The organism is Streptomyces sp. NPDC005151 (genome assembly GCF_053599875.1).
Map to the genome: position 1 here is coordinate 1 of NZ_JBSFYR010000031.1, position 57671 is coordinate 57671.

At 70.6% G+C, this 57671-nt stretch carries 39 protein-coding genes, 1 tRNA gene and 12 pseudogenes (1 of these 52 running past the window's edge); 25 read left to right on the plus strand and 27 right to left on the minus strand.

Annotated elements, in window-relative coordinates:
- Positions 1 to 127: 127 nt before the first annotated feature.
- On the minus strand, positions 128 to 667 hold the full coding sequence (locus ACWD6R_RS18400; RefSeq protein ID WP_451819631.1) for an MFS transporter: 540 nt from the start codon (positions 665 to 667) through the stop codon (positions 128 to 130).
- A 267-nt stretch (positions 668 to 934) separates the two neighbouring features.
- Between ACWD6R_RS18400 and ACWD6R_RS18405 the strand changes: the two are divergent.
- The 5 genes and pseudogenes from ACWD6R_RS18405 to ACWD6R_RS18425 form a co-directional block, all read left to right on the plus strand.
- A pseudogene (locus ACWD6R_RS18405) lies at positions 935 to 1126 on the plus strand (helix-turn-helix domain-containing protein); the annotation flags it as partial.
- A 145-nt stretch (positions 1127 to 1271) separates the two neighbouring features.
- Positions 1272 to 1775: a nucleotide triphosphate diphosphatase NUDT15 gene (locus ACWD6R_RS18410; RefSeq protein WP_451819632.1), complete on the plus strand. Its 504-nt coding sequence runs from the start codon at positions 1272 to 1274 to the stop codon at positions 1773 to 1775.
- A 108-nt stretch (positions 1776 to 1883) separates the two neighbouring features.
- On the plus strand, positions 1884 to 2378 hold the full coding sequence (locus tag ACWD6R_RS18415; protein WP_451819633.1) for an FBP domain-containing protein: 495 nt from the start codon (positions 1884 to 1886) through the stop codon (positions 2376 to 2378).
- A gap of 632 nt (positions 2379 to 3010) precedes the next feature.
- Entirely contained in the window at positions 3011 to 3673 is a 663-nt protein-coding gene (locus ACWD6R_RS18420; protein ID WP_451819687.1) for a response regulator transcription factor, read from the plus strand.
- Complete coding sequence (locus tag ACWD6R_RS18425) at positions 3670 to 5040, plus strand: sensor histidine kinase (RefSeq protein ID WP_451819634.1); 1371 nt, start codon at positions 3670 to 3672, stop codon at positions 5038 to 5040. The genes ACWD6R_RS18420 and ACWD6R_RS18425 overlap by 4 nt, the downstream gene beginning before the upstream one ends.
- Here ACWD6R_RS18425 and ACWD6R_RS18430 read toward each other — a convergent pair.
- Positions 5021 to 5830, minus strand: coding sequence for a COG4705 family protein (locus ACWD6R_RS18430; RefSeq protein ID WP_451819635.1), 810 nt, complete (start codon positions 5828 to 5830; stop codon positions 5021 to 5023). The genes ACWD6R_RS18425 and ACWD6R_RS18430 overlap by 20 nt on opposite strands.
- Before the next feature lie 367 nt (positions 5831 to 6197).
- Here ACWD6R_RS18430 and ACWD6R_RS18435 point away from each other — a divergent pair, with 367 nt between their 5' ends.
- Positions 6198 to 7445, plus strand: coding sequence for a winged helix-turn-helix domain-containing protein (locus ACWD6R_RS18435; RefSeq protein ID WP_451819636.1), 1248 nt, complete (start codon positions 6198 to 6200; stop codon positions 7443 to 7445).
- A gap of 408 nt (positions 7446 to 7853) precedes the next feature.
- On the opposite strand, the gene ACWD6R_RS18440 is transcribed toward ACWD6R_RS18435, so the two are convergent.
- The gene (locus tag ACWD6R_RS18440) at positions 7854 to 10550 is read right to left on the minus strand and encodes a SpoIIE family protein phosphatase (protein ID WP_451819637.1); all 2697 of its coding nucleotides are present in this window, start codon (positions 10548 to 10550) and stop codon (positions 7854 to 7856) included.
- 586 nt (positions 10551 to 11136) lie between these two features.
- On the opposite strand from ACWD6R_RS18440, the gene ACWD6R_RS18445 reads away from it, so the two are divergent.
- Positions 11137 to 11376: a hypothetical protein gene (locus ACWD6R_RS18445; protein WP_451819638.1), complete on the plus strand. Its 240-nt coding sequence runs from the start codon at positions 11137 to 11139 to the stop codon at positions 11374 to 11376.
- A pseudogene (locus ACWD6R_RS18450) lies at positions 11370 to 11768 on the plus strand (hypothetical protein); the annotation flags it as partial. The gene ACWD6R_RS18445 and the pseudogene ACWD6R_RS18450, both read left to right, overlap by 7 nt.
- A 544-nt stretch (positions 11769 to 12312) precedes the next feature.
- Here the strand turns inward: ACWD6R_RS18450 and ACWD6R_RS18455 are convergent.
- From ACWD6R_RS18455 to ACWD6R_RS18500, 10 genes and pseudogenes are all read right to left on the minus strand, one after another.
- On the minus strand, positions 12313 to 13158 hold the full coding sequence (locus tag ACWD6R_RS18455; RefSeq protein WP_451819639.1) for an ABC transporter permease: 846 nt from the start codon (positions 13156 to 13158) through the stop codon (positions 12313 to 12315).
- On the minus strand, positions 13155 to 14108 hold the full coding sequence (locus ACWD6R_RS18460; protein ID WP_451819640.1) for an ABC transporter ATP-binding protein: 954 nt from the start codon (positions 14106 to 14108) through the stop codon (positions 13155 to 13157). The genes ACWD6R_RS18455 and ACWD6R_RS18460 overlap by 4 nt, the downstream gene beginning before the upstream one ends.
- Positions 14101 to 15342, minus strand: a complete 1242-nt coding sequence (locus ACWD6R_RS18465) for a hypothetical protein (protein WP_451819641.1) — start codon at positions 15340 to 15342, stop codon at positions 14101 to 14103. The genes ACWD6R_RS18460 and ACWD6R_RS18465 overlap by 8 nt, the downstream gene beginning before the upstream one ends.
- On the minus strand, positions 15339 to 16403 hold the full coding sequence (locus tag ACWD6R_RS18470) for a thiopeptide-type bacteriocin biosynthesis protein (RefSeq protein WP_451819642.1): 1065 nt from the start codon (positions 16401 to 16403) through the stop codon (positions 15339 to 15341). Before ACWD6R_RS18470 ends, ACWD6R_RS18465 begins: the two co-directional genes overlap by 4 nt.
- Positions 16403 to 19135 (minus strand): lantibiotic dehydratase, encoded by a 2733-nt coding sequence (locus ACWD6R_RS18475; protein WP_451819643.1) that lies wholly within the window; start codon positions 19133 to 19135, stop codon positions 16403 to 16405. The genes ACWD6R_RS18470 and ACWD6R_RS18475 overlap by 1 nt, the downstream gene beginning before the upstream one ends.
- A 12-nt stretch (positions 19136 to 19147) precedes the next feature.
- Entirely contained in the window at positions 19148 to 20779 is a 1632-nt protein-coding gene (locus tag ACWD6R_RS18480; protein WP_451819644.1) for a SagB family peptide dehydrogenase, read from the minus strand.
- A 66-nt stretch (positions 20780 to 20845) separates the two neighbouring features.
- Positions 20846 to 22792 carry a TOMM precursor leader peptide-binding protein gene (locus ACWD6R_RS18485; protein WP_451819645.1) on the minus strand — a complete coding sequence of 649 codons (1947 nt, stop codon included), beginning with the start codon at positions 22790 to 22792 and terminating at the stop codon, positions 20846 to 20848.
- 82 nt (positions 22793 to 22874) lie between these two features.
- Entirely contained in the window at positions 22875 to 23015 is a 141-nt protein-coding gene (locus ACWD6R_RS18490; protein ID WP_451819646.1) for a hypothetical protein, read from the minus strand.
- Between the two features lie 186 nt (positions 23016 to 23201).
- Positions 23202 to 25190 carry a TOMM precursor leader peptide-binding protein gene (locus ACWD6R_RS18495; protein ID WP_451819647.1) on the minus strand — a complete coding sequence of 663 codons (1989 nt, stop codon included), beginning with the start codon at positions 25188 to 25190 and terminating at the stop codon, positions 23202 to 23204.
- 878 nt (positions 25191 to 26068) lie between these two features.
- Positions 26069 to 26214, minus strand: a pseudogene (locus tag ACWD6R_RS18500) (tetrahydrofolate dehydrogenase/cyclohydrolase catalytic domain-containing protein); the annotation flags it as partial.
- Positions 26215 to 26391: 177 nt separating this feature from the next.
- Here ACWD6R_RS18500 and ACWD6R_RS18505 point away from each other — a divergent pair.
- Entirely contained in the window at positions 26392 to 27546 is a 1155-nt protein-coding gene (locus ACWD6R_RS18505) for a PP2C family protein-serine/threonine phosphatase (RefSeq protein ID WP_451819648.1), read from the plus strand.
- Between the two features lie 63 nt (positions 27547 to 27609).
- A pseudogene (locus tag ACWD6R_RS18510) lies at positions 27610 to 27798 on the plus strand (transposase); the annotation flags it as partial.
- A 164-nt stretch (positions 27799 to 27962) separates the two neighbouring features.
- On the opposite strand, the gene ACWD6R_RS18515 reads toward ACWD6R_RS18510, so the two are convergent.
- Entirely contained in the window at positions 27963 to 28274 is a 312-nt protein-coding gene (locus ACWD6R_RS18515) for a hypothetical protein (RefSeq protein WP_451819690.1), read from the minus strand.
- A 139-nt stretch (positions 28275 to 28413) separates the two neighbouring features.
- Between ACWD6R_RS18515 and ACWD6R_RS18520 the strand changes: the two are divergent.
- Together ACWD6R_RS18520 and ACWD6R_RS18525 are read left to right on the plus strand one after the other, a co-directional pair.
- A pseudogene (locus tag ACWD6R_RS18520) lies at positions 28414 to 29085 on the plus strand (integrase); the annotation flags it as partial.
- A gap of 79 nt (positions 29086 to 29164) precedes the next feature.
- A pseudogene (locus ACWD6R_RS18525) lies at positions 29165 to 29482 on the plus strand (ATP-binding cassette domain-containing protein); the annotation flags it as partial.
- Between the two features lie 327 nt (positions 29483 to 29809).
- On the opposite strand, the pseudogene ACWD6R_RS18530 reads toward ACWD6R_RS18525, so the two are convergent.
- From ACWD6R_RS18530 to ACWD6R_RS18540, 3 genes and pseudogenes are all read right to left on the minus strand, one after another.
- Positions 29810 to 30661 (minus strand): annotated as a pseudogene (locus ACWD6R_RS18530) (IS200/IS605 family accessory protein TnpB-related protein); the annotation flags it as partial.
- 664 nt (positions 30662 to 31325) lie between these two features.
- A tRNA-Pro gene (locus ACWD6R_RS18535) sits at positions 31326 to 31399 on the minus strand.
- A gap of 50 nt (positions 31400 to 31449) precedes the next feature.
- Positions 31450 to 34074 (minus strand): ATP-binding protein, encoded by a 2625-nt coding sequence (locus ACWD6R_RS18540; protein ID WP_451819649.1) that lies wholly within the window; start codon positions 34072 to 34074, stop codon positions 31450 to 31452.
- Between the two features lie 107 nt (positions 34075 to 34181).
- On the opposite strand from ACWD6R_RS18540, the gene ACWD6R_RS18545 reads away from it, so the two are divergent.
- Together ACWD6R_RS18545 and ACWD6R_RS18550 are read left to right on the plus strand one after the other, a co-directional pair.
- Positions 34182 to 34676 carry a DUF309 domain-containing protein gene (locus ACWD6R_RS18545; RefSeq protein ID WP_451819650.1) on the plus strand — a complete coding sequence of 165 codons (495 nt, stop codon included), beginning with the start codon at positions 34182 to 34184 and terminating at the stop codon, positions 34674 to 34676.
- Positions 34677 to 34757: 81 nt separating this feature from the next.
- Entirely contained in the window at positions 34758 to 35144 is a 387-nt protein-coding gene (locus ACWD6R_RS18550) for a hypothetical protein (protein ID WP_451819651.1), read from the plus strand.
- Between the two features lie 147 nt (positions 35145 to 35291).
- Here ACWD6R_RS18550 and ACWD6R_RS18555 read toward each other — a convergent pair.
- The 4 genes and pseudogenes from ACWD6R_RS18555 to ACWD6R_RS18570 all read right to left on the minus strand — a co-directional run.
- A pseudogene (locus tag ACWD6R_RS18555) lies at positions 35292 to 35540 on the minus strand (oxidoreductase); the annotation flags it as partial.
- Positions 35537 to 35809: pseudogene (locus tag ACWD6R_RS18560) on the minus strand ((2Fe-2S)-binding protein); the annotation flags it as partial. The pseudogenes ACWD6R_RS18555 and ACWD6R_RS18560, both read right to left, overlap by 4 nt.
- On the minus strand, positions 35794 to 36084 hold the full coding sequence (locus tag ACWD6R_RS18565; RefSeq protein ID WP_451819652.1) for an FAD-dependent oxidoreductase: 291 nt from the start codon (positions 36082 to 36084) through the stop codon (positions 35794 to 35796). The pseudogene ACWD6R_RS18560 and the gene ACWD6R_RS18565, both read right to left, overlap by 16 nt.
- Positions 36081 to 37460 carry an FGGY family carbohydrate kinase gene (locus tag ACWD6R_RS18570; RefSeq protein WP_451819653.1) on the minus strand — a complete coding sequence of 460 codons (1380 nt, stop codon included), beginning with the start codon at positions 37458 to 37460 and terminating at the stop codon, positions 36081 to 36083. Before ACWD6R_RS18570 ends, ACWD6R_RS18565 begins: the two co-directional genes overlap by 4 nt.
- 548 nt (positions 37461 to 38008) lie before the next feature.
- Here ACWD6R_RS18570 and ACWD6R_RS18575 point away from each other — a divergent pair.
- Both ACWD6R_RS18575 and ACWD6R_RS18580 read left to right on the plus strand, forming a co-directional pair.
- Entirely contained in the window at positions 38009 to 39016 is a 1008-nt protein-coding gene (locus ACWD6R_RS18575) for a hypothetical protein (protein ID WP_451819654.1), read from the plus strand.
- A 68-nt stretch (positions 39017 to 39084) separates the two neighbouring features.
- Positions 39085 to 40614, plus strand: a complete 1530-nt coding sequence (locus ACWD6R_RS18580; RefSeq protein WP_451819655.1) for an amino acid permease — start codon at positions 39085 to 39087, stop codon at positions 40612 to 40614.
- Between the two features lie 90 nt (positions 40615 to 40704).
- Here the strand turns inward: ACWD6R_RS18580 and ACWD6R_RS18585 are convergent.
- Positions 40705 to 41471: pseudogene (locus ACWD6R_RS18585) on the minus strand (sulfite exporter TauE/SafE family protein).
- Positions 41472 to 41738: 267 nt separating this feature from the next.
- On the opposite strand from ACWD6R_RS18585, the gene ACWD6R_RS18590 reads away from it, so the two are divergent.
- The 4 genes and pseudogenes from ACWD6R_RS18590 (at position 41739) to ACWD6R_RS18605 (ending at position 44761) form a co-directional block, all read left to right on the plus strand.
- Entirely contained in the window at positions 41739 to 42914 is a 1176-nt protein-coding gene (locus ACWD6R_RS18590) for a substrate-binding domain-containing protein (protein ID WP_451819656.1), read from the plus strand.
- A gap of 312 nt (positions 42915 to 43226) precedes the next feature.
- Positions 43227 to 44276: a hydroxyacid dehydrogenase gene (locus ACWD6R_RS18595; protein ID WP_451819657.1), complete on the plus strand. Its 1050-nt coding sequence runs from the start codon at positions 43227 to 43229 to the stop codon at positions 44274 to 44276.
- Between the two features lie 121 nt (positions 44277 to 44397).
- Positions 44398 to 44526, plus strand: a pseudogene (locus tag ACWD6R_RS18600) (DUF2264 domain-containing protein); the annotation flags it as partial.
- Positions 44527 to 44557: 31 nt separating this feature from the next.
- Entirely contained in the window at positions 44558 to 44761 is a 204-nt protein-coding gene (locus ACWD6R_RS18605; RefSeq protein ID WP_451819658.1) for a hypothetical protein, read from the plus strand.
- 46 nt (positions 44762 to 44807) lie between these two features.
- Here the strand turns inward: ACWD6R_RS18605 and ACWD6R_RS18610 are convergent, their stop codons facing one another.
- The 5 genes from ACWD6R_RS18610 to ACWD6R_RS18630 form a co-directional block, all read right to left on the minus strand.
- Positions 44808 to 45440, minus strand: a complete 633-nt coding sequence (locus ACWD6R_RS18610) for a LutC/YkgG family protein (protein ID WP_451819659.1) — start codon at positions 45438 to 45440, stop codon at positions 44808 to 44810.
- Complete coding sequence (locus tag ACWD6R_RS18615) at positions 45437 to 46975, minus strand: lactate utilization protein B (protein ID WP_451819660.1); 1539 nt, start codon at positions 46973 to 46975, stop codon at positions 45437 to 45439. The genes ACWD6R_RS18610 and ACWD6R_RS18615 overlap by 4 nt, the downstream gene beginning before the upstream one ends.
- Positions 46972 to 47739, minus strand: coding sequence for a (Fe-S)-binding protein (locus ACWD6R_RS18620; RefSeq protein WP_451819661.1), 768 nt, complete (start codon positions 47737 to 47739; stop codon positions 46972 to 46974). The genes ACWD6R_RS18615 and ACWD6R_RS18620 overlap by 4 nt, the downstream gene beginning before the upstream one ends.
- A gap of 137 nt (positions 47740 to 47876) precedes the next feature.
- Entirely contained in the window at positions 47877 to 48602 is a 726-nt protein-coding gene (locus ACWD6R_RS18625; RefSeq protein ID WP_451819662.1) for a FadR/GntR family transcriptional regulator, read from the minus strand.
- A 231-nt stretch (positions 48603 to 48833) separates the two neighbouring features.
- On the minus strand, positions 48834 to 49877 hold the full coding sequence (locus ACWD6R_RS18630) for a S66 family peptidase (RefSeq protein ID WP_451819663.1): 1044 nt from the start codon (positions 49875 to 49877) through the stop codon (positions 48834 to 48836).
- A 141-nt stretch (positions 49878 to 50018) separates the two neighbouring features.
- Between ACWD6R_RS18630 and ACWD6R_RS18635 the strand changes: the two genes are divergently transcribed.
- From ACWD6R_RS18635 to ACWD6R_RS18655, 5 genes and pseudogenes are all read left to right on the plus strand, one after another.
- On the plus strand, positions 50019 to 50216 hold the full coding sequence (locus ACWD6R_RS18635) for a hypothetical protein (protein ID WP_451819664.1): 198 nt from the start codon (positions 50019 to 50021) through the stop codon (positions 50214 to 50216).
- 196 nt (positions 50217 to 50412) lie between these two features.
- Positions 50413 to 52851, plus strand: coding sequence for a SpoIIE family protein phosphatase (locus ACWD6R_RS18640; RefSeq protein WP_451819665.1), 2439 nt, complete (start codon positions 50413 to 50415; stop codon positions 52849 to 52851).
- 661 nt (positions 52852 to 53512) lie between these two features.
- Positions 53513 to 53915: pseudogene (locus ACWD6R_RS18645) on the plus strand (transposase); the annotation flags it as partial.
- A gap of 196 nt (positions 53916 to 54111) precedes the next feature.
- On the plus strand, positions 54112 to 54600 hold the full coding sequence (locus ACWD6R_RS18650) for a hypothetical protein (RefSeq protein ID WP_451819666.1): 489 nt from the start codon (positions 54112 to 54114) through the stop codon (positions 54598 to 54600).
- A 25-nt stretch (positions 54601 to 54625) separates the two neighbouring features.
- Positions 54626 to 57671: the 5' portion of a CHAT domain-containing protein gene (locus ACWD6R_RS18655; protein WP_451819667.1), read on the plus strand. Its footprint extends 272 nt past the window's final position; 3046 of the gene's 3318 nt are visible here — the first part of the coding sequence; its start codon is at positions 54626 to 54628; its stop codon lies beyond the right edge, outside the window.

Consider the following 57671-nt stretch of genomic DNA (forward strand, 5'->3'; position numbering starts at 1 on the left):
CGCCGAGTACGAAGCCACCTACTACCTCCAGAACCAGCCAAAACCGCTGGTCACAGCCACAACTTAGAGTCTCTACCGAACCCGGAACGATTCACGGTCTGTCAGCCACCGCGACCAGAAACTGACGTCATTTCTCGTGAACAACCACGACCTTCAAGATCGCCAACTGCTGCCCAAACCGGCAGACATCCGCTGCTGCTTGAAGTGAACGAAGCCAGACCTGACCTGGCATGTCGAGCCGCTGCGCCCGGGACTCCGGCACGAACACCGCGCTCAGTGCCAGGGCGACTACGATGACCGGCGCGTTGACCCAGAACACCGAGCGCCAGCCGATACCCGCGATGAGAGCACCGCCCGTGACAGGACCAGCGGCCATGCTGAGCCCGAAGACCGACGCCCAGACACCGATCGCCTGCGCTCGCTCCTTCGGGTCGGGCATCGCGTTCACCACGATCGCGAGAGCCACGGGACTGAGCATCGACGCGCCGATTCCCTGGAGAGCGCGGGCCGCGATGAGCACGCCCACCGAAGGGGCGATCGCGCAGACCAGCGAGGCTGCGCCGAAAACGACCAACCCGAACGGGAACACCCGTCGGCGTCCAAAGCGATCCGCCAGCGCACCGGAGGAGATCAGGAGACTGGCCAGGACCAGGGTGTAGGCGTCCACCGTCCACTCGAGCCGGCGAGTCCCGGCATCCAGGCCGCGCGCCCGATGGCCGGCAGACCCACGTTGATGATGGTGGTGTCCAGACTCACCAGGAACATGCTCAAGCAGCAGACGGCCAGCACCGTCCAGCGTCTGCGTGCGCTCAGAACGGGCTGCACAGCGTGAGTCGTCGCGGTCACGGCCTACCTCTCAAGTCCGGGAACATCTGTGCGGCCATGCTCGGGTCGGAGGACGACCACCGCCCAGCAGATTTGCGAAGACTGCAAAATGGCCTCCATGGACGAGGAACTGGAGCAGATACTCGACGGCATCGGGCCGCGACTGCGCGCGCTGCGCCGGGACCGCCGACTCACGCTGGAGGCGCTTGCCGCCACGACCGGGTTCTCGGTGAGCACGCTGTCTCGTCTTGAGTCAGGCAAACGGCGCCCGACCCTGGAACTGCTCATCCCGCTCGCGCGTAAGTCGTCCGCGCGAGACCGTCTACGGCCGATCCCGCCCCGGTGACCAGCACAACCCCACCGTCAACAGCGTCATGACCAAGTACACCTGCGCCGCCGCACCCGCTGCACACCGAGTGCGGCGGCCCCGCCTCTCGAGGAGCACCATGAAGGCCCGTCCCCCGGAGAACCCCACACGCAACACCCGTCCACCCGTCGCCCAAGCGGCACTCGGTGTGGGCGTCATCGTGCAGGACGAACAGGGGCGCATCCTGCTCGGCAGGCACCACGGCGGCACCTGGGAGCTGCCGGGCGGGAAGGTCGACCCGACACACGAGTCGATCGCCGCCGCCGCCGTGCGTGAGCTCCGTGAGGAGACGGGTCTCGACGTTCCCGAGGACCGGGTGAGGGTCTTCGCGATGCTCCACGACGTGGTTGCCGGCATCAACCGCGTGACCATGGCCGCCGTCGTATCGGTGCGGGACGCGAACCCGCGGGTGACCGAACCCCATCTGATCAGCGCCTGGCAGTGGACCGGACTCGACGCCCTGCCGGGACCGCTCTTCGCCCCTTCGGCGCAGATCCTTACGGCCTGGCGCCCCGATCTGAACGTCGACCATCCCCCCGCGCACCGCCTGGACATCAGGGCCGCCACCGGAGACGCCTCATGACCTAGGGTCTTTCGTTTGGATCAGGCGAGCCCGGCACGATCCGAACGAGAGGCCCTAGGTCAATTAACCATTTGCCTAGGAGTCATAGGCAAGATTAGCGTTCTCGGCATGAAGGCCGTGACTGAACAGGACATCCGCGCGTCGTTCGTCAATTGCTCGAAGGGAGAGGCGAAGCGTCTGCCGATGCCGCGCGATCTTGCCGAGCAGCCCTGGAACGACCTGGACTTCCTGGGGTGGCGCGATCTCGCCGCGCCGGGTCGCAGCTACATCGTCACCGAGCACGACGGCGAACTGACCGGCATCACTCTCCGGTTCCCCTCCCAGCAGCGGGGTTTCCTGCACCGCAGCATGTGTTCGCTCTGCCTGACCACACACCCGGGCAGCGGTGTCTCCCTGATGACCGCCCCCAAGACGGGCCCGGCCGGGCGGGAGGGGAATTCGGTCGGGGTGTACATCTGCACCGATCTCGCCTGTTCCCTGTACGTACGCGGGAGGAAGGTCCCGGCCTCCGGCGGCCGCTTCAAGGAATCGCTGACGCTGGAGCAGCAGGTGGAACGCACCAGGGCCAACCTCGCCGCGTTCCTGCGCACGCTCTTCGTCTGAGCCCGGTCACGCGGATCCGCCCAGCGGGATCAGCAGGGTGAACGTCGTGGGTCCGGGGCTCGCCAGGACAAGCCAGCCGCCCGCCGCTTCGGCGATCTCCCTGGCCAGTGCGAGGCCGATACCCGTTCCGGTGCCGGTCGTGTGTGAGGTCGCCCTCCGTGACGGCCCGACAGGTGTGGGAGAGGTCCTCCAGGGGTTCGGAGAGGGCGCGGGCCTGGCGACGGGCGGTGAAGACGGCCGCACCGAGGGCGAGCAGGGCGATGCCCAGCAGTGCGAGCCATGCCGTGATCAGGCGTCGCCACACGGCGCCCGTGTCGGAGGAGGCACGCACGACCCCGATCACCCGTTCGTCGTGGGGAACGGGGACGGCCACCACGAGCTGACCACCATCATGAGCGCGTACGAGCTTTCCGGCGGCCGCCCGGCGGACGGGTCCGCCCGCGTCGGCCGGTCCCGTGCCTGCCGCGGATCACCACAGTGCGAGGACACGGCTACCGTCTGGAGACCGACGGTGCCGGTCACGATCACAGCGGAGCATGAGCCGGCCACTTTCGTCTACAGTCCTGTAGACGAAAGTGCTGCGACCGGGCTGCGGGCCCCCGACAAAGGACTCGACTGCCGTGACGGAACTTCTGCAACGCCGCGTCCTGGTCGTCGAGGACGACCACGGGCTGCGCGATGTGCTCGCCCGCGGACTGCGCGAGGAGAACTTCGCCGTCGTGACCGCCGCCAGCGGAGCCGGCGCCCTGCGCACCCTCGACGACCGAGTGGATGCCGTCGTCCTCGACATCGGGCTGCCCGACTCGGACGGCCGGGACGTGTGCCAGGCCATGCGTTCGGCGGGGCTGCAGGCCCCGGTGGTCTTCCTCACCGCGCACGACACGCTCACCGACCGGCTCTCGGGCTTCTCGGCGGGCGGCGACGACTACCTCGCCAAACCCTTCCACCTGGCCGAGCTGGCCGCCCGGATCCGCGCGGCGCTGCGCCGCGCCGGACCGGACCCTGTGGTCGAGCTGGCGGAGCTCCGGCTCGATCCCGTACGCCACCTCCTGGAGGTGCGCGGCAAGCCGGTGGCGCTCACCCCCACCGAGTTCCGCCTGCTGGCCGCACTGATGGCGGCGCCCGGAACCACCGTACGCAGACGGGAACTGCTGCGCGCGGCCTGGCCCGACGGGGCTCAGGTCAGCGACAACACGCTCGACCAGTACCTGACCCGGCTGCGCCGGAAGCTGCGCGAGGCGGACAGCCCACAGGAGATCAGCACCGTACGAGGCATCGGGTACCGACTGATATGAGACGGTTCCGCATCATCGGACGACTCCGCGCCGCACTGCCCCGCACCCTGCGGGGCCGCCTCGCCCTGCTCGCCCTGGCCTCAGCCACCGCCTGGGTCGCCGCGCTCACCGTCGCGTTCAACATAGTCCTCGCCGGACGGCTGAACAGCCAGGCCGCCGACCTGCTGCAGACCCGTGCCGCGGCGGTGGCCGCCACGGTCGAGGCGCGCCCGGACGGCAGGATCGTCGTCCACGAGCCGGCCGACGACCGTGCCCTGGATGTCGGCACGTGGATCTACCGCGGCAGCACGGCCGTCGAACGGCCGAGCGCGCCCGCCGCGCTCCAGCGGCAGGCGGACGGGCTCACCGGCCAGGGCATCAGATACCAGGAGTCGGGCGGCAGGAATGCCTCCCGGCTGTACGCCCTGCCGGTGCGCGCCGGCAACCGGCAGACCGGCACCGTCGTCGTCGCCGTCTCCCTCGACCCGTACCGCAGCACCGCCCGCGCCGCCCTCGCCGGTTCGGCGGTCCTCGGGCTGCTGCTCCTGGCCGGGGTGTATCTGCTCACCCGCACCATCGTCGAGCGGGCCCTGCGCCCGGTCGCCGAGATGAGCACCCGGGCGGCCCGCTGGAGCGAGCTCGGCGCCGCGGAACGCTTCGGCACCGGCCACCGCCCGGACGAGCTCGCCTCGCTCGCCACCAACCTCGACGAACTCCTGGACCGGCTGGCCGCCGTACTGCGCCACGAACAGCTGCAGACCGCCGAGCTGTCGCACGAGCTGCGCACCCCGCTGGCCCGCATCGTGGCCGAGACCGACTGGCTCACCGCCCGGCCACGGGACGCGGCCGGACAGCACGCCTCCCACGAGGCGATCGCTGCCGCAGCCACGAGCATGCGGCACATCTGCGACACCCTGCTGTCCGAAGCCCGCGCCCGCACCGAGCAGCCGCCCGGCCGCTGCCGGCTGCCCGCATTGGCCCATCACGTGGCCGAGCAGTACGCGCAGCAGCACCCCGACGCCCCGCCGCTGTCCGTACGGGGCGGCGCCGACGTCACCGCAGGGGTCTCCCCCGCGCTCGTGGAACGCATGCTCATGCCGCTGCTCGACAATGCCCGCCGCTACGCCGCCACCGCCGTCACCCTGATGTACGCGCAGACCCCGGCCGGTGTCGAGCTCGCCGTGACCGACGACGGCCCGGGTGTGCCCCCGGAGACCGGGGCGGAGGTCTTCGAGCCGGGCCGCCGCGCCGACCCGGACGACGGTCATGACGGGGCCGGTCTCGGGCTGGCCCTCGCCCGGCGGCTGGCCCGCGCGTCCGGCGGCGACATCGAGTGGGACCCGGCCGCCGCCGGAGCGCGGTTCGTGGTCAGCCTTCCGACGGGCTGACGGGAGCGGGCGTCGCGTCCCGCCGGGTCACCGTCAGATAGCTGACGAGTGCCAGGATCAGAACGAGGAAGATCGCGCTGGTGCCGACCGTACCGAGGCCGAGACCGCCGTCGGCGCGCGCCTGGGAGAGGTAGTCGCCGAACGAGGCGCCCAGCGGGCGGGTGAGGATGTACGCGATCCAGAACGCTGGGACGGCGGCGAGGCCGAGCCCGTAGTGGGCGGCGGCCACGGCGGCGATGAGCACGGCGAACAGCACTGCGGACACCCAGTACCCGAGGTCCATCCGCTCCGCCGTGAGGTCGCCCGCCGAGGTGCCGAGTGCGAACGTGAAGAGGATCGCCGCCCAGTAGAACGCCTCACGGCGGACCGTGTGAATGGAGTGGATGGAGAGCGTCCGCTCGCTCCCGTACCAGGCGGCGAACACCGCGACGAGCAGCACGGCGAAGACTGCCGTCGTCGTCTCCAGCGCCACCCCGAAATTGTCCGTGAGGTTGTCGCTCACCAGCGTGCCGACCACGCTGATCAGCACCACGGCGAGCCAGTAGAGCCCGGGGACGTACTTCTTGGCCCGGAACTGGAACCAGAGCGTGCCGATCAGCAGCACGGCCATGATCAGCGACGTGTTCGTCAGCCCCAGACCGAGGTTGTCGTTGAGGAGATCGGCGGCGGTCTCGCCCACCGTCGTGCACAGCACCTTGATCACCCAGAAGTAAACCGTGACTTCGGGGACCTTGTTCAGCATCTGCCGAGCCCCGGCGCGTGCCGGAAACGCAGCTGTTTCGTTCGTCATGAATGGTGAGGCTGGCACGGCGAACCTGAACACATCCTGACTGCTTCTCCACGGCCGGCCCCGGTGCGCCCATGCCCGCTGTCGAGCGTGGCGCGCGGACGGCTTCGCGGGGAGGCCGTAAGGTCCGGGCGCAGCCTCCGGCCCGTTTCCTGGTTCGCCGAGCGGGGCGCCCTTGGGTTCGACGAGTCCGCATGCGCGCCGGCCCGGTCGCGGGTGATCGAGCGACTCGGGGTGCAGGAGGCGCTGCCGAAGCCGGCCGCGCCCATCGACGACGGCGCCCCGCTCCGGCGTCGACGGGCCTGGCATCGTAGGGCCTGCCTTCGGCCTGTCGCTCACAGGCTCGGACGACAGAGTGAGGAGTTCCACGATGCCCACACCCCAGCCGTCTCTGACGATCAGTCAGGCAGATGCGCGCCGGCTGGCCCTCGCGCGACAGCATCTGGCGGCCACCCGCCGGCCGGCGGACCCGGAGGGACTCCGCACCGTCCTGCGGTCGCTGCGCTACCTGCAACTGGACCCCGTCGACGTCGTGGCGCCGAGTCATGAACTCGTCCTCTGGAGCCGCCTGGGCCCACAGGCCGGCACCCATCTCCCCGGCCTGTGGTGGCAGGACCGCTGGCTGTTCGAGTACTGGGCCCACGCCGCGGCCCTCGTCCTCACCGAGGACTACCCGGTGCACCGGGTGACGATGGACGCCTACCCGCCGAAGAACCGGTCGTACACGGCGGGCTGGATGGAGGCCAACGACCGTCTTCGCACCCATGTGTTGGACCGTCTCGGCGAAGGTACTCCGCTTCCCACCAACGCCTTCGAGGACTGCGCGGTGGTGGACTGGCCCTCCACCGGCTGGACTGCCGGCCGCAATGTCGAGCGGATGCTGACGTTCCTCTGGCTGCAGGGCAGGATCATGGTGGCCGGCCGCACAGCGGGGCAACGGCTGTGGGGTCTCCCGGACGCCTGTCTGCCGCCCGACGCCGACCGGAAACCGGTGTCACCGTCGGAGATGGTCACCACGGCCACGGAGCACACCCTGCGCGCCCTGGGGATCGCGCGCCCGCTGGACATCAAGCAGTACTTCCTGCGCGGGCAGTACCCCGGCCTGCCCGAAGTGCTCCGAACTCTGAAGGAGCAGGGCCGTGTCGTGACGGTGCGGATCGACGACGGTGGCGGCCCCGCGTCCGAGACGTGGTACGTGCACCGCGATGCGCTGGGCGACCTGGAGTCGATCCGGGCGGGCGAGTGGGAGGGACGCACCGCGTTGCTCTCCCCGTTCGACAACCTGATCAACGACCGGCGCCTCACCGAACGGCTGTGGGGCTTCGCCTTCCGTAACGAGATGTATGTACCGAAGGCCAAACGGGAGTACGGCTATTACCTGTTGCCGATTCTGCACGGCGACCGCCTGGTCGGCCGGGCCTCCCCGCGCTTCGACCGGAGCCGAGGGGTCCTGACCGTCGAGGGTCTGTACCTGGAGGCCGACGTCAAACCGACGGCAGTGCTGCGCCGGGCGGTCACCGCGGAGCTCGCCGAACTGGCCACCCTCATCGGCGCCACCGACGTCGCGTACGGCGACACGATGCCCGAACGGTGGCGTTCCGTGCTGCGACGGTCCTGAGCCCGGCGCTGCCCTGCCGCAGCCGGCAGCCTCGGCCCGGCCGGCCGCCACTCGGCCGGCCCCCGGGGAGCCGGTGGTGACGGTGGGGCCATGAACAGCCAGGACGGGTGCGCCACACACGGAGAAGGCGGTACCGGATTTCTCCGATACCGCCTACGACCTGTTCGGAAACAAGTCGGGACGACAGGATTTGAACCTGCGACCCCTTGACCCCCAGCTTTTACCAGGATCTCGTTCGCCTTCTTGACCTCGGCCAGGTCGCGACGAACGCGCCGCAGCTCGTCGCTGGTCAGCGCGCCAGAGGGCCCCTACCGCTTGCTCATGGTGCTCTTGCCACTCACGATCTGGACGGCTTCCTCCGGGACTCAACCGTCCCAGTATCAGGTTGCCCAGTTCAGCGGGGGAACTTCACAGTGTCGGTTCGTCCCACTGATCCATCAGGATGTCGCCCACGGCGCCACAGAGCCCGGCTGCGGCGTCGTCCAGGGACTGTTCGGTCCAGATGACCTTGCCGCGGGCGGTGTACCGGGTGCCCCAGCGCTGGGCGAAATGGGCGACGAGGAACAGTCCTCGGCCGCCCTCGTCGGTGGTGGCTGCCCGGCGCAGGTGCGGGGAGGTGCTGCTGCCGTCGGCGACTTCGCAGATCAGGCTGTCACGGTCGTGCAGCAGGCGGAGCCTGATGGGTTCGGCGCCGTAGCGGATGGCGTTGGTGACCAGTTCGCTGAGAATGAGCTCGGCGGCGAAGGCGACCTGGTCCAGGCCCCAGGTCTCGAGCTGGCGGGCGCAGGCAGCGCGGATGGGGGCGACAACAGCCGGATCGGAGGGCACGTCCCAGTCGGCCACCCGGCCCGGGTCCAGCAGCCGGGTGCGGGCCACTATCAGGGCGATGTCGTCGCTGGGGCGGGCAGGCAGCAGGGCGTCGAGTACCGCCTGACAGGCCTGCTCCGGGGTCTGGTCGGGGTGTGCCAGGGCATCTCTCAGGAGTTCGAGGCAGGTGTCGATGTCGCGGTCGCGGTCGCGGTCCGCGATGAGTCCGTCGGTGTACAGGGCGAGCCGGGAGCCCTCGGGCAGGTGCAGTTCGGCGGTTTCGATCGGCAGGCCGGAACCGAGGCCGAGCGGTGGTGAGACGGGGACGTCGGGGAAGGTGACGGTGCCGTCGGGGTGGACGAGGGCGGGTCCCGGATGGCCGGCCCGGGCGATGCTGCAGCGGCCTGAGACCGGGTCGTAGATCGCAAACAGGCAGGTGGCACCGGTGATGCCTTCGCTCTCACCCTCGGCGGTCTCGCTCTGGTCAATGTGGGCGACCAGCTCATCCAGGTGGCTCAGGAGCTCGTCGGGGGACAGGTCGAGGGCGCAGAAATTGTGGACGACGGTGCGCAGGCGGCCCATGGTGACGGCCGCACGCAGGCCGTGCCCGCCGACATCGCCGACGACCAGGGCGACGCGGGCGCCGGGCAGGGGGATGACGTCGAACCAGCCCCCGCCCACCCCGGCCCGAGCGGGCAGGTAGCGGTATGCCACCTCCAGGGCCGACTGGTCGGGCAGGGCGCGGGGCAGCAGGCTGCGCTGCAGGGTGACCGCCATGGTGTGCTCGCGGGTGTAGCGGCGGGCGTTGTCGATCGCGACCGCCGCGCGGGCGGCCAGTTCCTCGGCGAAGGACAGATCCTCCTCCGCGAAGGAATCCTTCTCCGAGCGCCAGAAGTCGACCATCCCCAACACCACGCCGCGGGCCTGCAACGGCACGGTGATCAGCGAGTGGATACCGAAGTCCAGGACGCGCCCCGCCCGCTGGGGATCCTGCGCCCGCCAGCCCGGCGCTGCACGCAGATGGGGCTCCCACACGGCGTGACCGCTCTGCAGCCCTTGGGCCTGCGGCATCGTCGGCAGGAATGTGATCCTCTCACCCACCGGGTACAGCGGGTGGTCGTCCCGGACGCCGCGCACGGCGGTGCGGTGCATGGTCAGGCTTGCGCCGTCCGGCTCCTCACCTCGCTGGACGGCATCCAGCAACTCGACGGTGACGAAGTCGGCGAACCGGGGAACCGCGATCTCAGCCAGTTCCTCGGCGGTCCGCACCACATCCAACGTGGTGCCGATCCGCACCCCGGCGTCGTAGAGCAGTCGCAGGCGTTCCTGTGCCATCTCAGCCCGGCCCGCCAGTGCGCGCAGCTCAGTGGTGTCCCGCAGTGTCGCCACGCTCCCGGGCGGCCCCCCGTGCGGGGCGGTCGGCCGCAGGTTGACCGCCAGCAGCCTCTCCCCCGCCAGGATCACCTCGTCGGTGGCCGCTCGGCCAGAGGCCAGCAGCGTGGCAGTACGCGGGGCCAGGCCGAGCTCGGTGACTCGCCGGCCCGCCACGTCCTCGGGCAGATCCAGCAGTCGGCACGCCTCGTCGTTGGCCAGCAGCAACCGCCCCTCGCCACTGATGACGAGCACGCCTTCCCGAACCGAGTGCAGGACCGCGTCGTGGTGCTCGTACATCCGCGTCATCTCAGCCGGATCCAGACCGTGCGTCTGTCGCCGCAGTCGCCGGCTCACCAGCGCCGACCCGCCCGTGACAAGTACCAGCCCGCCGACGGCGGCACCGAACAGCAGCGGCAGCTGTTCCACCACCCTCTCGTTCACGCTCTTGACCGTGATACCGACGGACACCAGCCCGACGACCTTGTCGTCGGTGTCGAAGACGGGGACCATCGTGTCCACGGCGCGGCCGACTCCGGGCGTGTTGTAGGTGGCTTGGTGCACCTTGCCGGCGAGCGCATCCGCGTAGGAGCCGACGACGTGCTTGCCGATCAGGTCCGGGTCGGGGTGGGTCCAACGGATACCGGCCGGACTGAACGCGATGACGTAGTTGACCTTGGCCAGCTTCCGGGCTTCTTCCGCACGCGGCTGCAGCAGTGCACTGGGGTCGGCGGATTTCATGGCTTGCAGCGTCCCCGGGGCGTGCGCAAAGGTCTCGGCGCCGACGAGCGAGCGCTCACGGGCCTCCTGCAGGCTCGCACTCCGGGCCTGTAGTGCGAGGGCCGCCACCGCAGCGACGACGAGCAGCATGACGACCGCCACCTGCAGGATGAAGACCTGGCCCGCGACGCTGTGCACGCTCAGCACAGAGGGCAGGCGTGCTGGCGGCCGATGCGGGGCCTCGTGGTCGTCCTTGGGCCGGGCCGGCTGCCCGATTCCTGGACGCCGGGCCTCACGCCGACGACTCCGCGTACGCCACCCGGTGAGGGGACGGGAAAACGGTACGAAGGATCGCCAAATTTTAGGTATATCCACATTTCTAGTATTGGTGGCCCCCAGTAAGCCAGCACGCTGCACGACCGAAGGGTGGTGGCTGCCGATCCGACGCCCCCACGGCAAGGTGCGGCTGCTCCCGTTCCTGCCGTGGCCGGAACGGAAGGCTGTCCTGGCCGGGCCGCTGGAGCGGGTAGCCCAATGGCCCGTCCACCTGCCGGAGGGGCCGCACGGCAGATAGACGGGCGGTACTGGGGTGGGGAGGGGAGGGGTCAGTGGGTGAGCCGCGCGTCGAGCTTGTCCTGCAGCCAGGTGTGGAATTCGCCGATGTGGTGCTCGCTGGGCACCAGGACACTGTCAACGCTCTCGCAAAGTTGAACACCTGCGAGTCCCGGAAAATTGACCCCCGGGGTCGTACGGGCTGGTCGAGGCACCGCCCTCGACCGGCCACCATTGGCGCATGGAAGACGACCTCCCGACCGTGACGGTGCGCCTGTGGCGTGCGGATGCCATCGTGCTGTTCGACTGGCTCGCGAGCACGGACCTGGACTCGGTGCCGGGCGCCCATCCCGCTCAGAAACAGGCCCTGGCCGACTTGCTGTCGCGTCTGGAGTGGGCCGCGGACACCGATGTGACCGGGGCGACTGCCGAGGAGGTCGCCGCAGCCCAGCAGGAGGTCGCCCGGGACATGGGCTGGTAACTCAGCCGTGCTGGGTGCGGTTCTCCTTCGCCAGGAGCTCGCGTCGTCAGATCGCCCGGGTCCGGTACGAACCCGCCGACCGGATCTGGCTCGCCGCGCTCTCTCGGCTTATCCCGCACGACCGCTGGCTCCAGGTCTTCACGGTCACCCCCACCACACTGCTGCGCTGGCATCGTCAACTCGTTGCGCGGAAACGGACATTCGCACCGAGAGGTCGCCCTGGTAGATCGTCCACCGCACCCACCGTCAAGCAGCTTGTCCTGCGCCTGGCCAAGGAGAACAGCACCTGGGGCCACCGCCGCATACAGGGCGAACTCGCGCGCCTTGGCTACCCGATGGCCCCGTCCACGGTCAGGCAGATCCTGCACGCCGCTGGCATCGACCCCGCCCCGGCCACCGTCATCGACCTCCAGGCCCACCGGATCCGACCACGGCCCGTCCTCGGCGGCCTGATCAATGAGTACCGCCACGCTGCCTGACCGAATGGCATCGCCGCAGCGCACAGCATCGAATCATATTTTCGAGCGGCACAGGCAGTTCGGGGACGTGGACGATGGTGTCCACGCCGGCGCCGCCCAGGACGAGGACGTCGGTCTCGGTGCTCATGGAGGTCGGGTGCTTCCTCTCGTCGACTCAGAGCCTGTCGGGTGACCTCTGATCGGGCGGCCACGCCCTGGCACGCACGCTTCCCGCGTTGCCGAAATGCCCTAGTAGCTCCTTCCCCAAGCTCTCAGCTTCGTTCGAGCAGGGGAGACCCCATCCGAGGACCTTCCAGCGCCTTGGAATCGCACGCACCAGACCGCGTCCGCTTTCCGATCGAAGGTCACCCGACAGGCTCTCAGGGAGCTGAGAGAGTCAAACAGCCCGCCACACACATGGCAACAAGTTGCAGAAACTTTCCGCAACTCCCTTTTCGCCGACTGGGATCAATGTCGCTCAGGTCACGTCCCGCCGGTTGACGAACAGGCAGGAGAGGCCGAGGCACACCACCACGTACGCCGCGAGTACCAGGCTCGCGGACAGGGGGCCCGAAACCGAGACGACCCCGGGAATCGAGGTGCTCGGCTTGCCGGACGGATCGAGGGCGGTGGCGAGCGACCCGGCGCTCGGTCCGATCAGCAGCCGTTGCACCCACTTGAGGGCGGGAAGGGTGCCGGCCAGTCCGGAAACGAGGTTCTCCAGAGCCAGCAGCCAGAGCAGGCCCACTCCGATGGCCGCCCCGGTACCGCGCAGCAGGATCGACAGGAAGATGCCCAGGCTCGCCGCGGCCATGCTGATCAGCCAGACGGCGCCGATTCCGCCCAGCAGCGTGGCCGCGTCCGGCCAGTGGGCGGGGCGGCCGGTGAGTGCCGCGACGAGCCCGCTCGCCCCCGCGCTCGCCGCCAGCACCAGCACCGTGACGCACAGGACCGCCACCGCTGCCGCCATGGCCTTCCCGAGTACCGCCGAGCTCCGGCCGGGTCCTTGGACCAGAAGGGTGCCCCAGGTGCCCCACCGGTACTCCCCGCCGACGAGGACAGCACCGAGGATCAGCATCAGCGCGCTGCCGAACATCGGGTACAGGTCGACTGTGCCGGACAGGAACTTGTCCGGCAGCACGCCGCCGATCAGCTGCTCCGGATCACCCGCCGAGCCGACCGGCCGGTTCCTGATGGCCAGCCAGACGATGTACGGCACCACCATGCCGAAGGCCACCGCCAGGCCGGCCCATGCCCCGCCGACGACCCAGGCACCGGGACGCTTGCGTGTCGCCAGCAGTTCGGCCCGAAAGACGCCGTTCAACGGCCCACCACCTCCATGGATTCCGGTCCGGTGGGCCGGTGGCCCTCCACCAGGTCGAGGAACACGTCCTCCAGGGAGAGGACCTGCTTGCGCAGTTCGCTGACCTCCAGCCCGTTCACCACCAGCAGCCTGTTGACGGCGGCCGCCTCACGCGGGTCGACGACCACGCGCAGCTCCCCGTCGCCGACGGTCGCCGAGCGGACCGCCGGCAACTGCCGTACGAGCTCTGCGGCACGCTCGGGCGAGTCCACGGTCACCGTCAGACCGCCCTCGCCGACCCCTCGGCGCAGCTCGGCCACCGTTCCCTCGGCGATCAGCCGGCCGTGCCGGATCACGCCCACCCGGTCGCACAGATGCTCCACTTCGGCCAGCAGATGGCTGGACAGCAGCACCGTGCGGTTGTCCCGGCGCAGTCCGGTGATCAGCTCGCGCATGCTCGCCATGCCCTCCGGATCGAGGCCGTTGGTCGGCTCGTCGAGGATGAGCAGAGCGGGGTCCTTCAGCAGCGCGGCGGCCACCGCGATGCGCTGTTTCATGCCGAGCGAGTACGCGCGGAAGGCGACATCCGCCTTGGCCGTCATCCCGACTTCTTCGAGAACCTGCTCGATGCGGGCCGTGGGTACGGACGCGTAGCCGGCCAGGACGCGCAGATTGTCCCGGCCGGACAGATGCGGATACAGGGCCGGTGCCTCGATCAGTGCTCCCACCCCGCGCAGGCTGCTCCGGGTCCCGGCGCGGTGGCCCAGCACCGTGGCGGTCCCCGAGGTGGGCCGGATCAGTCCCACCAGCATCCGCATGGTGGTGCTCTTCCCGGACCCGTTCGGTCCGAGGAATCCATAGACCTCGCCGCGCCGGACCGTCATGTCGAGGTCGAACACACCGGTTTCCGGGCCGTACCGCTTGGTCAGCCCGCTGGTGCGGATCGCGATGCCGTCGCCGCTGTCAGGCATCGGCGGCCTGCCGTTCACCGGAGCGGCCTCGCGCGGCCAGCCCGAGGATGCCGGCCGCCACCACGGACTCCACGGCGAGGATCACCACCGCCCACACCGGGCCCGTCCAGCGCTGAAGGGTGCCGAACCACACCCACATCAGCGCGCAGTAGGCCGCCACGAGGAGCAGGAGCGAGGTGATGCCGTAGATCGCGTAGGCGCGTGCGTCGCGGGGCGGGTAGGCGCTGAGCTGTGCCCGGGCGGCGGAGTCGCGCCGGCGCAGTCGCAGCCGCCAGAACCGGTAGGACTCGCGGCGCAGGTCGACGATGTTCAGCGAGTGGGTGAGCATGACGTAACCGTCCGATCGCAGAACCGGCAGCAGACTCATCACGGCGGCTCCGCTGCCGAACAGCAGCAGCCCGGCGGCGAGCGAGCGCCCGGGCACCCCGTCACGGGCCAGCAGCCACCAGGCCAGCACCGGTACGAGCGCCAGCAGACTGACGAAGACGCCCGCGAACGCCGTGCCCACCCGGGCCCTGCGTCGGTGGAAGAGCACGATGTCGTCCGTGCGGCAGTAAGGGGTCAGCATCGGAAACCGCCAGCTGAGCCCGATCTCGGTGACCGTGCCGCCGAAATGGCGGCAGGTCACGCCGTGGGCGAACTCGTGCAGCACGGTGATGCCCCAGAACAGCAGCATCGACAGCGGCACGGTGATCACCCAGGACCTCTGGTGCGTCGCCTCGTGGGTCAGGGTGGACAGGTGCGTCCAGACGAACACCTGCAGACCGGCCACCAGGACGAACGCGGGGATCAGGAACGCCGCACGGAAGGCGAACGCCAGCCGGGTGGCCAGAGCGGCGCACAACCGGTCGGGGCGCAGCATCACCCAGCGCCGGCGCAGCCGGCTCTGCCGCGCCGACTCCTTGGCCTCGTGGGCCTGTCTGAGCTTGTCCAGGGCCGCGTCGTCGGCGTATCCGTCGAGCAGTTGGTAGCGGCCGAGCATGGTGAACATCTGCTGCCAGTGTGCGGGCCCGAGCCGGCGGTCGTAGGTGTCGGTGTAGCTGCGTCCGATGTCCTCGAGGGTGTGACCGCCGTCCATCAGCCCCATGATGAAGTGCTCACGGGGGCCGACCCGGTAGTAGCAGCCGGTGCGTGCGTCCTTGACGTGGTGCACGGTCTTCGGGCCGGAGCGCAGGGCGGGGCCGAGTACCACCTCGGGCCGGAGCCGGGGCCGGTCGTAGGCCGTTCCGGTCACCGCAGCGCCTCCTTGGGTGCCATGTCGGACAGCGCTCTGCAGATGACGTAGGAGAGATAGATCTCGTCCAGGATGCTCACCCCGAGCCGGTTGTTGGTCATGTGGACGTAGGAGCTGAGCACGATGGCCAACGCGTCCTGCGGGTCCGGTACGGCTCCGTCACGGAACGTCAGGTGTCCGGCGTCGGCCAGTTTCAGTACGCGGTCGCGGAGTTCGGCGCAGTGGGCGAGCCAGGACCGCTCCAGCGGGGTGGGCGACGCCGCCACGTCGCCCCAGGCACTGTCGCGCACATGCCGCAGCCGGGGCACCAGCCGGTCCTTCATCCGCTCGTAGGAGCGGTCGAAGCGCTCGTGCTGGCTGTCGCTCGGCTCCTGGTACGAGGTCTCCCACATGGTGCGGTAGCGGACGAGGAACTGGGCCACCGCGTCCTCGTCCCGCAGCAGGGCGAAGCACAGTCCTGCCGTCAACTGCGCGGCCTGGCCGAGCAGTACGGTCCGCACATGCACGTTGGTGGTCTCCAGCAGCGCCATCACCGTCTCACTGGACTCCTGGAAGTGCCACTCGGCCAGCTCCATGCCGGCCGGGCCACCATAGCGGTCCAGCTCGCGTTCATAGGCGAGGGGCGCGACGCTGTTGTTGTCCCGGAACGGCATCTCGCCGTCGGCGCCGTAGCGTTCGTTCCAGCGTTCCTCGGTGTACTCGGCGAGGAACATGTTCTTGTAGAGGTCGCCGCTGGAGTTGCGGTCCTCCTCGTAGAGGGCGGGGCGCTCGCGCAGGTACGCCTCCAGCCTCTCCCGCGCCGCGCGGGCGACTTCGCCGGCTGCCGAAGCGTCGGCCGGCAGCAGACGCAGCCGGATGTGCGGGCCCTCCAGCCAGTAGCGGATGAAGAACCACGAGCGCAGCAGGCTCCGTTCACTCAGGCGTGACATCAGCGGCCGTATGCAGTGCACCAGTACCGGGTTGGCGTTCGCGGCGTAGAAGACGTGCAGGCTGATCCAGCCGTCGCCGTCCTGCTCCGTGTCGACGGTGCCGCCGTCGTTCGATCCTCGCCTGCCGTCCATCACCGCTCCGTATCCGTTCCGTTGACGCCGTCGAGCTGGACCGTGAGTTCGGTGACGTACCGGTGCCGGCCGTCGCGCAGCCACATCTGGTCGGGGCCGGGCAGCATCTCCGTGAGCACCACCGCCGAGGCGCTCTTGCGGACCGCGGTCTCCAGCAGCCGGACGCACGCGTAGGAGTCGAAGTCCACGTACTGCGGCTTGTGTTCACCACCCAGCGAGGCGAACACATGACGCGGGAGCCCCGCGTCGCGCTGCCATTCCCGCCACGCCAGGAACCACTCCTCGTCCGGCTGTCCGGCCACCGCCGGCGGCAGCTGGTCGGCGGCGAACCGCCAGGTCTTGCGCTGCAGCACCACATTGCCGAGCCGCACACGGGGGAGGACACCGCTCGCGCCCTCCTGGACGCCGGTGCCCTCCCACAGGTCGAGCTGGACCATGGTGGTGCAGGAGAAGTTCAGCAGCACCTGCTGCACCTCGGGCAGCGCCATCGGCAGCAGGAAGCCGAGGTAGACGGGGATCACCTCGACGCCCAGACGGCGGGAGCACAGCCGCAGCCGGTCGGTGGCCGCGTCGTGCTCGACGACCAGGTCCTCCACCGGGATCCGCTCGTGCGGCGGGCGGAAGCTGGTCTCTCCGGGGCAGACGATCTCGTAGGGGGTGACGACCGGGTGGAGGTTCAGGTTGGTCGCGTCGTAGCCGCCCTTGAGCTCGGCGAACACGGCTCCCTCCGGTACGGCGTCGTCCAGCGAGCGGCGCAGTGACGCGGTGAGGGCGTCGTCGAAGCAGTGCGCGAACCGGGAGAAGAGCAGGGTGAGTCCGGAGTAGACCCGGTTGACGACCACGACGGGGTCCTCAGTGCCGTTCTCGGCGAGCTGAAGGAAGAACGACAGCGACCGCAGGTCCTCCGTCCGCGGCAGCAGCTCCTCCACGGTGGCCAGGAAGTCCTCGTCGAGCTCGACGTCGGCTCCCCGCGCGCGGGCTCCGCCGTACCGGACTCTCATCTCCTCGGCCACGGCGGCGCGGGCGCGGTCGATGCCGGCGATCTCCTCCTGCCGGAACCAGTTGTCGTACGGACGCAAGGTGGTGCCGTCGAAGCGCTGATGGCGCATCAGGCGCTGGTTGTAGTTGTCGTAGAAGTCCTGGTTGAACTGGTGGGCGAAGGACAGGAAGTCCTCGCAGCGGCCGCCTTCGCCGTAGCGCGCCCGGAAGAACCCCTTGGTGACGAGCCTGCGTACCGCGTTCCCGTCGAACGCCGGGAGGATCCGGGCCAGTTGGCGCAGGCCGGGGGTGAGCTGCCGGGTCCATGCCGAGGCGTCGCCGGTCACCGCCAGCCCGGACAGTGTGGTGTCCTCATAGACCAGGGTGCGCAGGACCGGTGTGTCGTCGCGGCCCAGCAGGCGGTGCGTCTCGGCCACCGACTCCTTCACGTGGGCGAGCAGTTCACGCCTGCGGGCCAGTCCGGCCCCGGCGAACCGTTCGACGTCCGCGCCCATCCGCTCGACGAGCGTCGCGATGTCGTCGGCCCAGCTCGTCCCCATTCCCCGTAGCCCGCTTCGGTAGGTGGAGACCGGGTCCGGGTCGTGGATGTCGATGTGCAGATCCGGCACGACGAGCAGGCCGAGCCTGAGCAACTGGGCGAGATACCGCTCCACTTCCGGCTCGGGGCGCTTGGCGTCCATCGCGCACAACTGCCGTACGGCGTCCTCGAACCGCAGCGTCGTGCCGTCGCCGAACAGCTTGAGCACATCGGCGAGTGCTTCTCCGCCGGGCAGGAAGAACAGGCTCTCGTGGACCGCGTCCAGGGTGACCGCCGCGTCCGCGTTGCCGTCGGCGCCACGCAGCCTGCGCAGGTAGCGGACCCGGTCCTGGTACACCTGCGTTCCGCTGGTGGCCCGGACCGGCAGGTCATGACGGATCCGGGGGTTCGTGGTCAGCAGTTCCGAGAGTCTGGCGAGTACCGCGATGTTCAGCCGGGTGCTGCCCCGCTTCTCCCACCCGTCGACGGACGCGACGAGCGGCCGGCCGCCGGCCTCGGCGAAGTGGCCCGCGGACACCGCCGTCAGGGTGCTGAACGGGCTGGTCTTGCACGCGGTGCGCAGCAGGTACTCCAGCAGTGACCGTTCGATGCGCCTCTCCCGCTTGCTGAGCGGGCCGTCGGCGCGGTGCAGGTAACCGTCGAGATACTCGTCGAGCGACGGGGACGACAGCTGGATGCCGTGCCGCAGGTCCGTCTCCGTCGCCGCGCGCCGCAGCTCCCGCCGGGCCGCGGCACTCTCCTCGGCCAGGATGCCGGAGCCGGTCCGCAGCAGCGCCCCGTGCCGCTGCCGGTCGGCGGACCACTCGCGCAGCTCGGCGAGTTCGGTGGCCGCAAGCAGCGGCTCGGCTGCCGCCAGGCCGCGTGGCGCACGGGCGTTGAAGACGTCGCGGCGCAGGTTGATCAGCGTCCGGCGGGCCGCCGGGTCGTCGAGGCTCTGTGCCACCCGCTCCTGCAGGAAGTCGGCGAGCCGGGCCCCGCGCTCGCGCAGCCGCCGCCGCGCGTCGAGCACGCCGTCCGCCCACGCCGCGCTCGCGGGAGTGGCCAGCGCGGCGGCGGTTTCGAAGGGGAGACCGCCGACGCGCAGCATGAACCTCGGCACCAGGTGCCACCGCACGTGCTCCGCGCTCTCGTGGTCGGGCAGGGTAGCGGCCGACGCCACACGTGACGTCGGCGCCGGCAGCGCGCTGGATTTCACGAATCAGCCCTCTCAGACCAGCCGGTAATCGAAGTCCGCGCTGTCCGCGCGTTCGTGGCCGAGCAGGACGAAGAGGAAGGTTCGCTCGTCCCCGTCGTCGAGGCCGGCCCACTCGTCGATGGCGATGTTGTCGAAGCCGAGCACCGCCCCGCAGCCGACGCCCAGCGCGGCAGCGGCGGTGTAGGCCGTCTGCGCCACCGCGCCCACCTCGGAGTTGAGCACCCGGTAGCCGCGGCTGCCGTAGGCGTCGAGCGTGCTGCGCCACCGTCCCGAGATCGCCAGCACGGCGCCGACCTGCTCCAGGTTGTAGTTGCTCAGGTAGTAACTGTGTTGCAGCTTCTCGGCGAGCGGCATTTCGCACACCACACGCAGCCGGTGCCCGCCGCCGTCGTAGCGGTAGGTGCCGCTGGGCAGCCCGGCGACCCGGTTCGCCAGTACGTACAGCCCCGTCAGCCCCACGTCGTCGGGCACCACGTCCGAGACGTACCGCTGCCCCGACACCGTGCCGGCCAGCACGGTCCCCAGTTCGTCGAGGCCGAGCGGGCGGGAGCGGGTGAACGAGCCGAAGCTGGTCCGGCGGGAGCGCAGCGTCTCGCCGATGTCCGGGCCCAGCCGGTCGGTCAGCGGCTCGGGAAGTACGACGTCCTCGCCCCCGACGGGCGGGACCGGTACGAGTCCGCGCGCCGCCTCGGGCTCCGGGCGCTCGCGGCGGTCCGCCAGGACCGCATGGTGCACCTGCTCGACCTGCTCGAAGGTGCGGGTTCGCGCCGACCTCTCGAAGCTCGGCCGGTCGATCAGACCGACCGGGCCGTCGCGGTCCGCCGGACCGGTCGCAGGGCCGGCGGGCCCGCCGAACGGCAGCGGGACCACGGCCAGCGCGCACTCCTGGTCGGTTTCGAGTCCCAGCAGCCGGTTCAGCCGTTCGTCGTCGAACCACAGCACGCGGGTGAGGCGTCGGCCCGTGCCCCGCGCGATCAGCTCCCAACTGCCCAGCAGCGCACCGGCGTCCTGGGTCACCACGTGGTAGCAGAAGCTGTTGTACTTGAAGGAGTTCTTCCAGAACCGCACGGTCACCACGAGGAAGCCGTCGGACTCCCCGGCCCCGGTCCCGGTCCCGTTCCCGGACTCGCACGCCGCGCGCACCTCATCGGTGAGATCACCGGCCAGCAGGCGCTCGAAGCCATGGTGCGCCGTCGAGTAGTGGTAGACGCCGGGGGTCAGTGGACCACCCGGCCCGGCCACCCAGTACACCTCCAGCGGGTACATCCCGCCCCCGGATGCGGTACCCCTCCCCCACAGCGCCTCCGGGTACAGCGCCCGCACATGGCTGTCCTGGTTCCAGCTCACCCGCAGCCTGCGGTCGAGGACGCCGTAGGACAGCCGCAGCAAGGCGGCGAGCGAGTCGAGCGTCCAGGGCGGGCCCTGGCCGGCGGGCGGTTCGCCGAGGAGTACGTCCGCGGCGCAGGCCAGCGGCAGGCCGGTGCCCGCCGGCAGGGGGAAGCGCCGCACCCCCAGGTAGGTCTTGTGCCGGGAGGGCTGGTCCTCCCAGTCGGGGGTGAATCCGACCGGCTCCATCGGCTCCCGGCCGCGCCGGAACACCGACTCCACATAGTCGCTCACGACCTGCGTGCGGTTCTCGGACACGGGATCTCCTTCTTCGGCCGGGGCTGGCGCCGGCGGGGACGGCTCACGGAAGGCAGCGGGTACAGCTCACGGGAACGGGTGCGGCCTGCGGTTCAGCCCCGTGGGACCGAACCCCTCGTCGCGGGCGTGGATCTCCGCCAGCGCGCCGTCGAGGTAGGCCTTCAGCCGCGGGTGCTGCAGTACACGCTGCCGCTCCCAGCCGAAGTCGATCGGCACCAGTCCCGGCGCCAGCACGCTCAGCGTGCGGATGCCGGTGCCGTCCTGCTCCGGACAGGTCTGGTCCACCGCGACGACGTCGCTGCCCACCTCGCGCAGCCGTTCCATCACGAACCGCGCGTCCTCGGCCAGGTCCAGGCTCTCGGGCCGCTGCGCGAGCCACGGGCCGTACAGCTCGTCCATCGACCGGGGCGGCGCCGCGTCCAGCAGGAAGTCGACCGCCGGTGCCATCTCCGGCAGGCCGTACAGCAGCGCGTGGTGGGTGAGTTCGTGCACCCGGTTGTAGTCGGTGACCATCGCGCGCAGGTCGGGCAGTTTCGCCTCCACCCGCTCGTCCATGCCCGGGATGTAGGAGGCGGTCTCCGCGATCGCCGCGCGCACCGCCTCCACCGGGTCGAGGCTCGCGCCGGCGGCGAAGCACAGCCGGCCCATCCCGCCGTCCAGCCGCTCGGCCACCGCCATCACCGCGGGCACCGGGACGTCCACGCGCATGTCGAACAGGCGCATCCGGTAGCCGAGCCTCGCGACCCGGTCCAGTACGAACTGGACCTCCTCGTCGACGACGGTCGCCTGGTCGATCTCCGGAAGCTTCGCCGCGCCGTACCAGCACAGCAGGAACGCGTCGCGCTCGATGAGTTCGAGCATGCCGTGCAACAGCGCCTCCTCGACACTGCTTCCGCTGGCGCAGCCGTTGGAGCACTCCTGGACGAACTTCCGGTCCGGGCGGCGGTCCAGGTAGAACACGAACTGCTCGGGCACCAGCAGCGGCCGCTGCTCACCGAACGAGTAGCCCCAGACCCAGTGGGTCGGGGTGTCCGGATGGTAGGGCTGGTAGTAGTCGTTGTGTCCGACGTAGAACTCGGGACGGTACGAGCCCATCGTCGCGGGGTCGAGGGCCTGCGGCGCCAGTTCGCGGTAACTGCCGTACGTCTCCGGCTGCTTTGCCCGTGGGAACTGGCCCGCGTACCGCTCCAGGCCCTCCAGGATGCCGTACCGCTCGCTGCTCGCCGAGCTCTGCGACTGCCCGCTCCACCACATCTCGTGGTAGTCGTACTTGCTGCGCACCCGGAAGTACCCGCTGACGGGCAGGGTGGCGCTGCACTGGTAGACGCGGCGGGCCGCGCTCGCCAGCGCTCCGCACACCTCGTTGACCAGGCCGGTGGTCGGCAGGGTCAGGTCCGCCGCCGACGCACCCCGGTAGGTGGTCGGCCCCGGCTTCGGTCGCGGGCCGAGCGGCAATCTCGCGCCCTCGGCGGTGTCGGGCACCGGGGTGGCGCAGCTCTCGCACTCGGAGTCAGGGATCAGGTCGTGGCGGCCGACCGTCAGATCACCGGTCCGCAGCTCCACGATCCGTCCGATCCGCCGGTCGCCGGGGGCGACTTCGCCGTCGGCCGTCTCCGCGTGCACGATCTGCGCGATCTGCTCCAGGGCGAAGGCGGTGAGCGATTCGTCACCCGCCACCCAGGCGTCCGCGCCGTCCTCGATCGGCCCGCGCTCCTCGACCGGGCGCAGCGCCAGCCAGCGGCGGTCCAGGCAACGGCCGCACGGCCGGCTCGTGCCGTCGGCCCGGTGCAGCGGCCCCATCAGCACCGTCCCGCCGTACAGGCGCACCGGGTAGACGAGTCCTTCGGCCGACCGCTCCCTGCTCGGCGCCGGCCGCTCCGGCAGGCCGAGCACCCCGACGTCGACCGTGACGCCCGCGCCGGCGCGCCCGGCCAGATAGTCGCGGACGACGCCGGTCACCCGGGGGTCGTCCAGGACCGTCGCGGTGGTCACCGCGTTCGACACCACATTCATCCGTCCACCCAGTCACTCCGAAGATGGGGGTGCGGCTGCCTGCCTCGGCGACGGGGACCGTCGCGTCGGGCAGCCGCACGTGTCAGCCGGACGACCGGGCCGGCGGCAGGTGCTCACCGGCCCGGTCAGCTGCCTGCGTCAGCTGGTGCTGCTGCTGCAGGAGCAGCAGCTGCTGGTGGAGCAGGAGCAGCAGCTGGAGCACGAGCAGGACGAGCTGGACCACGCCAGCTCGACGGACTCGTCAGTCATCTCTTCGATCTCGAACGTCGCACTCTCCAGAGCGCTCAGTTCGTCTCGGAGCTCAACGGACATGGCGATCCTCCCCTTCGTGATGGTGGGATGTGCACCCGGAACCGGTGTTCCGAGAACCATGGCGCGCCTCGAGAGCGCGGACCGGCTCGCTGTCGCGCTACTGCGCAGCGAGCAGGATCGTTCCAGTGACCATCGCGCGGATCGCGCTCAGGTCGATCGGCGTCGTGTCGACGAACAGGGCGCGCGTGCCGTCGGCGTCCAGCCGGCCGAGCGCTTCGGACATCGGCACACCGGGCTGGTCGAAGGACCACTCGGCCTTCGCGTCGCCCTCGGTGAGGGTCCTGGGGTCGAAGTCGGCCACCAGCGGGTCGCCGGGGTCCATGGGCGCGCCTTCGTAGTGCCGGCCGACGGCGAGACCGACGGCGTCCCGCACCGCCTCGCGTACCGCGGCGCGCACCGACAGCGCCGAGCCCGTCGCCCAGTCGACCGCCCCGCCGTCGGCGCCCTCGACCACCGCGAGCACCGCGAGGGCCGGTGCGGCGCCGGGCAGCGCGTAGACCCGGGCGGTGTGGCCGATGTGCCGCAGGTTGCCGAGCGCGAACGCCGTCTCCTCGTCGCCGGCCAGCCACTCCTCGGTGAGCGGCAGGGCCGGGTCCTCGCCGCGGATCGCGCGGACGAGCCCGCGCTGCGCCAGCGCCGAGCACAGCCCGCGTTCCTGTACGTCCGCCGCGGTCCAGCCGGCCGCCGCACCCGCGGGGCTCGGCTCGAACAGCAGCCGGGAGTTGGCCGGGGAGAGCGGGTGGACGGCCGCGGCCGGCACCTGCCAGCGGCTTGAGTCGTGCAGTGACACCGCGGACAGCCGTGCCCGCATCGCCGGCTCCTCCTCGGGTGCGGGCAGGCCGCTGAACAGGGCGAGCCGCTCGGCCGGAACCAGTTCCCCGTCCAGGGGGGCCGCCTCGTCCCGCAGCCCGACGGGCCCGAGCCGGCCCACGTAGCAGGCGACCGCCACCTGCACCGAGCGCGTGCGGGCGACCAGGACCGTGTCGGTGTCGAACGCGGCGATCTCACGCGCCCCGTCGGTCAGCGAGCCGGCCGGCCCGAGCCGCACCCGGCCGGTCTTGAGCGGGATCTGCCGGATCGAGTCGTCCGTCCAGCCGGACATCACGCCGAATCGCGGGGAGACCAGAACAGCCGCACGCCCATAGGCGTCGCTGTCGTCCGCGGGCGGGCGTACGGCGTCGTCGGGCTTCACCCGCTGGTGCCGCATCGGGCATCCGGGATGCGGCAGCACCCGTTCGCGGCCGGCCTCCAGCGTGGTCAGATCCTGGATCACGGCGTGCCGCTCGTCGTCCGGCTGCAACTGGCCGGTGCGCAGCCTGAAGACCTCGAACGCGACGGCGTTGCCGGCCATGGACTGCGCCACCAGGCCGCCGGCCGGGGCATCGCCGCCGGCCGGGCCGACCGCCAGTGAACGCCAGAAGTCGGCCATCAACCGAGGATCGGAGTTGGCGGACAGCCGAAGCTGCGCGCACACCCAGCACGGCTGCTCCGCGGGCCCGGAGACCGGCCCCACCACCATGCGGTCCGGGTCGGCCACCACCGGGACCAGGCGCGGGCCGTGCGGAACGCCGTGCAGCCGTTCGGCCAGTTCGAGCAGCGCACCGCTGCGCGATTCGTCGGCCACTGCCACCACGACGTCGAACGGCGTCAGATCCTCGGGGGTCGACGGCATCACGACGACGTGTGCCGGTGCGCCCGCGTCCGCGAGCCGGGCCGTCTCGGTGTCGAATTCCGATCCCCACGCGGCGTCGTCCAGCGCGATTTCGGCCAGTCCATTGCGCAGCAGGCCGCGCACCGCTGCCGCCGCTACGCCCCCGGGTGGGCCGCTGACCAGGACCCGGGAGGAACGGAACCGCGCGAAGAGTTCCTGCGGCGTCCGCTGGTCCGCGTGCATGAAATGTTCCACGAAATTGATCTGCGGCGCGAACAGATCCGATACGACGGCCGGCAGCAGCTGCACGTCAGGGCGCGGGACGGCGCGGGCGAAGCCCCGGTCGAGCAGGGTGCGCATCAGTCCGACCGCGGTTTTGCGTCGGGTGTCGTCCAGCCCTTCACATAATTCCGCGATGCTGGATTCGCCAGTCATTCGAGGACCGAGGAAGGACATCCACTCATATGCGCCGGCGCCTTTGAGGACGCAGGAAGTCTCTGAACTTCTGAGATAGATTCCGGTGTCGACGCGAAGGAATACCACGTCATTACGCAGCCGGGGTCTTATCTCCATCAGAGGTGCACGGTCGATCGTTTGCATATCGCCCCTTCGCAGGATCGTACGCCTCTCAACGGTGGGGCATCGCTACCCGCGTCCACCGGGGAGGATTCTGTCGCCCATGCCATGGCCGCGTCAACAGCCCGTACCGACTTCAACGAGTGGTATCCGTTTGGTCCGCTTTTGGAATCCTTGGCAAACGGCGGCGACGCAGGATCCCTATAGGGTCACGGCCTCGGGGCATTATCAGGCTCCGCCGGCGGCGCATTTCGGGGCTCGTCCAGCCGCACTCCGGCCTGGATTTGCTGAATGACACTTAGCGCCCGGCCAAAATCCGCCGACGCCCCACGACCGGCGAAACGCAATCGACCTTGAGCGGAATCACTGTGTAACCGGCGGTAGCCCCTGGTGTTGACGCGTCCTTTACCCGGCAAGGCGATCTCGATCGCAAACAAGTCACCGGTGCGCAGGTGACCCGGCATTCGGCAGCGCGCCCCGTGGTCCCCGACTGACTCCTGAACCGGTGGTGACAAGCGCGCCACTACCCCTCCTCGCAGCAGACCCGGATGCCGATACCCTCTGCCTGGCCACCGCCTACGCCCCCGACGCCGGACGGCCCGGCTCACCTGCCGTACCCAGGGACAGCGACTCGACTTGCACGCATGGGACTGTCAGTGCTGACTGCGACACTGATCGTAATCGCCAGGCGCGATCACCGTGCAGCGCCCCCCGCAAGCGGGGTGGCTCATTGTCGGGTCGGTGGTCGTGGTGGCGGCGGGCAGGCCGATGTGCCGGGACTGGATGCCTGCCCTCGCGCGCCGGGCCCGTTTCATGCGCATGTAGGTGACGGAGCGGGGTCCTCTCCCGCCAGCACCGTCGCCAGGCAGGGGCCGGTCCCCGTATCGCCGTGCCTCGGTGAGCGCGACGCGCACGAAGACGATGTACACGCCGTGGACTCCTCCGCTGTGCAGGATGTTCAGGTGGCCCAGGAGTTCCTCAATCGCCGAGGCGGTCACCTTCGGAAGCGGCCGGCTGTCTCCTCTCGCTAACCGCCCTGGGTGGGTGCACTGTGGAAGACATGGCTTCCAGGCGGCGCTTTGCCGGGATGGGGCAGCTACGGCTGGCCCATGCGATGCTGGTGTTCCCGGTCGCGCTCATCGTGTTGATCACGGTCGTGGACGTAGCGACCCCCGACATCGTCCTCGGCCCCCTGCTGGTGATCGCGCCCGCGATCACCGCGTCGTTCGCCGGGCCCTGGACGACGGGCGGCATCGGAGCCCTGGCCGTGGCGGCGCAGGCGTTCATCGGCTGGCACCTCGGCGTGCAGTACTCGCCGAACCTGCTGGTGCAGGTGCTCGCCCTCACGGTGCTCACCTTGCTGATCGTGTTCTTCTCCGTGGTGCGCCGTTGGCACAGACGCCAGCTGGCCCAGGTGCGGTCGGTCGCCGAGGCCGCCCAGCACGCCCTGCTTTGGCCACTGCCCAGCAGGCTCGGCCCGCTGCAGCTCGCCTGCCTCTACCTGTCCGCCGAGGAGGAGGCCGAGATCGGCGGCGACCTGTACGCCGCCGCCCGTACCGACAGCGCAGTGCGTGTGATGATCGGCGACGTACAGGGCAAGGGGCTGCCCGCCATCGGCGAGGCCGCCCTCCTGCTCGGCGCCTTCCGCGAGGCCGCTCACCAGCACGCCGCCCTGCCCCAAATGGCCCTTGCCCTGGAACGCAGCGTGACCCGCTACCTGGCCGACTTCGAACCGGCGGATGAGGCCGGGGAACGCTTCGTCACCGCTGTCCTGCTGGAGATCCCCGACGACGAACCCGTCATCCAAATGACCAGCTGCGGCCACCCGGCGCCCATGCTGCTCGGTCCGGACAACACCGTGACCGTCCCGAACCTGCACCCCGCACCCCCACTGGGCGTCGGCATCACCGACCCGGACGACCACACCCTCGACGTGCTGCCCTTCGACTCCGGCAACACCCTGCTCCTCTACACCGACGGCGTCATCGAGGCCCGCGACCGCGACGGCGTCTTCTACCCGTTCGCGGAACGCGCCGCCCAGTGGTCCGACAAAACCCCCGAAGCCCTGCTTCACCACATCCAGCGGGACCTGCTCGCCCACACCAGAGGGAACCTCGGCGACGACATCGCCCTCATCGCCATCCGCCGCGCAACCACCCCGCACCCCAGCCACCGCTCGCGGAGCCGCCAGGCGACGCCGAAGGTGAGCGATTGAGGTGACCCCTGTCGGGTGGACACCTGACAATGGATCTCGCAGGTCCATGGAAGGAATGTCCCGGTGGGATGGCGACCTCCGTACTCGACGGAGTTCAGGAACGATGCCGTACCGCTGTACCGTGCGGCGGCAGCAGGTAAGCGCACGTATGAGGACGTCGCAGCTGATCTCGGCATCAGTGGCGAGACACTGCGGAACTGGATCCGCAAGGCCGACGCGCAAGCCCGCTCGGGTGCCCCCGCGGCGGAGGCGGGGCGGCCGAGGATCGTGACGAGGAGCTGGAGCCGACCCGGCCCATGCCCTCTCCGGGGATCACCTCTTATCGGGACACGCCCACCGGTCCGGCGGCAGCAAGCGCCACCTCCGGCGTGATCGACAGATCAGCACGCAGGGCACGAGGCCAGTCGCGTCGTGGGTCAGACCACCGCCCGAGGCGGCACCCGATCATCCTCACAGTCGCGTCGGGTGGGCGCCGGCTTCCACGGGTCGAGGGCGATCTGGACGATCTCCAGCCAGATCTGGTTGTGGGCGGTGTCGTGCAGGGGCAGGTTGGTAAGGCCGGTGGCGCGGGCGGCACGGATCCGGTCCTCGGCCGTGCTCAAGGTCCCACCGACCGCGTGGACCCCGGCCGTCGAGTCCGGGACCGGCCGAGCCAGGCTCTGGGAGCCCCGCCGCCCGGTAATCTCGGCGGCCCAGGCGCCGTCGCGCGCCGACTCCGGCGGTGGCACGCACGAGTTCGTCGCCTGGCGGTGCGGGTGCCGGTACATCATCCGCCCAGGTCACAGTCTTGATCGGCGATCTATGGCGTTACCGCCGACCGCCCCCTTGTCTTCCCGTGACCCAGTGCGAACGGCATCATGATCCGTCGTGCTGCTGCGCCTGGCCTATCTCGCCGCGACCAACACCTTCGTACTTGTGCGCCTACTGCCGATGAGCGGACAAAGACATCGCGATCCTCACGCTGCGCCACCAACTGCTCGTACTCCAGCGCCAACTCGGCAGGCTCGCGTTCACCGGCACCGACCGCGCCGTTCTCGCCGGCCTGCTCCACCAACTCCCGATGGACAAGCTCCGGCGCCCCCTGCTCCTGGTACGCCCGGACACGATCCTGCGCCGACGCCGCGACCTGCTCAAGCGACGCCGCGCTGCGACCTACGTGCCCAAGCGCTGCGGACGCCCGCCCACGATCCGGTCGATCCGCGCCCTGGTCCTGCGCCTGGCCCACGAGAACGCCTCGTGGGGCTATCGCCGCATCCACGGCGAACTCGCCGCGTTCGGCATCAAGGTCGCCGCCTTAACCGTCTGGGAAATCCTCAAAGAACACGGCGTCCCACCCGCCCCCGAGAGGGCCGGCACCTCCTGGGCCGACTTCCTGCTCAGCCAGGCCGACGCCCTGCTCGCCTGCGATCTGTTCAAGACCCGCACCCTGACCGGGGCACGGCTGTACGTCTTCGCGGTCATCGAACATGCAACCCGCAGGTCCGGGTTCTGGGCGCCCCCGCACACTCGAGGGCGGAGTGGATCGTGCAACTCGGACGCACCGACGAGACCGACTCGGCGGAACCCTCCATGAGTACCAACATGTTGCCTGCGCAGGCCGGATGATTTATCGGCACGCGCAGGGACGCTGTCCCGCGGCAAGCAGCAGATGCTCGCCATGGGCAGGGCCCTGGTCGCCCGCCCCCGGCTGCTGATGCTGGACGAACCGTCGATGGGCCTGGCCCCGCTCATGGTCGCCGCCGTGATGGAGGTGATCAAGGACATCAACCTCAGCGGCACTGCCGTACTCCTCGTAGAACAGAACGCCAAGGCGGCGCTGAAAATCGCGCACCGCGCATATGTGATCGAGAACGGCGAAACAGTACTGGAGGGGACGGCGTCCGAACTGTCCACCGACTCCCGCGTCGCCGAGGCCTATCTGGGCGGGGCGGCCTGACGGCCTCACATGAACCGGGCCGGCCCGCCCTGGTACACGCAGCGGCCCTGCGTGCACCAGGGCCGGTCCCGTTGGGCGAAGGTCGACGATGACGCGCCGCTGCGTATGACCTGCCGGCCCACTGAGCCGCCGCGACCGACACCTGGCCCGGACATTGGCTGGGCCTCACCGGTAACACGCAGAATGCACCGCCCTGTTGACGCGTTGCAATGATGATTGCAGGCTCCCTCGCCGACAGCTCCGGCCCGCGCCCGCGATCCAGCTCCCCGCATGCGCGCTGCCGCCCATCGTCGCCCCGTCGACGGCGGGCCAGGGGCCGCTGCTCGACCACCAGCGTCCGCGGTCCGTATCGAGGTGGATGCGGTAGGCGACGGCCCGGTTGGCTTCGATGCGGTCGGCCCACTCCGCACCCCGGTGCGCGAACGCGATGCGGACGGTGAGGATGTACCGGCCGTGCCTGGCATTGGCCAGGTGCGCGAGCGGGGCAGGCAGCTTGATGCTGACCTCGCCGTCCGGGGTGACGCGGATCGTCTCGTTCCCGAACCGCTTCCCCGACTCACCATCAGCGGCAAGAAACCAGCGCCCCGCCTCCCACCGTTCCCGCCACTGCTCCTCGGTGAGCCCGGCCTGGGCGAGATGGTGGCGGGTGTTGAGGAGACGCTTACCGCCCCGTACCACCCGCACCCGCCCGGCCTGCCACTCGGCAACAGCAGCGGCGTGCCGGTCTTCCAGCATCGCAAGGCGACGGGACTTGCGGAACCACTCGCTCTTCGACCGGTAGCCACCCGCCGCGCGCTTGGTGCCCTTCTCCCCGATCGGGAGGGACAGGCGGCGCCGCAGCATGTTGATCCCGGCATCCAGCCTCTGGACGTGCGCCGCCTGGCAACGACGCGCGAGCGCCCACTGATCATGCGTGGCCTTGGTGATCGCCCCCGCGATCCGCGACGACGACACCCCGGTCAGCTCCCGCTTACGCGACGCCCAGGCGTCCGCACCGTGCTCCAGACCATCTGCACAGCGGGCCTTGAGATCACGGGAAGCAAGCGCACCCTGATGCTCACCGACCGCACGCAGCACCCTCTCGTCCTGGGGCGTGAGGTGCCCCAGACGGTCCCGGACCGCCACCCCGCAAGGCCCGGGCACCACGAACGAGGCCGTCAGCTTCCGTAAACCACCCACCACATCACCCCCCCCAAGGCCGGACACCCGCTATCCAGCCCAACGAGCCACAGCCGCCAAGGTCACCCATTCGACCCCAGAACCCCCGTTCCCCCCACCGCCAGGACTCACTCCCGCTCACCACCACTCACTTCAGCTCAGCAAACCGACAGCAGCTCACAACCCTCACCTCTCTACCTCTCTGCCCCGCCTTGCCAGCTGCCCCAAGTCGTGTGCGCGGGGGCATCCAGCTGTTGCGTACGGCGCCGGCGCCGCGGTCAAGGGGTCACAGCACCTGATAGGCGGCGTCGCATCCGCGCGAGTCCGATCCCGGTGACCTGCGGTGACGAGGCACCATGCGTTCAAGACTTTGCGACTTAAGGGATGCCGCCATGGAGGTGGGCGAGGGCGGTGGTTGGCCAAGGGGTCTTTGACCGAAGCGAAAGGGGGTCGGAGACGAGGACCGCACTTGGCGGATGGGAGCGAGCCGGCCCCTTTACCGAGTCAAAGCCATCGCTGCCGGTCCGCGGGCCGGGGAGCGACCAGATCGGGCGCCCCCGGTCAATCCCAGGATGACGCCTACCCGGGTCGGTGGGAGCGCTGGGAGCGGGAGAGGGCTCCCTGTCTGCTCCCGGAAACGCTTCAGGGGCCGTTCGAAAACGGCCCCTGAAGTGCGACATCACTGTCGGGACGACAGGATTTGAACCTGCGACCCCTTGACCCCCAGTCAAGTGCGCTACCAAGCTGCGCCACGTCCCGATGCGATTCCTCCCGGTGTTCCCGGGCGGCCGCGCAGGACAAACATTACCTCACTCCGCGGACCGGATCGACGTCCGTGCCTGATGGGCGCGGGTCGCGAGCGCTTCGGCGCCGCATGCCGTGGCCAGTTCCTGGGCCCGGGCGAGCTCGCGCGGGGAGCGGATGGCGATGCCGTAGTCGACACGGGCCAGGGCGTGTTCGTACGCGGACGGGGACGCCTCCAGGTGCCGGACCGCGTCGGCCAGCAGATGGCGGGCCTCCTCGGGGCGGGCGAACAGGGCAACGCAGCGCAGGGCCTCGCCGATCGCGGTGTCCGTGCCGAAGCGTTCGGCGTGCACCCGGGCCGAGGTGGCGAGCTGGGCCGCGCGGCCCGGGTCCTCGTCGGCCAGGGCGCGGGCGAGGTCGCCCGCCCATGGTGCCCAGATGCCGTTGAACCGGCCGCGCGGTTCAAGAGCCTGGCCGGCTGCTTCGAGTTCGGCGACGGCTTCCTTCGTACGGCCTTCGGCAAGCAGGAGACGGCCACGGACGCACGGTGCGTCCGGCATGACCATCGCGCTGGGATAGGGCATCCCGAAGTTGTACCGGTCAGCTATCGTGCGGGCCTCGGTGACCCGGCCCCGGGCCAGCAGCGTGTCGATGAGCAGGCAGGCGGCGATCCAGTTGACGGGCAGGCCGCTGCCCACACGGTCGGCGAGCCGCAGTCCTTCGCGCACGAAGCCCTCCGCCTCGGCCAGCCTGCCGCGACGCCGGTGGACGAGACCGAGGAGGGTGTGGGCGAAGGCGAGGTGCGCGCCGCTCCAGCCGGAGATCTCGAAGGCACGGACGGCCTCGCTGAACAGTGCCTCGGCCCGATCAAGCTGGTCGGTGAAGGCGTAGGTGATACCCACTGTGGTGGGGAACTCGAAGCCCCATTCGGTGTCGGTCCACCCGAGCCCGCGGGCCGGGCGACCGTCGACCAGGGCGCGTTCGCAGAGATCGACGACGAGCTGGGAATCCTCGCCCCGGAGCATGGCGTCGAAGGCGCGCAGCGTGAGCAGTGCGCGTTCGGCGTTGTCGCGGCCGGTGAGGTGGTCGGCGTTGCCGGCGAGCCTGCGGGAGCGGCCGGGCCCGTCGTCCTCGGCGGCCAGCATGCCCTCCCACATGAAGTGCGCGGCCTGGAGCCGCATCCGGCCCGGTCCGGGGGCGGTACGCCCGGTCTCTGCGGCGAGAGCCAGTGCCGCTTCCTTGAGCTGGTTGTTGTGGGAGAGGGCGGCGGCGAGCCGGAAGGTGGCGTCGACGCGCACCTCGTCGGCGAGTCCGGGCAGATCGAGGGCGGCCCGAAGATGCTGGACGGTGGTGGGAGGGGAGCTGAGCAGCGTCGCGCAGCCCAGCTCGTACAGCAGCGTGGCCCGCACCTGGTGGCGCGGCGGTTCCTGCAGGGCGCGTTCCAGGCAGCGGCGGGCGGCTTCGGGGGCACCGACCGCGAGATGCTGGCCGGCTGCCTCGCGGAGCTGCTCGACCAGTTCCTGGTCGTCGTCCGGGTGGACTTCCAGGAGGTGGCGGGAGGCCGCGGCGGCGCCGAGTCCGGCGCGGGTGATCGCCCAGGCGGCGCGGCCGTGCATGGCGGTGCGGGTGGCCGGCGGGATGGAGCGGTACACGGCGGTGGCGATCAGCGGGTGGACGAACTCCATTGGGTCGAAGCCGCTGACGATACGGGCGTCGCGCAGCCGCGCGGTGCAGTCGGCGGCCTCCGCGGGGCTCATTCCGGCGAGGGTGGCGGCGAGGTCCTGGGAAATGTCGGTGCCGAGGACGGCGGCGGCCCAGGCGAACCGGTTGGCGTTGGTGCCGAGCCGTTCGAGCCGGGCGACGAGTCCGCTGCCGCGGGCCGAGGCGCCGAGTTCGCGCAGCAGCCCGGCCGACTCCTCCAGGGGAGTCAGTTCGCGGTCCTGCACCTTGGCGACGAGTTCGACCGCCTCGTACGGGTTGCCGCCGGTGACGGCCCACACCTCGCGGCAGAACGGGTCGTCGGCGTGGTCGCCGAGAATGGCCCGGACCAGTTCCGCGGTGGCCTCGGGGGTGAGCGCGCGCAGCGCGACCCGGGCCTGGGCGGGGTGGCTGCCGCCGTCCTCCTCGCGCGCCGCCAGTTCCTCCGGGCGGTGCGCCTGGACGACGAGGACGGGCAGTTCGCCGAGGCGCGCGGTGAACGAGGCGAGCCAGGCAAGGGATTCGCCGTCCGCCCAGTGCGCGTCGTCGATGATCAGCAGCGGCGGACGGTGGCTCAGCCGGGAGGCGAGCCGCGACACGACGTGGTCGAGTCCGTCGCGCACACCCTGCGGGTCGGGCTGCGGGCCGCTGGGCTCGGCAAGTCCGAGGGCAGGTGCGGTGATCTCGAACCACGCGCCGAACAGACCGCGTACCTCGTCGGGCGGAAACTGGTCGAGCGCGGGCTGCAGGAGTTGGCGTACGACGTGGAACGGCACGGATGTGACCGTCTCGCCGCCGCGTGCGGACCAGACGCTGCAGCGGTCCGCGGCCATGGCCTGGATCTCGGTGAGCAGAGCTGTCTTGCCGATGCCTGCCTCACCGCTGAAGATCAGCAGCCCGCCGACTGCCTGGGCGCCGCAAAGGGCATCCACGGCTTGTGCGGCGGCAGCGAGTTCCGGTTCGCGTTCGTACAGCGGCCGGGACGGCTTCATGCCTACCCTCCCCTAGAGTTACGGATTACTGCCGAGACTAGTCGTGCACGGAGACCCACGGACAGTGGTTCGGACAGTTCGCCGCAGGTGCGGGGCACAATCGACGGGTGGACGAGACTCGTAGGGACCGCGACACCGAGGGCCGGGCGCGCAGTGCGCGCCCCCGTGACGGGCTGGGGCGCCCCCTGCCGTACGGGGTTCCGGGGGTGGAGCGGCAGCCGGAGGGTGTGGTGCGCTCCCCCGAGGAGACGCTGCGGGAGGCACAGCGGCTGCTGGACGCGGGGATGCCGTTCCACGCACACGAGGTGTTCGAGGACGCGTGGAAGTCGGGCCCGGAGGCGGAACGGGAGTTGTGGCGCGGGCTCGCGCAGCTGGCGGTGGGGCTGACGCATGCGGCGCGCGGCAATGCGACGGGTGGGGCGCGGCTGTTGCGTCGGGGCGCGGCGGCCCTCTCGGCGTACGGGGACGCGTCGGCGCACGGGATCGGGATCGATGCGCTGACCGGCTGGGCGGAGGAGCTGGCCGGGCGGGTGGAGACGGGCGGCGGGCGGACGGTGGACGCGGCCGCGGAGGCGCCCCGGCTGCGACGGGAGGGCGGATGAGCCGGATGGCGACGTTCGTTTTCGGCAACCGTCGGGCGGAGCGGTGAACAGGGCGCCGCGAAACTATTACCATCCCGCGGCATGAGCACTTCTGACCAGGACCAGTCCGTGGACACCCCGATAGCCGCCCCCGACAGCGACACGAACGGCACAGAGACCGACGCCGGGGCCGAGGTCGGCGCCGAGGTCGAGGAGGCGGGGGCCGGGGACCACAGATTGACGCCGCGTCAGGCCAGACGGTTGCGGGTCGTGCTCTCCTCGGTCGGCATGGCGGCGATGGCGGTCGTGCTGGCGCTGCGGATCGCGAGCCGGTCGTCCGTTCTGGTGGTCGGGGTGTACGGGCTGGCGCTGATCCTGTGCGGGATCGTGATCGAGCTCAGCCGGAACGGCCGCACTCGGTTGGGCAGTTGGCTGCTGGCCGTCGGCCTGGTGGCGGCGATCGGTTCGGACTGGCTACTGATCCCCTGACGTCCGGCCGGTTCAGACTGCTGTGATCCGCACGGTTCCGCCGTGCGGATCGACGCGGTCGAGCCAGTCGGCGCGCAGCCGGAACGGCCGGTTCGGTTCGGCGGGCAGCAGCAGCCGCTGCCGGTGGAGTACGTGTCCGTCCTGGCCGACGGTGATTCCGGTACGGAGCCGGGCTCCCGCCCCTACCGCTGCGGCCACACACTGCCGGGCGTACCCGGGTCCGGTCACCGCTCCCCCGGCGCGACCGGTCCCGAATCCGCCGTGGAAGCAGTGGCGCGGGATGCCGCCCGCGACCTGTTCGCGCTCCAGGACCTCGACGTGGCCCGCGCCGGATGCGGCGAGTTCGGCCCCGGCGCCGACGATCAGCACATCGACGGTTCGCTCGCGCCGGGTCATGGCGTGGCCTCCTCGATCAGGGCGCGGACCGCGGCCCCGCAGTAGAACCCCTGGCAGCGCCCGCCGCCGGCCCGGGTGCGGCGGCGCAGCCCGTCCTTCGACCGCGGCGGGACCGCACTGGCCAGCGCGTCCCGGATCTCGCCGGCGGAGACCCCTTCGCAGTGGCAGACGAGGGTGCCGTAGGCCGGGTCCCGGGCGATGAGGTCGGCGCGCCGGTAGGGGCGGGGAGATGCCTCCCCCAGGTTGGGCATGGTCAGGGGCGGCAGTTCGGCCGGCGAGTCTGCGCTGCCCTTCGCGTACGAGACGGACTTCCAGTGAGCCGGGGACGGCGTCGAAACCGGATGGCGGTGTTGGCCTTCGACGTGCCGTTGCCGATGTCGTCGGATCCGTCGACGAGGGCGGTACGGATCGGGTAGCGGGCCAGCTCACGGGCGAGGGCGGTGCCGACGACGCCTGCGCCGATGACGGTGACGTCGTACGCCGCCGCGCCGCCGTCGCGCAGGGTGTGGACCAGGTCTCCGGCCGTGGTGACCGTCGGCGTCATGCGCGGTCCAGCAGGGTCTCCACCGCGGTGCGGAATCGGGCGAGGCGTTCGGCGGCCTCGTCCGCGCCGATCCGGGGTTCGTACACAGCGGCCGGTTCCCACACGGGTACGGCCTGCTGGAGCGGCAGCTTCGGGTCGACGCCGAGGCGGGCGACGGCCCCGGCCCCGAGTGCGGTGACGTCCGGCAGCGCGGAGCGGGTCAGACCGCCGTCCACACGGAGCGAGGTCAGCGGTCCACCGAGGTCGGTGGCGACGGCGTCGGCGAGTTCGACGACCTGGGCGGCAATGCCCTCGCACAGGGCGCGCACCAGGTGGCCGACGGTGGTGTCCAGTCCGAGTCCCGTCACCGAGCCGCGCAGATCGCTGCGCCACCACGGTGCGGCGAGGCCGGCGAGCGCCGGCACGAAGGTGACACCGCCGGAGTCGGGGACGCCCGCGCCGACGAGGTCGAGCTCGGCAGCACCGGAGATCACCCCGAGGTCGGTGAGCCAGCGGACGGCGGACGCGGCGGTGTAGACCTGCCCGTCGAGGCAGTAGCTGGTACGGCCGCCGAGCCGCCAGGCGACACAGCTGACCAGTCCGGTGGAGCCGCGGCGGGGCGTGGGCCCGGTCTGGGCGAGGAGGAAGGCGCCGGTGCCGTAGGTGCATTTGGCGGTGCCGGCCTGCAGGGCGCCCTGGGCGAGCAGGGCGGCCTGTTGGTCGACGAGCAGTCCGGTCAGGGGGAGTTCGCCGCCGAACACGGTTGTCGTGCCGACCGGGCCGGCGGCGTCGACGACGGAGGGGAGCCGTTCGCCGGAGAGGCCGAAGATGTCCAGAGCGGCGGGTGACCAGCCGACCCGGTCGAGGTCGAGCAGCTGGGTGCGACCGGCGGTCGCCGCATCCGTGACGAACGCCCCGGTCAGCCGGTGGACCAGCCAGGAGTCGCTAGTGGTGACGACGCCCTCGCGGGTCAGCTCGCGGCGGATCCAGGCCATCTTCGGTGCGGCGAAGTACGGGTCGAGCGGAAGCCCGGTGAGTTGTCTCAACTCGTCTTCATGTCCGGCGAGTTCGCTGCAGACCGATGCGGCACGGCGGTCCTGCCAGACGATGGCGTCGGTGAGCGGCTTTCCGGTGGCCGGGTCCCATGCGAGCACGGTCTCGCCCTGGTTGGCGAGCCCGACGGCGACCACGGGTTCACCTGCCTCACGCACCGCCTGCCGTCCGGCGTCGACGACCGATCCGAACAGCTCGGCGGGGTCGGCCTCGACCACTCCCCCGGGCCCGTACCGGGGCCGCACCGGGGCCGCGCCGGAACCGATCACGCCGCGTTCCGGACAGATCACCAGCGCCTTGGTGCCGGACGTGCCCTGGTCCACGGCGAGCACCGGGCCTGTCATCGATACTCCTGCTGTGCGGAAGCTCTACGGCTTGAACGGAATCGTGATCAACTGTCGCTGACGCACAGACTGGTGCAGACCACCGCTTACGTCAAGCGCCCGCATTCCACACCTTGCGGAATGACCAAATGATGTTCAACATCCTTCCATCGCAGGTGACTTGAGTAAGATCGACCGGCAATTGGGGGGTGGGTGAAGGAGCGGGGCTGGGGTGCGTGCATCGCAAGGCGGAGGAATAAGCCATGGCGGAGTCATGGTGATGGACGACAACGCCGCGAGGTGCGTGCCCCAGCCCCGTGACGCCGCCCCCCAATTGCCGGTCGGTCTAAGATCCGCAAATCGGTCGGGAGATCGGCGGAGCGCGTTCTACACTCACGGCCGAGCAACAACCGGACGCTTCCTAGCAGTTCGTCTTTCAACAGCTGCTTCACCCCCACGTCCTTGAGGATTGATGAGACCGACACCATGCCGCGTGCGCCGACATCGCACGTCCCGGGCCGTCCGCTTATGCCCGGATTCGCTGCCGTGCACGGGGGCGGGGCGAGTCCATGGCGACCAGTGATTTCCGGCCGGTCTATCACCCGGCCGGGCACGACAACGAATTACGTGCGGCGTTACAGGACCTGCGCACCGGCCGCTGGGTATCCATGCGGAATCTGCTGGAAAGCACCGCGGACTGGACGCTGTGGACCCAGCGCACCCAGGTGCTCGGCGCGGTCGCCGCAGGCTCCGACGCGGTGCAGGCCTGGCGGGCCGAGGAACCCCGGAGTGTCGCGGTTGCCGTGATGCACGCACGGGTCGTGGTGGAGCGTGCCGTGCGCGCCCACCGCGAGGGACATCACCGGGCGCAGGAATTATGGCAGGAGGCCTGGGAGGCCTGCAGGTCGGCCGCCCACGCCACCCCCGCCGACCCGGTGCCCTGGGTGTGTCTGCTGGCCCTCTCCCAGTTGGACGAGCGGCAGGAACTGCAGGAGCACCGGCTGCATCCGCCGGGACCCATGCTCTTTCCCGGCCCGTGGGGGCTGCTGGCGGAGGCCGACCGGCGCGATCCGTACAACCGCGAGGCCTACCACCGGATGCTCCAGTTCGTGTACGCGCGAAAGGCCGGCGGAACCCTCTCCGAGGCGATCAACTTCGCTCAGTGGGCGGCATCTTCGGCGCCCGAAGGATCCGCGCTCCATGTTCTTCCGCTGTACGTGCGGGTCGAGCGCTACCGCCGTGAGCGCGGTCACGAGAAGGCGCTGGATCTCCACTGGGTTGCCGAGGACGCCGAACGGGACGCCGAACGGGCCCTCCACCTCTGGTTCCACCGCACGGATCCGGCCAGGCACTCCCTGCTCGACGTCAACCATCTCGCCCACGCCCTGTGGGGTGCCCTGCAATTCGCCGACGCGGCACCGGTGTTCCGGGCACTCGGCCTGTACTTCACCACGCTGCCCTGGGCCTGTCGCGCCCCCGACCCCCGCGACCCTTCGGGCGCCGAGGACGTGTATCTGCGCGCCCGGACCCGCTGTCTCGCCGCGGCACCCGAACCGGGCCGGGGACCGCACGACTGACGCCGGCACGTTCTCTCCCCGACCACAAACCGTCCCCGACCCCTTCCCCTTCCCGGAGGTTTCCTCTCATGTCCCTATCCACCTCGACCCAGCCGGGATCGCAGGCCGCTCCCCAGAAGGACGAGGAGCAGCGGCTGCGCGAACTCGGCTACCAGCCGGTGCTGGCCCGTCGCATGGGCGGCTTCGGCAACTTCGCCATCAGCTTCTCCGTCATCTCGATCCTGTCCGGCTGCATGACCCTGTACGGCTTCGGCATGTCGGCCGGCGGCCCGTCGGTGATGCTGTGGGGCTGGGCCGGTGTCGGACTGTTCGTCCTCTGCGTCGGCATGGCGCTCGCCGAGGTCACCAGCGCGTACCCGACGTCCGGGGCGCTGTATTACATGGCCGACCGGCTCGGCGGCCGCAAGTGGGGCTGGTACACGGGCTGGCTGAACCTGCTCGGTCTGCTCGGTGCGATCGCGGGAATCGACTACGGTGCCGCGCTGTTCACCGGCGCGCTGATGAACCTGCAGTGGGGCTTCACCCCCACCCCCGGCAAAACCATGATCATTTTCCTCTGCATCCTGCTGCTGCACGCCGTGCTGAACCTCTTCGGGGTCCGTCTGGTCAGCGTGCTCAACTCGATCAGCGTGTGGTGGCACCTGGCCGGCGTCGCCGTGATCGTCACCGTGCTGGCGATCGTGCCCTCCCACCACCAGTCGCCGTCGTTCGTCTTCACCGAGTTCGTCAATGACACGGGCTGGGAGAACCCGCTCTATGTGGCGGCGATCGGCCTGCTGCTGGCGCAGTACACCTTCTGTGGCTACGACGCCTCCGCCCATCTGTCGGAGGAGACCTCGAACGCCTCGGTGTCGGCGGCCCGCGGCATCGTCCGCTCGATCTGGGTCTCCTGGATCGCCGGTTTCGTGCTGCTCGCCGGTCTGACGTTCGCGATCCAGGACTACGCGGGCACCCAGGAGAGTGCCACCGGTGTGCCGCCGGCCCAGATCCTGATCGACGCGCTCGGCACCTCGGGCGCCACCGCCATGCTGCTGATCGTGATAGCGGCCCAGCTGTTCTGCGGCAATGCCGAGGTCGCCGCCGCCAGCCGGATGGTGTTCGCGTTCAGCCGCGACAACGCGCTGCCGGGTTCGGCGCTGTGGCGCAAGGTGAGCGCCCGCACCCAGACGCCCGTCCCCGCCGTGTGGCTGTCGGTCGTCGTCGCCGGACTGCTGGCGCTGCCGTCGCTGTACTCGGCCACCGCCTACGGCGCGGTGACCGCGATCAACGTCATCGGTATCACGCCCGCCTACGCGATCCCGATCTTCCTGAAGCTGCGCGCCGGGGACCGCTTCGAGCGGGGGCCCTGGCACCTGGGCCGCTGGTCCAAGCCGATCGGCTGGATCGCCGTGGTGTGGGTGGCCATCGTGACCGTACTGTTCCTGCTTCCGCAGTCGTCGCCGGTGACCATCGACTCGATGAACTACGCGTCGCTCGCGCTCGTCGCCGTACTGGTCCTGGCCACCGTCTGGTGGTTCGTCGCGCGCCGTTCCTACAGCACGCCGTCGGCGTACGGGAACGCCCGTGAACAGGCGGAGATCGCCGCGGACATCATCTGACACGACGGCGTCCACGCTCTCCTCAGGTTTCTCCTCAAACCCTCCTGGACCGTCCGGTCCAGGAGGGTTTCGTCGTTCCATGGGGTGCGGTCAGCGCAGCAGCAGCTGGAGTCCGCTGAGCACGGTCGCACCGAGCACCAGTCGCTCGAAGAGCTTCTGGTTGATCCGGTCCACACCTTCCGGCCGACGTACGCGCCCGGGACGACGAACAGCAGCATGGCCGCGTCCAGCAGCAACGACTGCGCGTCGATGAGGCCGAGGCCCACACTGAACGGCACCTTGGAGGTGTTGACGATAAGGAAGAACCACGCCGATGTGCCGAGGAAGCCGAGCTTCCGGAAGCCCGCGGACAGCAGGTGGAGCGACATCACGGGGCCGCCCGCGTTGGCGACCATGGTGGTGAAGCCGCCGAGCACCCCGTACGAACGGGCCTTGAGCCTGCCTGCCCCGGACGGGCCGCCGGGCTCGTCCGGAGCCACCTTGCTGTCGGCCCCGGTGCGGCGCCGCCAGACGGTGACGCCCGCCATGAAGAGCAGGATCGCGCCGATCGACGTCCTCACGGCGTCGTCGTCGGCCCACATCATGAAGACGGTGCCCATCACCACGCCCACGGCGACGGCGGGGAACAGCCGCAGCAGCGTCGGCCAGTGGGCGTGCCTGCGGTAGGCGAAGACCGCGAGCGCATCGCCCGCGATGAGGATCGGGAGCAGAACTCCGGTGGACTCGCGTGCCGGGAGTACGGCCGCGAAGACCGCGAGACTGATCGTCTTGGCACCGCTGACGGCCGTCTTGGAGAAGCCGACGAGCGTGGATGCCGCGGCCAGCGCCGCCAGTTGCCAGAGTGTGAGGGTGTCCATGCCGGGAGCAGATGCTCATCGCACGCACTTCCGAACCACCAACCGGTCCGCAGGCGCCGGACTTCTTCGGCCGGCTGAGGATCGACGAGATCAAGGTGGCGTACGGGGCGCCGGTGTCGGGCTCGGCACAGGTGCGGCTGGCGGAGTCACGGGACGGACATGATCGGCCATGGACAGTGCGGGGGTGATCGCTATGCTGCGACCCAAGCGTTCACGGGAAGCGTTCAAACGAACAATGCGCAGCGGTACGGCGAGGGGGCCATCAGCATGCGGGAGCCGGTTGAACTCAGGCGTCAGCGAATCCTGTCGGTGGTGCAGTCGCGAGGCGCCGTCAAGGTCGGCGTGCTCGCCGCCGAGCTGGATGTCTCGGCGGTCACGATCCGGCGGGACGTCGAGGAGCTGGCCCGGATCGGGAGGCTGCGGCGCGGGCACGGGGTGGCCCGGCCGGTGGTCGACGCGGCGGAATCCGTCCCGGTCCCGGCGGCGCGGACCGCGGAGCCGGCCGGCGACGGAGGCGCGGTGGCCATCGTCGTACCGGAGCGGCATTCGTATCTGTACGAGACGCTGCACGGCGCCCGGACCGTGCTGGAGGAGTCCGGGATGCGGATCGCCCTGCACATCGCGCCGCAGTCGTCCGGTGGCGAACGGCCGCTGGTGGAGCGGGCCCTGGCGGACGGGGCCCGCGGACTGCTGATCGCCCCGCGATGGCGCAACGCCCGCTCGGAGGAGCTGGACTACGGCTGGCTGGCGGAGGTGGGCGTGCCGACCGTGCTGATGGAGCGGCGGCCCCGGCCGGGCAGTGCGCTGCACCCCCTGGACTCGGTCTGTTCCGATCACTGGTACGGGACGCATCTCGCCGTGGACCATCTGGTGTCGCTGGGCCACCGCCGCATCGTCCTGGCCGCCCGTGACGACAGTCCGACGGCGCGCACCATCCGGGCGGCGTTCGCCGAGATCGCGGCGGACCGGCCGGAGGTGGAGGACTGGTCCGTGGTGCTCAGTTCACCCGCGGCGGTGCCCGGTCCGGGGCCCGGGTCGCCGGGCGCGGCGGTCCGCGTCCAGGACGCTCCGGCGCCGGCCGAGGGCGCCGCCCCCGATCTCGCCGCCCTGCTGCGCGAGCGGGGCGCCACGGCGGCCGTGCTGCACGGCGATGTGGACGCGCTGATGCTGGTGCAGCGGATGGCGGAGAGCGGGGTCCAGGTGCCGCGGGACTGCTCGGTGGTGGCGTACGACGACGTGGTCGCGGCCCTGGGCAGTACGCCGCTGACCGCGGTGGCGCCGCCGAAGGCGGAGATCGGGCGGGCGGCGGCCGAACTGCTGCTGTACCGGCTGACCGGGCCCGCCGGTACCACCGGACCGGTGCGCCGGACGGAGCTGCTGCCCGCGCTGAAGGTGCGCGGTTCGGCCCAGGAGGTCATCCCCCGTCAAGAATTGAGCGTTTGACCGCTTTCATTTTCTTCTGATCGATCTATTGACCCGTACCGATCAGCCGATCAGGATTCCCCGTGTCCTGAATCAGGAGCCGCGGGAGGCACCCATGCCTGGTCGACAGAGCCGTCGATCCGTGCTCGCCACGATCGCCGCCCTGCCTCTGACAGGCGCGCTCAGCGCCTGCAGCAGCAGCGACGGCCCATCGCAGTCGGGCAGCACGAGCAACGCCATCAGCACCGGCGCAGACATCGGGGCTCACCACGGGCTCCGTCAAGTAGCGGGCCGACCGGATCACGTCCGCACCACTCCCCGACCAGGAGCATGATGCCCAGCACCACCCCGACCGTCCCGACCGCCCCCGCCGCGCACCGCCGGCCACGCGCCGCCGTCGCCATGAAGCCGGACGCCGCGGCCGCCGTCCTCACTCCCGGAGCCCTGGCCGCACTCGCCGGGGTGTGCGAACTCGCCCCTCTGCCCGTCCTCGACGACTTCACCACCGACCGGGCCCGCGCCACGCTCGCGGACACCGAGATCCTGGTCACCGGCTGGGGCTGCCCACCGCTCGACGAGAGCGTGCTGGCCGCGGCGCCGCAGCTGCGTGCCGTCGTCCACACGGCCGGCACCGTCCGCGGTCATGTCACCGAGGCCTGCTGGGAACGGGGTATCGAGGTGTCCTCGGCGGCGGCAGCCAATGCGCTGCCGGTCGCGGAGTACACCGTCGCGATGATCCTGCTCTCCGGTAAACGGGTCCTGGAGCGGGCCCGCGACTACCGCGACGAGCGCTGTCGCGACGACTGGCTGCGCACCTCGGCGGAGGTGGGCAACTACGGGCGCACCGTGGGCATCCTGTCCGCCTCGCTGATCGGCCGGCGCGTCATCGAGCTGCTGCGCCCGTACGACCTGCGGGTGCTGCTGCACGATCCGTACGTCTCCGAGGCGGACGCCGCCGAACTGGGCGTGCATCCGGTCGGGCTCGCCGAACTGTTCGCGCAGAGCGATGTGGTGAGCGTCCACACTCCGCTGCTGCCCGCCACCCTCGGTCTCGTCAGCCGCGAACTGCTCATGTCGATGCGCCCCGACGGGGTGCTCATCAACACCTCGCGGGGCGCCGTCATCGACCAGGACGCGCTCACCGACGTACTCCAGCAGAACCGGATCCGCGCAATCCTCGACGTCACCGACCCCGACACGCTGCCGTCCTCGCACCCCCTGTGGGAGTGCGAGAACACCCTGATCACTCCACATCTCGCGGGCTCGCAGGGCAACGAATGGCGGCGGCTGGTCGACCTGGCGGTCGGCGAGATCGACCGCTGGGCCGCGGGCGACGGCTTCGCCCACCCCGTACGACGCGAAAGGCTGGCATTCCTCGCATGACCTCTCCTCTTGAACTCCCCTCCGAAGACCGCGGCTTGAGCCCGCACACCGGCTACACCCGGGCGCACTGGGAGGCGGCCGCGGACGGGATGCTGCGGGCTGCCTGGCAGTGGTCCACCCCAGGCTGCGCGAGCACCTGGACAACTACACGCTGCTGTTCGGCGGCGACGGTGCCCCGATCCACTTCGGGCGTTCGCTGACCTACCGGTTCGCGGCCGGTTCGGCGGTCGCGCTGGGCGCCGGTACGGGCTCCGCAGGGCACGGCGTACGCCCGGTGGGCGGTGCTGCCGAGGCTGGGCGCGGACGCGGAGGGAACGGTTCTGCTGGTGTCGCTCGCGTCGCTGACGGCGGAGCCGGAGGCGACAGCACTCGCGGTGGCCGTGAGCGAGGTGAACGTGGACGGCGACACGGTCGAGGTCGGCTGGGCCGACGACGGGTCGACGACCCGTATCGGCTTCGAACCGCTGACGGTCGAGCACCGCTGACCGTACGGTCCGCCGGACGGCCTCCTGCCCGTCCGGCGGACGCCTCCTACGCGTCGACGCGGATCACGACCACCAGCGTGCGCGGACCGTGTACCCCTTCGACCCGCTCCAGCTCGATGTCCGACGTGGCCGACGGCCCGCTGATCAGCGTCGTCGGGCGCTCCGGCACCAACCGCGCGACCGCCTCCGGCACCCCCACCTCGACGGCCGACAGATCGACGACACACACATGCAGGTCGGGGACGAGCGACAGGGCCCGCCGCCCCTGGTCGGGCGAGCCGTCGAGGAAGATCGTGCCGGTCTCGGCGCAGCCGACGGCCGACGCGGTGACGACTGCGTCCAGCGCGTCGAGCCGGGGCGCCGGGATGTCGGCGGAGTCCTGCTGGACGTCACCGTCGTACGCACCGAGCCACTGCTCGTCGAGCCCGGCGGGCACCCCGATCCTCCGCGCACCGAGCCCGTCCAGCACCTCCGCGATCACCTCGGCGGTGCGGGTGGCCGTGCAGGTGTGCACCTGCGCCTTGTAGTCGACAAGCCGGTCGGTGAAGAGTGCGAGTCGCTCGTCGTCGGGAAGCGTGCGGCCGGTCCGGTAGTCGCGCGGGATGGTGGTGTCCGGGGTGGGGGCGAGGGCCAGGGCGTCCCGGACCCGGCCGAGCACCGTGGCGCGAGCGGTCGTCACTTCTCCTCCTTCTGCTGGTTCCTGTCGTACTCGTCGGCGGCGGCCCGCATGGTCGCGGCACCCTCGTCCGATGCCAGCCACGACCGGAAGGACTGCTTCGGCGGCGCCGCGGTGTCACGGCTGTCGCTCCATCCGCGGAACGGCGGCGGCAGATGCGAGATCTTCCCGTCCCGCCCGCCGAGCACCCGGCCGAGCCCCGCGGCCTTCTGCGCGGCCGTGAACAGCTTCGGCCGCTTCATCACGCCGGCCGCCGCCTTCATGGCCAGCTTCTCCGCCGTCGTACCGGACTGTTCGGTGTGCTGGTGGCGCAGCTCGACCAGCAGCGACGGAATGTCGATCTTGACGGGGCAGGCGTCGAAGCAGGCGCCGCAGAGGCTGGAGGCGTACGGCAGGGAGCTGTTGGGGTCGTCCTTGGCGGCGTGCATCCCGGCGAGCTGCGGCGTGAGGACCGCGCCGATCGGTCCGGGGTAGGTCGATCCGTACGCGTGACCGCCGGCCCGTTCGTACACCGGGCAGACGTTGAGACAGGCCGAGCAGCGGATGCAGTTGAGCGCCTCGCGCCCGATCCGGTCGGCCAGCGCGGCGGTCCGTCCGTTGTCGAGGAGGACCAGATGGAAGTCCTGCGGTCCGTCGCCGGGCGTGACCCCCGTCCACATCGAGGTGTACGGGTTCATCCGCTCCCCGGTCGACGAGCGCGGCAGCAACTGCAGGAAGACTTCGAGGTCCTGATAGCGCGGCAGCACCTTCTCGATGCCCATGACGGTGATCAGGGTGTCGGGCAGGGTCAGGCACATCCGGCCGTTGCCCTCGGACTCGACGACGGACAGGGTGCCGGTCTCGGCGATCCCGAAGTTGGCGCCCGAGACCGCGACCTTCGTCGTCATGAACTTCTCGCGCAGATAGGCGCGGGCCGCGGCGGCGAGATGGGCGGGCACGTTGTCGAGCCGCGGGTCGACGCCGGGGATCTCCTTGAGGAAGATCTGCCGGATCTCGTCGCGGTTGCGGTGGATCGCGGGAACCAGGATGTGTGACGGTTTGTCGTGGGCGAGCTGCACGATGAGCTCGGCGAGGTCCGTCTCGTACGGGGTGATGCCGGCCGATTCCAGGTGTTCGTTGAGACCGATCTCCTGGGTGGCCATCGACTTGACCTTGATGACCTCCGTGGATTTGGTCGCCCGGACGAGCCGGGTGACGATCTCGTTGGCCTCGACGCCGTCGCGCGCCCAGTGGACGGTGCCGCCGCGCTCGGTGACCTGCTGCTCCAGCTGCTCCAGGAGCTCGGGGAGCCGGTTCATGGTGTCGGTCTTGATGGCCGAGCCGGCGTCTCGCAACTGCTCCCAGTCGGGCAGTTCGCCGGTGACGTTCAGGCGCTTGGCGCGGATCGTGTGGGTGGCCCTGCCCAGGTTGCGGCGCAGTTGTTCGTTGCGGAGCTCGTCGTGGGCGGCCGCCGGAAACGTCCGGTCGCCGCGCAGATTTCCGGTCCCGTACGGGGAGCGGGGCGGGGTGGCGGGCATGCCGAGGAAGGTGCTGCTCATCGGACGGCCTCCGTCAGGACGTACGGCGAGGTGCGGGTGGAGGAGAGGATCTGCGCGAGGTGCAGGGTGCGCGTGCCCGACTTGATACGGGAGAGTCCGCCGCCGATGTGCATCAGACAGGACGAGTCCCCGGCGGTGCACACGTCCGCTTCCGTGGCGGCGATGGTGCGCATCTTGTCCTGGAGCATCGCGGTCGACGTCTCCGCGTTCTTCACGGCGAAGGTACCGCCGAACCCGCAGCAGGAGTCCGCCTCGGGGAGCTCGACGAGGTCGATGGACTCGACGGCGCGCAGCAGCTTCAGCGGCTTCTCGCCGACGCGGAGCATCCGCAGGGAGTGGCAGGTCGGGTGGTAGGTGACGCGGTGCGGGAAGTACGCGCCGACCTCGGTGACGTCCAGGACGTCGACGAGGAACTCCGAAAGCTCGTACGTCTTGGCCTTGACCGTGGCGACGCCCGAGCGCAACGCCGCGTCGCCGTACCGCTCGGCCACGATCTCATGCTGGTGGCGGACCGATCCGGCGCACGATCCCGAGGGCATGACGACGGCGTCGATGGACGGGTCGCCGAACTGCTCGGCGAAGTTCCGCACCAGGGGGACCGGCTCGCGCTGGTAGCCGGTGTTGACGTGCATCTGGCCGCAGCAGGTCTGCTCCGGCGGGAACACCACCTCATGTCCCAGCCGGGCGAGCAGCACCGCGGTGGATTTCACCACCTCGGGGAAGAGCGTGTCTCCCAGACAGGTGGCGAAGAGTCCGATGCGCATGGAGCCTCTCCGATCGTTTCTCTGGCCTTTATATGGTCGGACCATACTAGCCTCGGTCCGGAAGGGGAGGGAAGAACACGCACGAGGGGGGCGGTGCGCAGGCGCACCGCCCCCCTCGTCGCCCGACACCCCGCGGGCTATTCCTTCTCGTCCACCAGCGTGCCGTGCAGGCTGCGGATGTGCCACTCGACCAGATCGGCCGCCTTCGCACCCTTGCCCGCGCGCACCAGCCGCAGCAGTTCGGCGTGCTGGGCGTTGAGCCCGCCCGCCGTGGCCGGCCAGTCCTCGGCCGCCTCCAGCGCCCGCAGAATCAGCGGGCGTACGGACTCACGCACGGCGGAGGTGAGGGTGGAGGTCAGTTCGTTGCCGGAGCTGCGCGCGATCTGCACGTGGAACCGGGTGTCCAGGTCGTTGAACTCGGAGACTCCGACATCCGGCTCCCCCATGCGTACGAGCAGGTGCTCCGCCTCGTCCAGATCCTCGGCGGAGGCATGGGTGGCCGCCGCTTCGAAGCTGGACCGTTCGAGCACGACGCGCGCCTCGAGGACGTCCTCCAGGCTGTAGCTGCCGAGGGCGAAGTGGAGCCGCAGCAGCCGGCCGAGGGCGTCGTCGGGGTTGCGTACGATCCGCGCCCCGGCATCCGGGCCGCGCCCGGGCTGGGCGACGAGCACCCCGATCGTCTCCAGCACCCGCAGCGCCTCACGCAGCGCGGATCGGCTGACTCCGAGCACCGGCGCGAGCTCACGCTCGGGCGGCAGCCGGTCCCCCGCCTTGAGCTCACCCGCGAACACCCGCTCCTCGATGCTCTGGAGCACGAGCTCATGCGTACGGGACTGCCGTACGGGTTGCCACTCGACGGGCACCGTTCACCCCCTGCCTCGAACTTTCTCCCACTATGTCACACACGCCATGTGGTCGGACCAAAGATTCGGCGCACCGTGGCCGCCCCGTTGCCTCCCGCCGCACACGGGACGCGGACAAGCTCGGCTACGCGACACCCAGTGCGTTCACGGCGATGTTCCGCCGGACGCCGGGCTCGACCCCTTCGGCATACTTCGCCGACCGGGAAGGAGCCCAGCTCGGCAGGTGAGGCCTCAGTAGGTGACGACGATGCGGCGGGCGGTCCCGTCGACGCGGATGTGCCCGCCGTACGGGATCACCACCTGCGGGTCCGTGTGGCCGAGGTCGACATCGAGGACGGCCATCGTGTCGGGGGCGTACTCGCTCAACGCGCGCAGGACCGCCTGCCGTTGCTCCGCACAGAACCGGTCCCCCTCCTCGGCGCCGAGCGGCTGCGCGAACGACCAGCACTTGGCCCGCCCCATGATCAGCGCGGGGAACTGCTGGAGGAGCCCACGCTCTCCCATGCTCCGCAGAACCCAGTAGACCTCGTCAGCAGAGGGCATGTCCTCGGACGTCTCCAGGAAGAGCACGCTGCCGGTGTACTCGTCGACCGGCCGGATCTCGCGGTCGGCCATGAGCAGCCACGACAGGATCTCCAGGTTGCCGCCCCAGCCGGTCCCTTCGACGACCCGGTCGGCGTTGTGCCAGATCCAGCCGTCGGCGGGGCGCATCTCGGGCTCTGAGTCGAAGGTCCGCGGGTCCTCCCAGGGGCGGTTGACGTGGTCGGTCTCCTTGGCTGGAGTCAGTTCGTAGGTTCCCCGGGTGAAGAGGGCGGCTCGCAAGGAGTCGGCGGTCAGGGGGTGCATCGCGCCGGGGCGTCCGAGTTCGACCATCACCGACCCGCCGTGGTAGCCGACGATGCCCAGGTTCCGGAGGAGGACCAGCAGGTTGGTGTTGTCGCTGTACCCGAAGAACGGCTTGGGGTTGGCGCGCAGGAGCTCGCGGTCCAGGTGCGGAAGAACGGTGATCTGGTCGTCACCGCCGATGCTGGCGATCACCGCCTTGATCTCGGGGTCGGCGAACGCCGCGTGGATATCGGCGGCCCGCTCGGCCGGAGTCGACCCCATGGTGCGCGTCGCCGGATACTCCACCACTTCGAGCCCGAACTCCTCGCGGAGTCTGCGTAGCCCCAACTCGTAGGGCAGGGGCAGGATTCCGGGCAGCCCGGAGGACGGGGAGATGACGGCGACGCGGTCGCCGGGGCGGGGCTTGTCAGGGTAACTGGGTGTCGTCATCCGGCGAGCGTAGGACCAGCCCGTTCCCGGTGTCAGCCGGGTTTCGGCTCAGACCGACCGGCATTGGGGGGTGGGTGAAGGAGCGGGGCTGGGGTGCGTGCATCGCAAGGCGGAGGATTGAGCCATGGCGGAGCCATGGTGATGGACGACAACGCCGCGAGGTGCGCGCCCCAGCCCCGTGACGCCGCCCCCCAATTGCCAGTCGGTCTCAGGTACGCGGCCGGGGGTTTCCGCCCGGTGGCCGAGGCCGATGTGCGCGGAGGAACCGTGCTCCCGATGGTGACCGAGCCTGCGCAGGTCACGACCACCGCCACGGCTCTGTCCGGCATGCCGCACTGACGCACCACGTTCGCGGAAACATCAACAGACTCGGCAACATCCCCGACGGCGGCGCACGCAAGGCCCTGGGCCGACAGGAGGGCCGCCGAACCCGTTCCGGGTCCGGCGTTCCACTCGGGCACGGCGCGCTCAAGGAGTCAGGCACCACCCCGGTCTCTATCATGGGCAGGGAGAGGCCTGGGACGAGGTGGTGCCGGTGCGCGTAACCAAGGTTTCCGGGGGCCTCGACGCAGGGGCGGGAGACTCGCTGCCGGGGGCGTGCACGGCCATCGCATACGTGGCGGGCAACGGCGCGATCTCCCTGTGGAGCCCGCAGGCGGAAGCACTTCTTGGATACCCCGCGGAAGACGTCTGCGGAAAGCCGGCGGTGGATCTGCTGACCACCCGGGAGGACCGGGAAGCCGCGGTGGCTGCCCAGGTACGGCATACAGCCGGGCAGAGCTGGGACGGCGTACTGGGCATGAGGCACCGCGACGGGCACGAGGTGTCGGTAGCGGTACGCGTGCGGCCCCTGCTCAGCAGGGAGGGCCAGGCCGGCTGGTCCGTCAGGGCCGCCGACGCGCGAGAGGTGGAACGGGAGGAGGTCGATCACGCGATCCTGCAGGCGCTCTTCAGCCAGTCCCCGATCCCGGTGACCGTCACGGATACCGAGCTGCGGTACCTGTGGGTGAATGCCGCGGCGGAGCGCGCGCACGCCCTGCCCGCCGAGCGGCTCATCGGCCGGCGTATCGGCTATGCCTCACCGGACTCGACCTCGACGATCGACCGGGTCCTGAGGCGGGTGCGGGACACCGGCGAGCCGGTGGTCGACTTCAAGGTGCGCAGCCGCCTTGCGTCCGATCGGGACCGTGAGCACGTGTTCTCCGCCTCCTCCGCCCGGCTGACCGACCCGGCCGGCCGCGTCCTGGGGATGTGCCAGATGTACATCGACGTCACCGACGGCTATCAGGCCCAGCAGCGGCTGGCGCTGCTGACCGAGGCCGGCGTGCGCATCGGCACCACGCTGGACGTGATGCGCACGGCGCAGGAACTGGCTGACGCGGCCGTTCCCGGGCTCGCGGACTTCGTCGCCATCGACCTGCTGGAGGCGACGGTGCGGGGCGAGGAACCGGCCCCCGGGCCGGTGGCCGGGGAGGTGCATACCCGCCGATCAGGACTCCGTTCCATACGCGGGCACGCCCCGGAGGCCGTGTCCGTGGTGGGCGAGACGGTGGCGTTTCACCCGGGCACGCCACAGGTCCGGAGCCTGGCCACCGGGCAATCGGTACTGGTGCGGAATCTGGACGCGGACGAGTGGTTCGCCCACGACGCCCGGCGGGCCGAGAAAGTCCGCGAGTTCCATTTCCACTCGTACATGGCAGTGCCGCTGCGGGCCCGCGGCATCACGCTGGGTGTGGCCACCCTCGGCCGCCACCAGGATCCGCGCCCGTACGACGAAGGGGACCTGTCCCTCGCCGAGGACTTTTCGTCCCGCGCCGCGGTATGCATCGACAACGCCCGCCGCTACACCCGCGAGCACAACACCGCCCTGGCCCTGCAGCGCAGCCTGCTGCCGCACGATCTGCCCGATTTCCCCGCCGTCGAGACCGCCCACCGGTATCTGCCCGCTGCCACCCACGCCGGAGCGGGCGGGGACTGGTTCGACGTCCTGCCCCTGTCGGGAGCCCGCGTCGCCCTGGTCGTCGGAGACGTCACCGGCCACGGCCTGCACGCGGCGGCCATCATGGGACGGTTGCGCACCGCTGTCCATACACTGGCCGACCTCGACCTCCCTCCCGACGAGGTCCTCACCCAGCTCGACGACCTCGTCATCCGTCTCACCGAGGAGGATCCCGACTGCGAGGGCGCCACTTGTCTGTACTCCGTCTACGACCCCATCTCCCGCATCTGCACCTTCGCGCGCGCCGGTCATCCCCCACCCGTCCTGGTGCAGCCCGATGGTGCGGTGGAGGTCCTCGACGACATCCCGCCCAACCTGCCCCTGGGTCTGGGCGGTCTCCCCTTCGAAACCGCTGAACGCCGTCTCGCGGACAGCTCTGTCCTGGCGCTCTACACCGACGGCCTCATCGAAGCACCGGGCTGGGATATCGACGCCGGACTCGACCAGCTGTCCCGCACCATGGCCGGCCCCACCCGACCGCTCGAGCAGCTCTGCGATGCCGTAGTGGCCTCCCTGCTGTCGGAGCACCGATCCGATGACGCTGCCCTGCTCCTTGCCCGCACCCGCGTATTGGAAGCAGGCCGGGTCGTCTCCTGGGAACTGCCGGTCGACCCCGCGCAGGTCGCCCACGCCCGTACCCTCACCACCCGTCAGCTTGCCACCTGGGGCTTGGAACCACTCACCTTCACCACCGAACTGATGGTCAGTGAGCTGGTCACCAACGCCATCCGGCACGCGCGCGGCCCCATCGCCCTGCGTCTCATCCACGCCACAGCCCTCATCTGCGAAGTCTCCGACGGCAGCCTCAACGCCCCGCATCTGCGCCGCGCGCGCACCGGCGACGAGGACGGCCGCGGCCTGTTCCTCGTGGCCCAGCTCGCCTCCCGTTGGGGTGCCCGCTACAACCGCGACGGCAAGACCATATGGGCCGAGCAAGCTCTTTCTCCTGTCGGAGCACCGATTCCGGCGATGTGACGCTCAAGCAGAGGCCCCCGTAACGCGGACCGCGCATCGGATACATGCTGAGGGCCGGCTCGCCCGGCATGATCACGTACGGGATGCCCCGCCCGTCGAGGCGGACCGAGGGCCGACAAACTCCACGATGCCGATGGACTTGATCGCGCCTGGCGAGAAATTCTCGACCCAGGGCCGGGTGTCGGCAAGTGCCTCAGCCCTGTACGTCGGATCGCCCGAAACTGTGGCACGGAAGATCGCCGCCACGCTCCAGACACTGGGTGCGAGCCGTTTCGACCTGAAGTACGGGATGAACGGCCTGCCGCACGAGGCACTGATGACCACTGTCGAGCTCTTCGCACGCAGGTGGCGCCGCTGGTGCGCGACATGCCGGCGTCCTGAAGCATCACGTTCAGTGAGACCCCGCTGACGAGATATCAGAGTGTCGCCCGCACGCGTCCGCTCCGCGGGGACCAGCTGCTGGTAGCAGGCTGGCGGAGTCGGGGGGAACCGCCCGGCGTCGAAGTCCAGCGTCGAAAGCCCTGCGAAGGGGGAACTTGCAGGCCCCCGACGAGGCGTGGCGGCGGCTCTCCTGCGGCGACGGTGCCAAAGGACCGCGGCTTTACGACTGGGCTGCCGCCCGCCTGTCGGCGGTCTGGGAGTTCGACGGCGACGAGCCCACCGGCAACGCTGGATGCTCGCCCGCCGCAGCATCACCAAGCCCGACGATCTCGCCTACTTCCTCGCATCCGCCCCTTGGACGCCACCGTCGCCGATCTCGTGCGGATCGCCGGATGCCGCTGGAAGATCGAGGAATGCTTCCAGAGCGCGAAGAACGAATGCGGCCTGGACCAGTACGAAGTCCGCCGCTACGTCGGCCGGCACCGCCACATCACCCTCGCCATGCTCGCCCACGCGTTCCCGACCGTCACCGCCGCCCAGGAACGGCAAAAAGGAGGGAACCGACCATGACACGCCCGGCCTCGTGGACCTCGCGCTGGCCGAAATCCGCCGTCTACTGGCAACTACCCACCCGCGTCAACGTTGGCGAACGTCCCGAAGGAGAGCTGTTCTTGGCGCCGTAGTACCTCCGGGCACGAGGTGACTGGACCGCATCGCAGAGGGCGTTCGACCTGCGCGGGGGGAAGCTCCCGGCCGCGGCCGCCGAAGGAGCGAGCGTCCGCGTGATCATCCGCGTACCGAAGGGCACGCCACCACTTCCCCGTCCCCAGCTCCCGCGTTCCTGCCCGAACAGGCTTTGCAAGGGACAGAATTGCGGGCATGTTGAGTCAAGATGATCTGGAGCAGTCCATCCGCGCGCTCTCCGACGACGAGGCCATCCGTGCGCTGACGGCGCTGGCGGAGGAGCGCGGGCTGCTCCCCGCCGCGCACCGGTTTTCTCCGGAGGGCGGCAGGCTGAGGGCCGGGGTGGACGCCGTGGAGCTGGAGCGGTACTTAGATCCGGGGCAACCCGAGTTGTCAGGCGGGGAGTTGGCGCGCCGTGTACTGGAATACGCAGTGGCCCTGCGCGAGGACCTGGCGAATACGGTAGGCGAGGCGGTCGCGTACGCGCGGTCGCCCATGGACCGGCTCGACCCCGTCACGCTCCCTGTCGCCGCGCTCGCCATCACGCTGCTGCAGACCGAGGTGGTCGTGAAGCGGGACCCGCGCGGAAGGTGGAGCCTGACCATCCACAAGCGGGCCATGCGGGACTCCTCTCTCGGGCGGGTCCTGACGGCCCTGCTTTCGCAGATCACCAGCGGCAAGTAGCAGGCGGATCGGGAGGGGGTACGGGATGACGGTCTCGGCGAGGGTGCCGTACGCGTGGCGCTGCGAGGAATGTGCCCAGGAGCGCAGGGTTCCGGCCTGGCGGGTCATCGACGCGCGTGAGCGGGCCGACGTCCTGGCGGCCCCCGCTCCGGGCGTCTCCTGGGTGGACTGCCCCGTCTGCGGTACGAGGACGCACATCGAGGCGCCGCTGCTGGTCCTGTGCCCGGGTGGGGCGGCGCCCCTGCTGCTCGCGGTCCCGGTCGCGGAGCTCCGGCACGATCCGCCGCGGTCCGCGGCATCCCTGCTGGAGGAGGCCGGGCGGGCCGGGGCCTTCCTCGGCGGTGCCTTCGCCGGGCGGGTGATCCCGCTGCCGCGCAGGTTGCTCCCGTTCGTCCTGGCCCGCGATCTCGAACGGGACCTGGAGGACCCCGAGGCGGCATGTCGGCAGTTGCAGCCGGAGGGGGCGCCGACGGTCGCGAACTACAGGATCTTCCTCCAGTACCTCGGGGAGGAACGGGGTGACACCCGGGTGGGGGAGCTCCTGGCCGCGATGCTGGGCAGTTTGCCGGACGACCTCGCGGGTCTCGTCCGCTCGCACCCGGAACTGACGGACGGCACCAGGGTGCGCGATGCGGGGCGCGAGGAGCTCCGCGCGGCTGAGGGCACGCCGCTCGAAGCGGTGATGCGTATCCGTCAGCAGCTCCTGGACGAACTGTGCGACGGCCGGACGCCTCCGGCGGCGGCGATCCGCCGCTACTTCGAAGCCTGGGTCCACTTCGACGGCGGTCTGCGGTCACGGCTGCGCGCGATGTACCTCGAGGCCCGGAACACCGACGGGCCGGAGGGCATCCCGCTCGCCCGTGAGGCTCTGGCGCTCGCCGCCGGACTGGGTGAGGAGGAGATGGAGACCGAGCTCGCCGCACTGCTCGGCAGGCACCTGGTGCACGCGGTGCAGGGTGGGCTCGATGCCGATCCGTCCGAGGCGGTCCAGGTCCTCGAACGGGCGCTGCGCCGGCTGCCCGAGGGCAGTCTGCAGTGGGTGGAGGTGGCGAACAACCTCGCCAGTGCGCACCACCTGCGTGATGACGGCGACCGGCTGGAGACCTGGGAGGTGGCACGCGACCTGCTGGCGCGCGCGACCGTACTGGACCGCCGTGAGCATCCTGAGTTCTGGGCACGGGTCCAGACCAATTACGGGCTGCTCCTGTCGGAACGGCCGGGCGGCGGCCCCGAGGACCTCACCCTGGGCATCGAGCACATCAGGGCCGGGCTGGAGAAGCGCGCCCCCGAGCGTGACCGGGTCGCCTGGGCCTACTCGATGGTCAACCTCGGCCTGCTGCTGTACCGCCGCGCCGGGGCGGAGGACCTGCGGCAGGCGGAGCGGTGCTATCGGGAGGCCCTGCGGTACCTCGGCGCCGGTGACGACGCGGCGCTGTGGTCCCGGATCCAGTGCAATCTGGCCGACCTGCTGCTGTCCCGGGACCCGGTCGACGCGCACGGCGCCAGAGAAGCGGCGACCGCGGCGCTCGGCCTGTCCGCCGCGCGCCCCGGCCTTCTCGACACCGGCCGCATCAGCTGGCTGCTGGCCCGGGCCAGTGATCACCTCGACGGCCTGGACGGCGCCGAGAGCGAGCGGCTGCGCCGGGAGGCCCTGTCGGCCGCACCGCCCGCGGTGTCGCCGTCCCTGCACCTCGGCATCGCCCGGGAATTGCTCCACGCCTACGCCTCGGCGGAACGCTGGAGCGAGGCGGCCGATGTCGCGTCGGACATGGTGACTGCCGTGAACGCGCTCTACGACGCCCAGGTCACCGGAGCCGGACGCCGGAGCGTGCTCGCCCAGGTGACCACGATCGCCCGCTGGGCCGCCTTCCTGCTGGCCAGGGCGGGGCGCCCGGAGCGCGCGGTCGAGGCCATCGAAAGCGGACTGGCCTGCGAGCTCTCGGTGGTGGCCGGGCGGGGAGCGGCGGACCTGGAAGCCCTTGAGCAGACCGATCCGGCCACGGCCCGCCGCTACCGGCTGGCGCGGGCCCGGTACCGCTCCACGGTCGGCGCAGCGACCCAGGCGGCGACTGGCGGTCCCGCTTCCACGGCGCGTGAGGAGGCCGAAGCCGAACGCGGTGTGCGCACGGCGATCGAGGAGATCCGCGCGATCCCGAGCTTCGAACGCTTCCTGCGCACCAGCGAGCTGGAGGACATCGTCCGGGCGGCAGGCGGTAGCCCGCTGGCCTACCTGGTGAACGCGCCCTGGGGCAGCTGTGTCCTCGCGCTACCCCGTACACCGGGCGCGCGGCCCGCCGTACGGGCCGTTCACGTTCCCGAGGTGAGCAGCGAGTCCGTCACCCGCCTCCTGATCATGGATCCGGCCGACAGCGCCCTGGGGCTGCTCCTGGCACAGGAGGGCGGGGCGCTCCGGCGTAGGCGTCAGCTCCCGCAAGCCTTGGACCGGCTCGCCGCCCTCGCACCGCTCCTACGGCCGGTCGCGCGGCTCCTCGCAGACGACCCGGGGCACGAGGCTGTCGTCGTCCCGACCGGTCTGCTGGGCGTGGTGCCCCTGCACGCCGTGCCGCTCGGGGTGGAAGGCGTACTCGACGACCTCGGTACCCTGGTCGTCTCCCCGTCCGCCGCGGTGTACGCGGCGTGCCGCTCCGCGGCCGCACGGCCGCCGCAGAGTGTGCCCCGCCTGGTGGCCGTGGCCGACCCCGACGGTTCGCTTCCCGGCAGCGGCGCCGAACTCGCCGAAATTCGCGCACTGTTCGAAGAGAGCCGTTGCGCGGTGGGTTCCGAAGCCACCGTGGGCTGGGTGCTCGGCCATCTCGCCGAGGCCTCGTACCTGCACCTCAGCTGCCACGGCAGCGGCGGATTCGACGGCGTGGGCGGCTCCCTCGCCCTGGCCGACGGCCGCCTGGACATGGACACCCTGGTCCACCGGCAACTGCCCGCCTGCAGACTGGCCGTGGCCAGCGCATGCCAGTCGGGCCACTACGCGATGGCGGAGGCTCCGGACGAGTTCCGCGGGCTTCCGGCCGGCTTCCTCCAGACCGGGGTGGCCTGCGCGGTGGCCGGGCTGTGGC

Excerpts from the sequence above, each read along its gene's own strand:
- ACWD6R_RS18410 (WP_451819632.1), top strand. The coding sequence starts at position 1,272 with ATGAAGGCCCGTCCCCCGGAGAACCCCACACGCAACACCCGTCCACCC.
- ACWD6R_RS18415 (WP_451819633.1), top strand. The coding sequence starts at position 1,884 with ATGAAGGCCGTGACTGAACAGGACATCCGCGCGTCGTTCGTCAATTGC.
- ACWD6R_RS18425 (WP_451819634.1), top strand. The coding sequence starts at position 3,670 with ATGAGACGGTTCCGCATCATCGGACGACTCCGCGCCGCACTGCCCCGC.
- ACWD6R_RS18430 (WP_451819635.1), bottom strand. The coding sequence starts at position 5,830 with ATGACGAACGAAACAGCTGCGTTTCCGGCACGCGCCGGGGCTCGGCAG.
- ACWD6R_RS18435 (WP_451819636.1), top strand. The coding sequence starts at position 6,198 with ATGCCCACACCCCAGCCGTCTCTGACGATCAGTCAGGCAGATGCGCGC.
- ACWD6R_RS18445 (WP_451819638.1), top strand. The coding sequence starts at position 11,137 with ATGGAAGACGACCTCCCGACCGTGACGGTGCGCCTGTGGCGTGCGGAT.
- ACWD6R_RS18460 (WP_451819640.1), bottom strand. The coding sequence starts at position 14,108 with ATGCCTGACAGCGGCGACGGCATCGCGATCCGCACCAGCGGGCTGACC.
- ACWD6R_RS18470 (WP_451819642.1), bottom strand. The coding sequence starts at position 16,403 with ATGGACGGCAGGCGAGGATCGAACGACGGCGGCACCGTCGACACGGAG.
- ACWD6R_RS18485 (WP_451819645.1), bottom strand. The coding sequence starts at position 22,792 with ATGAATGTGGTGTCGAACGCGGTGACCACCGCGACGGTCCTGGACGAC.
- ACWD6R_RS18495 (WP_451819647.1), bottom strand. The coding sequence starts at position 25,190 with ATGACTGGCGAATCCAGCATCGCGGAATTATGTGAAGGGCTGGACGAC.
- ACWD6R_RS18505 (WP_451819648.1), top strand. The coding sequence starts at position 26,392 with ATGGCTTCCAGGCGGCGCTTTGCCGGGATGGGGCAGCTACGGCTGGCC.
- ACWD6R_RS18540 (WP_451819649.1), bottom strand. The coding sequence starts at position 34,074 with ATGAAGCCGTCCCGGCCGCTGTACGAACGCGAACCGGAACTCGCTGCC.
- ACWD6R_RS18550 (WP_451819651.1), top strand. The coding sequence starts at position 34,758 with ATGAGCACTTCTGACCAGGACCAGTCCGTGGACACCCCGATAGCCGCC.
- ACWD6R_RS18565 (WP_451819652.1), bottom strand. The coding sequence starts at position 36,084 with ATGACGCCGACGGTCACCACGGCCGGAGACCTGGTCCACACCCTGCGC.
- ACWD6R_RS18570 (WP_451819653.1), bottom strand. The coding sequence starts at position 37,460 with ATGACAGGCCCGGTGCTCGCCGTGGACCAGGGCACGTCCGGCACCAAG.
- ACWD6R_RS18575 (WP_451819654.1), top strand. The coding sequence starts at position 38,009 with ATGGCGACCAGTGATTTCCGGCCGGTCTATCACCCGGCCGGGCACGAC.
- ACWD6R_RS18580 (WP_451819655.1), top strand. The coding sequence starts at position 39,085 with ATGTCCCTATCCACCTCGACCCAGCCGGGATCGCAGGCCGCTCCCCAG.
- ACWD6R_RS18590 (WP_451819656.1), top strand. The coding sequence starts at position 41,739 with ATGCGGGAGCCGGTTGAACTCAGGCGTCAGCGAATCCTGTCGGTGGTG.
- ACWD6R_RS18595 (WP_451819657.1), top strand. The coding sequence starts at position 43,227 with ATGCCCAGCACCACCCCGACCGTCCCGACCGCCCCCGCCGCGCACCGC.
- ACWD6R_RS18615 (WP_451819660.1), bottom strand. The coding sequence starts at position 46,975 with ATGAGCAGCACCTTCCTCGGCATGCCCGCCACCCCGCCCCGCTCCCCG.
- ACWD6R_RS18620 (WP_451819661.1), bottom strand. The coding sequence starts at position 47,739 with ATGCGCATCGGACTCTTCGCCACCTGTCTGGGAGACACGCTCTTCCCC.
- ACWD6R_RS18630 (WP_451819663.1), bottom strand. The coding sequence starts at position 49,877 with ATGACGACACCCAGTTACCCTGACAAGCCCCGCCCCGGCGACCGCGTC.
- ACWD6R_RS18635 (WP_451819664.1), top strand. The coding sequence starts at position 50,019 with ATGGACGACAACGCCGCGAGGTGCGCGCCCCAGCCCCGTGACGCCGCC.
- ACWD6R_RS18650 (WP_451819666.1), top strand. The coding sequence starts at position 54,112 with ATGTTGAGTCAAGATGATCTGGAGCAGTCCATCCGCGCGCTCTCCGAC.